We start from the raw sequence: 57,671 nt of genomic DNA on the forward strand, positions 1-57,671 counted from the left end.
TTGCTGTAGTAATAAAAGCCGGGGTTGCTTCAGTTAAATCATCCCATTTTACTTCAATTAGGCTAGACGCCATTAAGATACCAACAAAGACTAATGCACCTGCTGTCGCATAGGCCGGTACTAATCCGGCAAGGGGTGAAAAGAAAATAGTTAACAGAAATAATACACCAACAACTACCGCAGTTAAGCCTGTACGACCACCAACAGAAACACCTGAACCACTTTCAATATAGGTGCTGACAGCCGAAGTACCCATATAAGAACCGGCCATAGCAGCCGTACTATCGACTAATAACGCCTGTTTCATTCTTGGGAAACAACCTTGTTCATCTGCAAAACCGGCTTTGGTTGTAACCGCAATTAATGTGCCTGATGAATCAAATAAATTCACTAACATAAATGAAAAAATAATCCCCAACAATGCCACATCAAAGGCACCGGCAATATCTACTTGACCTACAACAGCGCCTAAGCTTGGAGGCATAGAAACAATACCATTAAAGCTAACCGCAGGATCAAATACCAATGCTAAGGCAGTTACCACTACAATAGAAACCAACACCCCTGAATGAATACCTTTAGCAGCAAGAACCACAATAATGAAGAAGCCTAAAATCCCCATCAGTACCTTTGGATCATGCAGATTTCCTAAAGTCACTAATGTATCTGGATTTGCAACCACTATCCCCATATTTTTAAAGCCGATTAACGCAATAAATAAGCCAATCCCAGCACCTATGCCAACTCGCAAACCTAGCGGAATTGATGACATAAACCAGTAGCGAACCTGCAAGACAGTTAATAGGAATAAAGCGACAGAACCTAAGAAAATGGCTCCCATCCCCACCTGCCAAGAGTAGCCCAATTTTTGTACTACCACAAAGGCAAAGAAAGCATTTAACCCCATTGCCGGTGCCAGTGCAATCGGCAAGTTACTGAATAGCCCCATCGCAATAGTACCAAATGCCGCAATTAAGCAAGTGGTGACGAACACTACCTGAGTATCCATTCCTGCTACGCCAAGAATAGAAGGGTTTACAAATACAATATAAACCATGGTGAAAAAAGTGGTAATGCCCGCAACAATCTCGGTTTTCGCATTACTGCCCTTTGCTTTAAGCTGAAATAATTTTTCTAACATAAGACCTTCGGAACTTAATTAAATGAAATAACAACGCCCAAGCAATCGTTTGCTCGGGCGTTGGTGATTTTTATCACGTAATCCGTTTTTTGGCAAGTAATTAATACTCTAAAACTAATTTTAGTAACTCAACTGCGAGGAAAGCCAAACTAAAACGCTGCTCATCGGCCACACTCCAAAACTGGAGCTGATTTTCTGATTTCATTAATAACTGGCTGATTTCTAATGCATTCACATCCTCGTTTTCACCATTTTTTACGGCTGTAATCACAGATTCTTCGTTAAAATTAATCCAAGTAGAAACTTTCCATGACTCACTCAACGTTTCCGCTTCTAATTGATATTCCGATTGCACTGAAACCATTTGTGACACACCATAAAACACAGGTACTTGCACTGTGTGGAATGTCGTACAAGCGGTTAAATTAGGCAAAACTTTTGCAAGTTGTAGTTCAAAGGCTTTCGAAAATGGGAGATTTTTTTCTTCCCCTTGCACGCTTGCCGGCACAACATCAAAGGCAATACGCTGCGCATTTTCATCAAATGGAATACCATTTAATAAACGAGCGGTCTGACCTGCCAGTTCTTTGACTTTATCATCGCCAAAATAGGCCGATGGTAAAAGCGAGGTTACAAAAATTTGCTTTAACGGCTGATCTAACAGTGGCTTTAATGCCAAAGCCAGTTGTGACACTTGTGGATTGGCAAGGGCTACAATATTTCGCTCACGTAAATTAGCAACATGCTCATCATTTACACTTGGTACAATCACCGGCACATCACCAATTAAAGCGGTAATTCCATATAAATCCAAAATCACACAGCCTGCTTTCACAGCTTCAGCCAGGACTTCCGCCTGAGCCATTTTGCCGGCAAAAAACACATGGGTAAATTCTGACCAATTCACTTGATCTAGAGCATATTGAGCCACTGCTTTTGCCCCAAAACGTAAATTCTGCTCCTCACCAAAAGGTTCTAGCTCAACAGCTGAAATGCTTTCAATAGATAAATCACTATTTTCTAATGCTTCAAGTAATTTTTCCGCTAACGTAAAATCACCGGCAATTGCTAAATGAATATTTGACACAGATGCTCCTTTCTCATTATCTGATAATTGAGGGAATTATATGCTAAAAAGCAGTAAGTTACATAAGCAATCTAACAAGCGGTTAAATTTTGCTGATTTTTTGCAAAGTTTAAATAAAAAAACACCGCTTGTTTTCACTGTGATTGACTTTTCAAATGAATGGATATTTGATATAGTTCATAACTTAAAAGTAGCTTCTCATTCTCATTAATGAGAAATAAAAAGAGGCAAAAGCCCAATATTAAAAAGAAATGGCAAAACAAGATTCAGATTGTATTACATTAGATCTGTTTGCGACGGTACCAAAAGTTGGGCGTCCTCGTACAAACCCTCTTGATAGAGAACAACAAATTCGTATCAATAAACGTAACCAACTAAAGCGAGATAAGTCTTCTGGCTTAAAGCGGGTGGAATTGAAATTACATTCGGATTTAGTGCAGTTATTAGAGGAACAGGCGTCTGAACGTGGGGTTTCACGCGGGCAGTTGATTGAAATAATTCTAAATAATTATATCAAAAATAGGTAGTAAAAATGGCAGTTGTAGGTTTATTTTACGGTAGCGATACAGGCAATACCGAAAATATTTCGAAGATGATTCAGAAGAAATTAGGGGCTGAATTGATTGATATTCGAGATATTGCAAAAAGCACAAAAGAAGATATTGAAGCATACGATTTTCTAATGTTTGGTATCCCAACTTGGTATTATGGCGAATCTCAAGCAGATTGGGATGACTTTATGCCAACCCTTAAAGAGATTGATTTTAACGGTAAAGTTGTGGCTATTTTTGGCTGTGGTGACCAAGAAGATTACGCAGAATACTTCTGCGATGCGATGGGAACCATTCGTGATATTGTAGAACCAAACGGTGGAGTGATTGTTGGTCATTGGCCAACGGAAGGTTATACTTTCGAAGTTTCACAAGCATTAGTAGATGAAAATACTTTTGTCGGCTTGTGTATTGATGAAGATCGCCAACCGGAATTAACTACAGAGCGTGTTAATAAATGGTGCGAACAATTAAGCAAAGAAATGTGTTTAGATCAATTAGCATAATTACTTTCAAGATAAATAGGTGACAGGTATGTCTGAAGCAAATATTAAACGTTTAAAAGATGTCGGTTTAAAAGTAACCGAACCTCGTTTAACTATCCTTGCGTTAATGCAGGATATTCGTGATGAGATGCAACATTTCTCAGCAGAAGATATTTATAAAATTCTGTTAGAAAAAGGCTCAGATATTGGTTTGGCAACCGTTTATCGTGTATTAAATCAATTTGAAGAAGCGAAGATTTTAACTCGTCATAATTTTGACGCCAATAAAGCGGTTTTTGAATTGAATATGAACCACGAGCACGACCATATTATTTGTATGGACTGCGGTAAAGTATTTGAATTTAAAGATCCAGATATGGAGCGCCGCCAACGTGAGATTAGTGAAAAACACGGTATGGAATTAACCAATCACAGTTTATATCTCTATGGTAAATGCAGTAATTTATCAAACTGTGATGAGAAAAAATAATCTTTTCCTGCTATATTGATTAATCAGCTACCGAAGGTTCTTTGAGTCTTCGGTATTATTGTATATAGGTAACCCTAATTTTAAATGATTATGGAAGAAAATAAACAAGATGTCGTAGATGCCCAAATCAGGCCGCCCCGAAAAATATCCCCTTTTTGGATCTTACCTATTGTTGCCTTTATTATTGGGGTATTACTCTTTTTCCAAATTTTAAAAGAACAAGGCGAAACAATTACTATTCGATTTGCAAAAGGTGATGGTATTACAGCAGGTAAAACAGCTATTCGTTATCAAGGTTTGCAAATCGGCCAGGTAAAGCGTGTTTATTTTGTTGATAATTTAAAAGAAGTTGAAGTCCAAGCTGAGATCAATCCTGAAGCCAGAAGCGTTTTACGAAAAGACACGAAATTTTGGCTAGTACATCCAAGTGCCTCTTTAGCCGGAGTCTCCGGCTTAGATGCTATTGTGTCTGGAAACTATATCACTCTTCTACCGGGTGAAGGCGAATCTGCTGACGAATTTATTGCGGAAGAAGATCCCCCCGCAATCACCGTAAGCGATGGTGATTTGCTGATTCGCTTAATTTCCGATGATCTTGGCTCAATTACTGTCGGTGCAGGTGTTTATTTTCGCAAAGTACCTGTCGGGAATATAGCTGATTATCGATTTACTAAAGACCAGAAGAAACTTGAAATTGATCTTGTCATCAATAAAAAATATGCTCATTTAGTCAAAAAAGATAGCCGCTTTTGGAATATTAGCGGTATCTCAGCAGATATTAATTTACAGGGCATAAAAGTCAACATGGATAGCATTGCCTCTGTTGTGCAAGGTGCAGTAGCATTCGACTCTCCTGAAAATATGGAAGTTGCTGAGCAAGGGCAGAAATTTACGCTCTATTCAGATTTCAAAGCAGCGAAACGTGGAATTGAAGTCAAAGTCAAAATTCCTCATTCTGCCAACTTGAAAGTGAATGAAACAGGTGTTTTTTACCAAAATCTGCAAATTGGCACACTCTCCAAACTCATATTGCCGACAGAAATTGATAATATCGCACAACCAAATACGGAAGTACAAAATTCCCCCGTTGAGGGAATTTTATTAATCGACCCGAGTCATGCGGACTTATTACGTTCCGAAACGAAAATTTTACTTAAAGAGCCTCGGCTATCTTTAAATACAGAACAGCTCACTAAAGTAGGTGAACTCTTACGGGGAAGCTATTTCGATATCCAAGCAGGAGCAGGAGAAGCTCAATATAATTTTACCGTACAAAATGAGGCAGATTATCTTCTTAGCTTACCGAATTTACTGGATATCAGCCTAATCTCGCCTCAAGCTTATGGCGTAGATATAGGACAAGGAATTTACTATAACGATATACAAATTGGCGAAATATTGAAGCGAAAATTAGATCTGGAAAATGTGCACTTTAGTGCCATTATCTATCCGAATTATCGCAATTTAATCGGCAGTAACAGTAAATTTGTTGCTATTTCTAATATGGATTTTTCAGTCGGCTTAGATGGATTAAGAGTTAGTGCAGCCTCTCCTTCTGATTGGCTAAAAGGCGGCGTGCGTTTATTGGTAGATAAGCCGGATGGAAAGCCTAAAAAACAGTATGCTCTTTATAAAGATCTTGAAAGTGCCGAATCAGGCATGACCAGTATTGATAAAACAGCTACAGTAAAACTTGCTGCTCAATCGTTATCGGGAATCAGCGAAGGATCAGTAGTTTTATACCGGGATTTTCAAGTTGGTGAAGTCATAAAAATTACGCCAAAACAGCAAAAATTTGATGTTGAATTATTTATACAACCTAGCTATCGACACTTATTGACAGATAAAAGCCGATTCTGGATAGAACCTGCAATGGCAGTTGATGTTTCGATGAAAGGTGTCAATATTGCAGCATCGCCTTTAATGAGAACATTAAAAGGAGCAATCAGCTTCGATAATGGAGGAAGCAAAGGAAATAAAACCCTTTATCAGAGCCAAGAAAAGGCTACTTCAGGCAATACTTATATTACGTTAATTGCCAAAGATGCGGCAAAACTGACTGAGGGAATGAACATAAAATATATGGGCTTAACTATCGGCCAGCTTGAAAAGCTTGAATTACAAAATGCAAAAAAACAGATAAAAGCGACCGCTTACATCAACGGTCAATACTATCCGTTAGTCGCAAAAGCCGGAACGAAATTCAGCGTAATTGCCCCGGAAATCAGCACATCCGGTGTTAAAAATTTAGATGCTGCATTGCAAAATTATATTACTGTAGATATAGGCTCGGGCAAAGTACAAACTCAATTTGATCTCGCTGAGACCGATACAGTAAAAACGACCTATGCCAATGGTTTCCCAATTATTGTTGAAACGACCAATGCTAACGGTATCCAGCCAGAAGCCCCTGTGCTTTATCGTGGAATGGAAGTGGGCATAGTAAGCCATTTAAGCTTAAGTGAATTGGGCGATCGCGTATTAATTCATCTTAAACTTAACAATAAATACAGACATTTAGTCAGAACCAATACCCAATTCTGGCAAGCGACAGGTTATACAATGGATATCAGCCTACAAGGCGTAAGCATGAATTCGGGTACAATGTCGCAATTACTAAAAGGTGGAATTGAATTCTCAACCCCTTATACCCGAGTGGTAAAGCCTCAAGCTCAGGCAAACCGCAGATTTTTCTTACAACGCAAAATTCCTGATGATGCTCCGGCTTGGGAGCAAGGCATTGCAGAGTAAGGCAGTTATTATAGATGGAGTAAAAAAATGCCTTTATTAGATAGTTTTAAAGTTGATCATACCAAAATGAATGCACCGGCGGTACGTGTAGCAAAAACCATGACTACACCAAAAGGTGATACCATTACCGTCTTCGATTTACGTTTTTGTCGCCCGAATATTGATATTCTGCCTGTGCGTGGTATTCACACCATGGAACATTTATTTGCCGGTTTTATGCGAGATCATCTAAACAGTGAGAATGTTGAAATTATTGATATTTCGCCAATGGGATGTCGTACTGGGTTTTATATGTCTTTAATCGGCTCACCTTCTGCAGAAGATGTAGTGAAAGCTTGGACAGCCTCAATGGAAGATGCCCTTAACAAAATTCCTAATGTGTCAGCTATTCCGGAATTGAATGAATACCAATGTGGTTCTTATAAAGAACACTCATTAGAAGAAGCTCACCAAATTGCCCGCAACGTGCTAAATGCCGGTATTGGCATCAATCATAATGAAGATTTAGCATTAGATGAAAAATTGTTAAATCCATAAATTCACCCTTACCCCTCTTTAACTAAAGAGGGGAATTTTAATTTTACCTCACTCTAGTTCCTCTATTTCGCCAAAGAAAGGCTAGAAGATTTGAGGAGATATTCAGGAAGCAAAAATATTTATGTTCGAAAAATTATTTAGATGGTTTGAAGCTCGTATTGAAACCTATCCGAATGAAACACCCACAACTCCCAAATCCGGACTCATCCCCTTTATTTATGATGCAACAAAAGGAATGCGAATTTATATCCTACTGCTTACTGTATTAGTTGCAGTAGTTGGTATAATTGAAGCCGTTCTCTTTCAGTTTATGGGTGATTTAGTCGACTGGGTGAATAAATACTCTGCAACCGAACTTTGGGCAGAAAAAGGCATGACCATTGTCGGAATGTTCTTTATCGCCATGCTGGCAGTCTTATTTGTTTATCTTGCCTGCAGTATTCGCTTCCAAGCTTTACAGGGTGTTTTTCCAATGCGTTTACGTTGGAATTTCCACCGCCTAATGCTTGGGCAAAGTTTAGGCTTCTATCAAGATGAATTTGCCGGCCGCGTCTCAGCCAAAGTGATGCAAACCGCCTTAGCAGTACGTGATGTTATTATGACCTGTGCCGATATGCTGGTCTATGTAATGGTTTATTTCGCTACCTCTAGCATTATATTATTGCAACTAGACGGTTGGTTATTTATTCCGTTTATTTTATGGATGATTGCCTTAGGCTGTACCATTCGTTATTTTGTACCGAAATTAGCACAGGCAGCACAAGAGCAATCTGATGCCCGCAGCTTAATGACAGGACGCATTACCGATGCTTACTCTAATATCACCACCGTAAAATTATTCTCTCATGGCAATCGTGAATCCGCTTATGCCAAAGAATCAATGGAAGAATTTATGGTTACCGTGCATAAACAAATGCGTTTAGTTACTGTAATTGAAACGGTAACTAACCTCATGTCTATGGTACTCATTATTTCAACAGCCGGTATCGGTTTATGGCTATGGGGAAATAACGTGATCACTGCAGGGGCAATTGCTACCTCAACAGCTCTTGCTCTACGTATTAAAGGTTTATCACAATGGATTATGTGGGAATTTGCCAGCCTATTTGAAAATTTAGGCACTGTGCAAGATGGTATGGTTACGCTTTCTAAGCCACATAATGTAGTTGATAAAGAAAATGCACAAACACTAAGCGTAACTGAGGGAGAAATTAAATTTGAAAAGGTGGATTTTGCCTATGACCCAAGCAAGCCTCTCCTAAAGGATTTCAATCTCACTATTAAGCCAGGAGAGAAAGTGGGGTTAGTAGGAAGAAGTGGAGCAGGTAAATCTACGCTTACTAACCTACTCTTGCGTTTTTACGATATTCAAAACGGTGTTATCTCCATTGATGGGCAAAATATTGCTAACATTACTCAAGAGAGCTTACGCTCACAAATTGGTTTGGTAACTCAAGACACTTCGCTTTTACACCGCTCTGTAAGAGAAAATTTAATGTATGGTCGCCCAACTGCGACAGAAGAAGAGATGCTAAAAGCTGTAGAGCAAGCTGCTGCCAGCGAATTTATCCCACATCTTCAAGATGCCAAAGGTAGAACCGGCTTTGATGCCCATGTTGGCGAACGTGGTGTTAAACTTTCCGGTGGACAACGCCAACGGATTGCTATTGCTCGTGTTATGTTAAAAGATGCCCCAATTCTATTATTAGATGAGGCAACCAGTGCGTTAGATTCCGAAGTAGAAGTGGCTATCCAAGAAAACCTCACCAAATTGATGGAAGGCAAAACCGTTGTGGCCATTGCCCACCGCTTATCCACCATTATGGCGATGGACAGACTTATCGTATTAGACAAAGGTGAAATTGTCGAACAAGGCACACACGAAGAACTACTAGCCTACAACGGCGTTTATGCCCGTCTCTGGGCACACCAAAGCGGTGGATTCCTGCCGGAAAATGCGGATATCTAGAAAAATAGGGTGGATAAAATCCACCCTATTTTTAATCTTCAATCTTTTTTTGCTTTAATAAAGCATTCATTTCTGATAGCAACATATTCTCTCTTTTCAAATTTTCAATAATCTCTGACTGGTGAGCCATAAGTAATTGCATTCTTTGCAGCTCTAGTTGCATATCGCTATTGGCACTACTAAAAAACGTATTATTGAAAGATCCTGTATTAGTTGAATTATTAAACTGAAACTGTGCTTCTCCATAAGAAAGTAATTCCATTATATCAATACCAAAAACTTGAGCAAGTTGCTCCAGACGATCCATATTGGAACGAGTATCCCCACGTTCAATTTTTGCATAGCCCTGAGTGGACATACTTAATTTTGTTGCCATTTCTTCTTGTGTCCATTGGCGATCTTCTCTTAAATGACGAATTTTTTCACAGGTTTTCATAATAAATCACTTTTTAGATAGGTTTAACTACATTTTGGGAAGATGAAGATTACAGTTCGTTGATTGTAGCAATAAACAGGTGAAATGTATAATTTTGAATATTTTTTATTATACTTAAGGAAATTTATGAACGAAAATTTAAAATCAATTATAGGCATTATACTTAGTCTAATAATTCTTTATTTGCTCATTAAAGGCACTTTTAAAGTTCTAAAATGGTTGATTAACCTATTTATAACCAATAAAAAAGAGCAAATTGACTTAAGTAATTTAAATGCCCAAGAACTTGTTTCAAATCAAATTAAAGGGGACTTAGGAAAGCAAAATAAATCTTCAGTTTTTACAAAATTCTTTCAGAATATTCTATTAATTCTGATGTTACCGGTATACTTCATAGGAAAAATTATTGCGAAAATTTGTTATGCACTTCAAGACCACTGTCCTAAATGCGATAGTACAGAAATTAAACACATTAGTACTCAAGAACTTGATAGATGGCAAGGAAGTAAAAAAGTAAGAGAAAAATTAGCATCAGGAAAAATTAAAGAAAAATATGTAAATGCTACATATGTTCTACGCCGAAGAATATACCAATGTAATAAATGTGGTTACTCTTACCATAGAGATAATAAAGAGGAAAAATAAATGGTAACAGAACAGTTTGAAAATTCGGCACTTTCTTTTGCTGGCTGTGATGGTAGAAACCCTCAATCTGATGTCTGGTTTTGCGGTTTAGAATGGGGTGGCGAACAACGAGATGAGCTGGATAAACCTATTCAAGAAAGTGAAATGTATTCGTGGTCGCATGAAGATTTTGAGAGTGCTTGGACTACTCAATACAACCAAAAAATTTGTTGGTTTTTATGGTACTTTCATAATTTAGAATGGAATACAGGCGAAAATAGCGATATTTTTGTTAAACGTCATCATATTCTCTATAGCCAACCAGAAAGTGGCCGTGGTTTTAAGATGAATATGCTACCAATCGGCTTTCCTAACCGAAATAGCATTGATTGGAATACAACCTTAAAAACATTGACAGGTCTAAATTCATTCAATGAATATCGCCAATGGTGTGTTACTCATCGTGGTAAATTTTTTAGAAATATAGTACAAAAATATCAACCTAAAGTGATTGTTTGCACAGGCATTAGTGAAGTAACTCATTTTATGCAGTTTTTCACAGAAAAAAGTGAATACGAAGTTCAACTCACAGAGCAATTTAAGTTTTATCATTCAAAATTTAAAAATACTCTCATTTGTGTCGTTCCTTTCTTTGGTGGAGCAAGTGGTATTAACTCTTATGCCAAAATGGAAAGCCTAGCCACCCACATTAAAGCCTTATTAAAACAATAACCTCAACCACAAGCGGTCATTTTTTCAATAAAATTTACAAATTTTCGGCAAAAAATGACCGCTTGATCACCAATTAAAACCTGCCAAAAACAGACTTGAAACCTATCAAAATATTGACAAAAAATTTCAAGATTTATCCTGCTTTTTCAGGTATCATTATGGCTTTTAATAACAATAATTTTGGAGCAAATTGTGTCTGCCCTTTGGTCTGATTGCCTTAATCACTTACAAACTAAAGTCTCACCAACCGATTACAGTACTTGGTTGCGCCCTCTTCAAGCAAGTTCTGATAATGGGGAACTAACACTTTATGCTCAAAATCAATTTGTCGAAAATTGGGTTAAAGATAAATTCTTATCGGAAATTACTGAGCTGGCACGTTTTTTAGCTAAAAATGATAACCTAGTTGTAACACTCAAAGTAGGAATTAAGCCTAGCGAACAGTCAAAGCCGCTAAGCAATGTAAAAGAGGAAAATTCAGATTCCGTACATTCGGGTTTTAAAACAGGCTTAAACCCAAATCAAACCTTTGAAAACTTTGTTCAAGGTCGTTCAAACCAACTGGCAAAATTAGTAGCGCAACAAGTGGTAGATAACTTAGGCGAAAGCCACTGCAATCCACTCTCTTTTTATGCCGGTACCGGTTTAGGTAAAACACACTTACTTCATGCTATCGGTAATGAATTGATCAAACGTACACCTACTACCCGTGTTTTATATATTCATCTTGAACGTTTTTATCGAGATATCATTAAAGCGATTAACAGCTCGAATAACGATGCGGAAAAAATCAAAAAATTCTATCGCTCACTTGATGTGCTTATGATTGATGATATTCAATTTTTAGCAAACAAACCTAAAGTTCAAGAAGAGTTTTTACATTTATTAAATGCTTTGTTTGAGCAAAAAAAACAGATCATTCTGACTTCAGACGTATTGCCTAAAAATATTGATAAAATTGATACTGCGATTAAATCACGCCTAAGTGGTGGGATTAGTGCAACCATTGAGCCACCTGAGTTAGAAACCCGTGTTGCAATTCTCCGTCAAAAAGCAGCGGAACGGGGAGCAGATTTACAAGAAGATGCCGCTTATTTAATGGGGCAAAAACTGCGTACTAATGTACGTGAGTTAGAAGGTGCATTAAACCGTGTAATTGCATGGCAAAAATTAACACTTCGCCCAATTACAGTTGATGCTGTACGTGAAACCTTGCAAGATCTGTTTGCCTCTTTTGATTATCTCATTACCATTGAGAATATTCAGCGTATTGTGGCAGAATATTACAATATCAAAGTAGCAGATATTAAATCCAAAAGCCGAGCAAGAAGTATTGCCCGCCCTCGTCAAATGGCAATGGCATTAGCTAAAGAGCTAACAAACCATAGTTTGCCAGAAATTGGTCGAGAATTTGGCGGACGCGATCATACGACTGTACTACACGCTTGCAAAACGATTAATGAACTGCGTGATAGCGAAAGCAATATCCAAGAAGATTATATAAATTTAACCCGCAAATTATCATCTTAATCCGTTAAGTATGAAGGAATAATTATGCAAATTACTATTACAAGAGAACAGTTACTCAAACCTTTACAACAAGCTTGTAGCGTATTAAGTAGCCGCCCAACCTTGCCTGTAATTAACAATCTTTTACTTGAAGTAGATGGCGATCGTCTATCTTTAACAGGCACTGATTTAGAAGTTGAGTTAACCACCCAAGCTCAACTACTACAAGCGGTCGATTTTTCAGGAAAATTTACTATTCCTGCCAAAAAATTCTTAGACATCAGCAAAAGTTTACCGGATGATAGCGTACTTTCCGTACTTTTTGAGGAAGATAAAGCCATTATCAAAGCAGGACGTAGCAAGTTTAGTCTAGCGACCTTACCTGCAAGCGACTACCCTAATTTAATGGACTGGAAACCAGAAGTCGATTTTTCTATTGAGCAATCAACCCTTGCCCGCTTAATTGAAGCAACACAATTTTCAATGGCAAACCAAGATGCCCGCTATTTCTTAAATGGCATGAAGTTTGAAACTGAAGGTAACTTATTACGCACAGTCGCAACAGACGGTCACCGCTTAGCAGTCTGTACTATGGCATTAAACCAAGAACTGCTCACCCATTCGGTGATAGTGCCTCGTAAAGCAGTGCTTGAACTCTCTCGCCTGGTTTCTACAAGCGGAGAAACTGTACGCTTAGAAATCGGCTCCAGCAATATCCGTATTACGATGAATGGAATTGTCTTTACCTCGAAATTAATTGATGGTCGCTTCCCTGATTATCGTCGTGTATTGCCACGTAATGCAGATCGTATTTTAGAAGCCGATACAGAAACCTTAAAACGTGCTTTAATGCGTGCAGCTATTCTTTCAAATGAAAAATTTAGAGGTGTGCGTTTAACCTTAAGCAATAACTTGCTCAAAATTACCGCTAATAATCCTGAGCAGGAAGAAGCAGAAGAAACAATTGATGTGGCCTACGATAGCCCAGAAATGGAAGTCGGTTTTAACGTTAGCTACGTTTTAGACGTATTAAATACACTAAAATGCCAACGAGTACGTTTTAGCTTGGTGGACTCTAGCTCAAGCTGCTTAATTGAAGATTGCGATAACAGCTCTGCAGAATATGTGATTATGCCGATGCGTTTATAATAGTAAAGCCCTGTAAAAACAGGGCTTTACTTTAGCTCCAACATAAAGCCTGCTATAGCAGGCTTTATTTGTTTATAGATTATTTAATCGTACATCAATTAAAATTTGCTCTTGAGGAGAAGCCACTGCTTTGGCTTGTTCATAAGCTGCTTTTGCTGCCTGAATATCTCCCTTAGCGACAAGAATATCACCGGTTAAGATCTGCTTACGTAACTCCCAAACTTTGTCTTGAACCTGTGCCAGCGTTGCAAGTGCATCATCATAAGATTTTAACTGATAATCAAGCTGTGCTAAGCGAAAGCGTGCAATAGTCTGTAAAGTTGGATCCTGGTTAGTCAATGCCGCTTGCAGAAGCGTTTTAGCTGCGGAAAAATCGCCTTTTTCAACTGCTTGTTTCGCGGCTTCCAACTGAGCAAAGGTTCCATAACTTGAGTCTTTATTATCCGCAATAAACTTTTCAATAAGCGGTTGATTTTTGCTTGGATTTTGCAAATAGCTTTCCATTACATTTTGATATGTCGCGGAAGTTTGTTGTGCAGTTTGCAATTGATGATTTTTCCAGAAATTCCAACCAAAGCTGGCTGCACAAATTAAAATGATCGCAAGCAAAATTGGGGTGCCATTTTCTTTAAACCAGTTCTTTGCATCTTCAAATTGCTGCTCTTCAGTTTTATTTAAATATTCATTACTCATTTAATCTCTCCTTATCCGTTAGGGATAAATTCCCTCTTTAAAAACGCTTTGCTAACTCAGCAATTAAATCTGCCTGTAAAATGGTACTTTGCTCTGCACCTGAACGTAAGTCTTTGATCACAACTTGTTTTTCAGCTACTTCACTTTCCCCAATCACTAATGCAATTTTTGCTTCAACTTTATCAGCACGTTTGAATTGTTTTTGGAATTTACCACCCGAGCAGTGAGTCATCACGCGTAATTGAGGTAATTCACTACGAATTTTCTCAGCAATTTGGAACGCATTAACCGTTGTACCTTCGCCTGAGAATACCAGATAAACATCAACCGCTTTCGGTAAATCAATCTCTTTATTAACTTCTTGAACTAACAACACCAGACGCTCTAAGCCTATTGCGAAACCAACACCTTGGGTTGCATGTCCGCCGAGCTGCTCGACTAAACCATCATAGCGCCCCCCACCACATACTGTACCCTGCGAACCTAATGCTGATGTAACCCATTCAAATACCGTTTTGTTGTAATAATCTAATCCACGAACTAATTTTGGATTAATTTCATATGCAATGCCCATTGCATCTAATAAAGCACATAATTGGGCGAAATGCTCACGGCTGTCATCATCTAAATAATCTAATAATTTAGGGGCATCATTTAATACCTCTTGCAAGGCTTCATTTTTAGTATCAAGAATACGTAATGGATTTTTTACTAAACGCTCTTTTTCTTCCTCACTCATTAAAGCGGTGTGATTTTCTAAAAATTTTACCAATGCCGAGCGATAATTCGCACGAGCTTCAAGCGAACCGATTGAGTTAAGCTGAAGTGAAACATGCTTCTCTATCCCCAATTCTTTCCACAAACGTGCAGTTAAAATAATTAATTCCGCATCAATTTCCGGATTAGGAATACCAAATACTTCTACACCGGCTTGGTGGAACTGGCGATAGCGGCCTTTTTGCGGACGCTCGTGTCTAAACATCGGCCCCATATACCATAAACGTTGCTCATTATTATAGATCCAACCACGCTCAATTGCTGCACGTACGCAACCTGCAGTACCTTCCGGACGTAGAGTCAATTGCTCATCGTTATCCCAGAAAGTGTACATCTCTTTAGAGACAACATCAGTAACCTCACCGATAGCACGGGCAAATAAAGGCGTGCTTTCTACAATCGGCATACGCACTTCCGCATAACCATAGTTAGCTAATACATTACGTACCTTCCCCTCAACCCATTGCCATAAAGGAGATTCTGATGGGGAACAGTCATTCATTCCACGAATTGCTTGAATTGTCTTTGCCACGTTATTTATCCTACTTGTTCAATATCTATACGATTATGTTGTTGTGCGACTTTTGCACGAATTTTTGCTTCTAGTTGATCAATTAATTTATCGTTATCAAAACGCTCTTTTTGGCGAATACCGTCTAAATAGAAACCACTCATTTTATTACTGCCGGTTACGCCCAAATCGGAAATCAATGCTTCGCCCGGACCATTTACGACACAGCCGATGATCGACACATCCATTGGCGTAATAATATCCTCTAAACGCTGCTCTAAAGCATTAACTGTTGCAATCACATCAATTTCCTGACGGGAACAGGTTGGACATGCGATAAAGTTAATACCACGGGAACGAATCCGCAACGATTTTAAAATATCAAAACCCACTTTAATTTCTTCCACCGGATCAGCTGCAAGCGAAATACGTAATGTATCGCCAATACCTTCTGCTAAAAGCAAGCCTAACCCAACTGCTGATTTAACCGAGCCGGCTCTTGCCCCTCCTGCTTCAGTGATACCTAAATGCAGAGGCTGATCGATCTGCTTTGCAAGAAGTCGATAAGATTCGACCGCTAGAAATACATCTGATGCTTTTACGCTAACTTTAAATTGATCGAAGTTTAAACGATCTAAGTGATCCACATGACGCAAAGCAGATTCTAATAAAGCTTGTGGTGTCGGCTCACCGTATTTTTCTTGTAGATCACGTTCAAGAGATCCTGCATTTACCCCGATACGAATCGGGATATTCTTATCTCTGGCACAATCAACCACTGCACGGATACGTTCTTCATTCCCGATATTACCTGGATTGATACGCAAACAATCCACGCCATATTCTGCCACTTTTAAGGCAATACGGTAATCAAAGTGAATATCAGCAACAAGCGGTACATTCACCTGCTGTTTAATGACTTTAAAAGCCTCTGCAGCATCCATTGTCGGTACAGAAACTCGCACAATATCCGCCCCAACACGCTCTAAAGCTTTGATTTGAGCAACCGTTGCTTCTACATCTGTTGTGCGTGTGTTCGTCATAGATTGAACCGTAATCGGTGCATCACCGCCAACAGGTACATTGCCGACATAGATTTTTTTCGATACACGGCGTTTAATAGGTGATTGATGTATCATAGTCTCAAATAATAGTTAAAAATTATAAAGCAGAAAACGCTCGCCAAGAGAGCAATCTTCTTGCTAACTTGCCGTGCGTTTTTCATCTGATGAAATTATTGTAGTGGTAAACGAATACGTGCGACACGACCATCAATTTTTAATGGCACTTCCTGTCCCTTATAGTAAAGCTTCACATTTGCCGGAGCCCCGATAGTTAAGCGGTATTGCTCATTATCATTAAAAGTTAAGGTTTCACCATTATTATAAAGCTTCTCAGCCAATCGTTTGTTTTTAGCACCACGCACGGTAATCCAACTTTGTGGGCCGGTAATCTCAATACGTAGCTCATCATTACCAATTGCAGCTTGCTGCTGCTCTGTAGCTTGCGTTTGTGCACCTTCAGCTTGTGTATTCTGTAAAATATTTACCGTCTCACTTTGAGTAGTTTCTGTTGCTGCAGGCACTTCATCTAATGAAGGTTTTGCCTCTGTTGGAGCAACTACCTCAACTTTTTCCGTCAATGCAGGCTCTGTTGTTGCAACCGTTGGTGCTATTTCAGATGTTGTCACAGGCACAATCGACTGTTGTACAGGGATAGATTGAGTTGTGGCCGTTGTTTCATTCGAAGTGCCAACTGCTTCTATATTAATAGGAGCAGAATTGACTAGCTGCTCACGATTTTCCTGATCTTTTTTATAACCCTGCCACCACCATAATAAGGTCATTCCTAATGCAGCCAATAACACTAAAATAGTTAAATATTTTAATGAACGACCTTGCGAATTCGAAGACGGCTTAACTGGAGAAACCTTAGTAACTTCTTTTGGAATCGTTACTTCACCATAGTTTACACTTGAAATCAGTGCCTCTGGCAGACGTAAAAATTTAACATAATTACGCACATAACCACGCACAAAGGTAGGGGCTACATTTTTTAAAATGAAAATATCATTCTCAAGCGACTCGATGTGTGATTTTTTTAAGTTAGTTTTTAGTGCAACATCTGCAATTGAAAGATTTAACGCCTCACGGGCAGCCCTTAATTGTTGTCCTAAGGTTAATCCATCCCCATTTACATGAAGCTGTTCTTGCTGAGAATTAACTGATTTCATCATACAAAACTCTTTAAAATAAAATGTTAGAAATAAAAATTCAAAAATTATTCGGAAGTTTAAAGAGGTAATGCCTATTTTGCAATCTTCACAAGCAAAATTATTGAAATTTTCATTTTCAAGCGGTCATATTTAGCAAAAATTTTACACAAACACTTGCCTTAAAAGCACTTCTTTACCTGTGATATAAAGTGCGAGGATAGTACGTAAATTTTACGTAAAATCTGACCGCTTGTAGAAAGCTAGTAAGAGGACAAAGCCGCTTTTGCTGCTGCAATCGCTTCTGACACCCGCTGTGGGTTAACACCTCCCTTAGCACAACGTTTTTCCAAGCAAGATTCTAATGATAGAATCGGGTAAACATCATCACCAATACTCTGATGAAATTGTTGGAATTCCGCAATGCTCAAGGCTTCAAGAGGCTCTTTTTTGCTGATTGCATAAACAACAGCTTCGCCCACAATATGGTGAGCTTCACGGAACGGCACGCCTTTTGCAACCAGATAATCAGCCAATTCAGTTGCATTTGCATACCCCTGTTGAGCTGCTTCACGAGTACGTTCTGTATTAACCTGAATATCAACTAGAACAAGCTCTGCAATTTCTAAACACGCTTGCCAGGTTTCAAGAGCATCAAAAATACCTTCTTTATCTTCTTGCATATCTTTATTATAAGCGAGCGGCAAGCCTTTTAAGGTGGTTAATAAGCCGGTTAACGCACCGAATACCCGCCCTGATTTACCACGAATTAGCTCGCAAGCATCGGGATTTTTCTTTTGTGGCATGAGAGATGAACCTGAAGTCACACGATCGGACATTTCAAGGAAACCAGACTCACCACTATTGAAAATAATTAAATCCTCAGCAAAACGAGATAAATGCACCATACTGATTGAAGCCGTCGAAAGCAGTTCCAAAATATGATCACGGTCTGAAACGCTGTCTAAACTGTTGCGAGTTGCCTCTTCAAAACCTAAATTACGAGCCAATAAGTCACGGTCAATTCCGTAAGCCGTACCTGCTAAAGCACCAGAACCAAGCGGGCAAGTGCTCATACGTTTGTTAGCATCACTCAAACGGCTGAAATCACGCTCAAGCATTTCGTAATATGCCATACACCAATGGGCAAAAGTCACTGGCTGGGCACGTTGTAAATGGGTGTAGCCCGGCATAACAGAAGATTGATTTTCTCCTGCAACAGAAACTAAACGTTCTTGTAACGCACGAATTCTCTCTTGTAAAGCTACTGCTTGAACTTTACACCACATTTTAATGTCTACCGCTACTTGGTCATTACGGCTGCGGCCTGTGTGTAATTTTTTCCCTAAATCACCGACCTTTTCGATAAGCTTTGATTCTACCCAGCTGTGAATATCTTCCGCATCATCTTTTAAAATAATTGCCAGATTAGATTCCACCTCTGTTCGTACTTCATTGAGTGCGGCAATTAATTTTTCCAATTCGCCTTCAGTTAAAATTCCCACCGTGGTAATAGCTTTTGCCCAACCAATAGAACCTTCGATATCTTGGATTGCTAAGCGATAGTCAAAGCGTAGCGAGTCATTAAAATATTTAAATTTTGCATCCGCTTGTTGTGTAAAACGTCCACCCCAAAGAGCCATATTTTTATTCCTTGTATACTGTGAAAATGAAAAAGGCGTTTTACCGCCTTAAACTGATGCTTATTCTGCATAAATATGCATAATATTTCAATATTTATTTACAATAATTTTAATTGTGTTTCGATAATACCGCCACCTAAGCAAACTTCACCTTGATAAAATACCGCTGATTGCCCCGGTGTTACCGCAATTTGAGGCTCATCAAACACCACACGGATAGTTTCATCATCAATCACTTGGATTTCACACGGAATATCTGCTTGGCGATAACGTGTTTTCACTGTACAACGTAAATTCTCACGCAACGGCTGCATATCTACCCAAGTCAGCTGCTTAGCAATTAAACCGCTGGACAACAAAGCAGAATTATCATGCCCTTGAGCGACAATTAACACATTGTTAATCAGATCTTTTTCTACCACATAAAACGGATCTTCGCTTAAACCTTTCACCCCACCAATACCCAAACCTTTACGCTGACCGAGAGTGTGGTACATCAATCCATCATGACGGCCTACTACTTTGCCTTCAACCGTGCGAATTTCTCCCGGTTGAGCCGGTAGGTAGCGTGCCAAAAAATCTTTAAACTTGCGTTCACCGATAAAACAGATACCGGTGGAATCTTTTTTCTTCGCAGTTGCTAAACCCAAATCCTCCGCAATAGCACGCACAATCGGCTTTTCAATTTCGCCCACCGGAAATAAACTCTGCCCGATCTGCTTTTTGTTTAATGCATAGAGAAAATAGCTTTGATCTTTATTCTCATCCAAACCACGCAATAATTTTGCATTTTCATCAAAGCTACGGCGAACATAATGCCCTGTTGCAATATAATCTGCCCCTAAATCTTCTGCTGCATATTCCAGAAAGGCTTTAAATTTAATCTCTTTATTGCATAAAATATCGGGGTTTGGCGTACGCCCTGCTTTGTATTCCGCTAAAAAATACTCAAACACATTATCCCAATATTCCGCCGCAAAATTAATTTTATGTAGCTTCATTCCTAATTTATCGGCAACCGCTTGAGCATCAGCCAGATCTGCCGCAGCGGTACAATAATCAGTATCATCATCCTCTTCCCAATTCTTCATAAAGAGGCCTTCCACTTGGTAACCTTGTTGTTGAAGAATAAAAGCAGACACCGAAGAATCCACTCCACCGGACATGCCGATAATCACTTTTTTCTGACCATTTTCAGCAAGCTGTTCAGTAGTCAATTTGGGGAAATGGGTTTGATAAGTTTTTGAAGTTAATTGATTTGACATAATTCTCCCGTAACTTCGGTTAAGGCGAAGCACTTGGTTAGTAAAAATATAGGGGCGAAAAATCTTTCACCCTCTGTAATGCAAAAGTTTAGGTAAATTTAACTGCTTGCTTATGAAAATGAGCTTTCTCTTTAAGAAAAAGCACTCACTATTTCACCTCGTAAAATTGCGGTTCTTTGTTAAAACGAGCAACTTCTTCCGGATCGGCAGTACCATCTGCAATTTTTGATTTCAAATTATCACAAGGCTCCTCGCAGTCGCACATTTTCTTCATGCCTAATGCAGTAATGCCACCACAACTACCTTTGATGGTTTTGCCTTTGACAATAAATCCAATCGACATTGCGAAAATCACAGCAACAAAAAATCCGAAAGTTAATAATAATGTTTCCATTGTGCACTCCCACTCTTTATTGAATTAGTTTTTTAAATTCACTCGACATTTGCGTTTCAAATGTCTCACCGTTTTTAATAATTAAAAAAATTGCCAATTTTTCACGCTCTGCTACTTGCAGGGCTTTTTCCGGTCCTAAAACAAATAAACCTGTGGATAAACCGTCTGCGGTCATTGTTGTAGGAGCCAATACTGTAATTGATGCTAAATTATGGCTGACCGGGCGTAATTGCTTCGGGTCAATAATATGTGAAAGGCGATTACCTTTTTCATCTTCAAAATAATTGCGGTAGTTTCCCGAAGTTGCCATAGCTAAATTATGTAACGGTACAGTAATTTGAGCCGTTTGTGCTTGAGCCATTATAGGCTGTTCAATTGCAATTCGCCAATCTAGCCCTTGGAGATTTTTACCTTTACCACGTAATTCACCACCGATTTCAACTAAGTAGTTGCTCACCCCAATCTGCTCAAGATATTCGGCTAACTTATCTACTCCAAAACCTTTAGCAATCGCAGATAAATCCAAATAAAGGTTGGGTACTAATTTAGTGAGGATTGGCTTAGGTTCAAGTTGTACTGCTATTTTATCAATGCCAACATAGGTGGAACGTTCTGCAATCTGTTCATCTGATGGCACTTTGTTTAAACGTTTATCAGGTCCGAATCCCCAAAGGTTTACCAAGGGTCCAACCGTTACATCTAATGCCCCTTCGGTAACGCTATTTAAACGAATAGCCTCTTGCACCACCTTTGCAAAATCTTTTGAAATTTCGACCGCTTGATTGGCTTGTTTTAGTTGATTAAAACGGCTTATTTCTGAATCATTTTGGTAAGTGGACATTTGATTGTTCACCTCAATCAATAGTTTATCCAACTCATTTTTCACTGTATCAGACGAAGCCAGATTCTTCACTTCACCGTTATCAATATATTTTACTGTGTAAGTTGTCCCCATTGTTTTACCTTGTAAGGTAATTTGTTCCGGGGCTTTCTCACAAGCGGTTAAAAACAGCGAGAAAATTGCAAAAGAAAGCACTCTTTTTAATTTCATAGTATTCCTGTAAGGTGGCTTGCCACCATTATAATGTAAATTAGTTAAATGGTGGGGTAAGCCCCATCCTGCAATTCATAATGGAAAATTATCTTTTAAGAATTTTCCATTATGAACTAAATCAAGCGGTGCATTTTGCAAAAAATTCTGCAAAACGCACCGCTTGTGATTGTGAAGTTAAGTATTAACCACCAAAATCATCTAATAAGATGTTCTCGTCTTCAACGCCTAAACTCTTCAGCATACCGATTACGGCTGCATTCATCACCGGTGGACCACACATATAGTATTCACAATCTTCCGGTGCTTCATGATTTTTCAGGTAGTTTTCATAAAGCACATTGTGAATGAAACCACGGTAGTATTCTTCATTATCACCCGGTAAAGGATCTGAAAGCGCAACATACCATTTGAAGTTATCGTTCTCTTCTTGAAGCATATTGAAATCTTCCACATAGAACATCTCACGCTCAGAACGTGCACCGTACCAGAAAGTCATTTTACGTTTTGATTTCAAACGTTTGAGCTGGTCGAAGATATGTGAACGCATTGGAGCCATACCTGCACCACCACCGATAAATACCATTTCATTATCGGTATCTTTTGCAAAGAACTCACCGAATGGACCAGAGATGGTCACTTTATCACCCGCTTTGAGAGACCAAATGTAAGAAGACATTTGACCTGGTGGTACATCTGGGTTACGCGGTGGAGGTGTCGCAATACGCACATTCAGCATAATAATGCCTTTCTCTTCTGGATATGAGGCCATTGAGTAAGCACGAATGATATGCTCGTCCACTTTCGATACATAACGCCATAAGTCAAATTTATCCCAGTCTTCGTGATACTCTTTCGGAATATCGAAGTCTTTATAGTGAACTGTATGAGGCTCTGCTTCAATTTGGATATAACCACCGGCACGGAATGGTACTTCTTCTCCTTCCGGAATTGCCAATTTAAGCTCTTTAATAAAGGTTGCTTTATTGTCGTTAGAAATAACAGTACATTGCCATTTTTTCACGCCGAAGATTTCTTCCGGTAATTCAACGTCCATTGAAGATTTCACGTTTACTTGGCACGCTAAACGCCAGCCTTCTTTCGCTTCTTTCTTCGAAATGTGTGATAACTCGGTCGGAAGAATTTCACCACCGCCTGATTTCACTTGTACTTTACATTGACCACAAGAGCCACCGCCACCACAAGCTGAAGATACGAAAATTCCTTTGCTCGCTAAAGCACCAAGTAATTTTCCGCCCGCAGGTAAGGTAATGCCTTTTTCAGGGTCATTGTTAATTGAGATTGTAATATCGCCAGAATCCACTAATTTAGATTTAGCAAACAGGATAATCACCGCAAGCACTAATACCAGAGCCGTAAATGCGATAATACCGAAAATAAAATTACTATCCACGATATGCTCCTTATAATTGAATGCCTGAGAATGACATAAAGCCTAACGCCATTAAACCAACTGTGATGAAGGTAATACCTAAACCACGCAAGCCGGCAGGTACATCAGAATATTTCATTTTCTCGGTTAAACCTGCAAGAGCTACGATAGCTAACATCCAACCTGTACCAGCACCAATACCATATACTACAGATTCTGCAAAGTTGTATTCGCGCTGTACCATAAAAGATACTCCACCAAAAATTGCACAGTTTACTGTGATAAGTGGTAAGAAAATACCTAATGCACTATAAAGTGCCGGGAAGTATTTATCTAATACCATTTCAAGGATCTGTACAATACCTGCAATTACACCGATAAAGGTAATGAAGTTTAAGAAGCTTAAATCTACCCCTTCAACTAATGCACCATCTTTTAAAACGTGTTCATAAACTAACTGGTTAGCCGGTACAGAAATACCAAGTACTACAATTACCGCAATACCTAAACCAAATGCTGTTGAAACTTTCTTAGACACCGCGAGGAATGTACACATACCAAGGAAGAAAGAAAGTGCCATATTTTCAATAAATACGGACTTAACAAAGATACTAAGAAGTTGTTCCATCTTATTTCTCCACTTGTTCCGGTTTCCACGTTCTAATTCCCCAGATTACAAATCCGATAATGAAGAACGCACTTGGTGCTAATAAGAATAGACCGTTTGCTTGATACCAACCGCCATTTTGCACAGTTTCAAGAATAGTGATACCGAAGATTTTACCTGAACCGATTAATTCACGTAAAAATGCAACAATAATTAACATTGCACCGTAGCCTAAGCCGTTACCAATACCATCCACAAAACTTTCAACCGGACCTGATTTCATTGCGAATGCTTCTGCTCGTCCCATTACGATACAGTTAGTAATAATCAAACCAACAAATACCGATAACTGTTTTGAAAGATCGTAAGCATACGCACGTAAAATTTGGTCAACCAAAATTACAAGTGATGCAATAATCGCCATCTGTACAATGATACGGATACTATTTGGGATATAGTTGCGAATCATTGAAATGAACATACTTGAGAATGCAGTAACTAAACTTACCGCAATCGCCATTACTACTGCTGTTTGTAATTGAGTAGTTACCGCAAGTGCAGAACAGATACCTAAGATCTGTAGTGCAATTGGGTTGTTATCTGCGATAGGCGATAACAATAATTTTTTAAGATTGTTATTGTCTGCCATTAGTTAGCTCCCATTGCTGCTTTAAATTTTGCTAAATATGGACCAAAGCCGTTTTGACCAAACCAATATTTAAATGAACCATCAACACCGTTTGAAGTTAATGTTGCACCGGATAAACCATCAACACCATGATCTTTATCGGCTGAAGCTCCCTTACCGACTCTTAAAGCGACTTCATTTTGCTCATTAAATAATTTCTTGCCTACAAAGTTTTTTTGCCAGTTAGGGTTTGCAATTTCCCCACCTAAGCCTGCTGTTTCTCCCTGCTCATAGTAAGTAATACCATTGATAGTATTAGCATCAGGTTGAACCGCGACAAAGCCATACATAATTGACCATAAACCATTGCCGTGCATTGGCAATACTACTTGGGTCGTTTTACCAGCTTCGTCTTTTACTAAATAGACTTCCGCATATTTAGCACGCACTTTGATATTTGCCTTATCATCAGCAGGACTGATTACAACGCTTTTTGCAGGATCTTTTGCTGCTGCACGAGCATCAAAATCTTTCATGCCTTCAACATAATCACCTGTTGCCAAATCAACAACTTTCGGCTCAATAAATTTTGCATAGGTTTCTTGCACATTAGTATCTTTTTGCAATAAACCGGCCGCTTGTAAGATGTTTTTCTGTTTATCAAGTTGTTTCTGAATATCTTGTGTTGGTTTTAACAACACCGCAGCACCAGCTACGATAAGAGAACAAATTAAACTTAATAAAACCACAACGGTTAGTGTACCGCCAACGCTATCTTTATTAAATTTAGCCATTGTTTGCTACCCTCGCTAATCTGCGTTTGATATTACCTTGAACTACTAAGTAGTCGAAGATTGGAGCAAATAAGTTAGCAAATAAGATCGCTAACATCATACCTTCCGGATATGCCGGGTTGGCTACACGGATTAAAACGCACATAAAGCCGATTAAAATACCGTATGCCCATTTACCTTTATTCGTAAAGGCTGCAGATACCGGGTCGGTTGCCATAAAGAACATACCTAATGCAAAACCACCTAAAACTAAGTGCCAGTGCCAAGGCATTGAGAATAATGGGTTTGTATCTGAACCGATAACATTAAATAATGTTGCCGTTGCAGCCATACCAATCATAACACCTGCAATAATTCTCCATGATGCAATACGAGCAAAGACAATAATTGCCGCACCAATGATCAACATTAAAGTTGATGTTTCACCAATAGAACCCGGAATATTACCTAAAAACGCATCCATCCAAGTGATAGTTTCACCTGTTGCAACGTGTTTTAGTGCAGCTTGTCCACCGACAGCCCATTGAGAAAGTGCTGTTGCACCTGAAAAACCATCTGCTGCAACCCATACTGCATCACCGGAAATCTGACCCGGATATGCAAAGAATAGGAATGCACGACCAGCAAGTGCAGGGTTCATAAAGTTTTTCCCTACACCACCAAAGACCTCTTTTGCGACCACAACACCAAAGGTTGTCGCAAGAGCTGCTTGCCATAGTGGCAATGTTGGTGGAACGATAAGTGCAAGTAAAATAGACGTAACAAAGAAACCTTCGTTAATTTCATGCTTGCGCACCATTGCAAATACCACTTCCCAGAAGCCACCTACTGCAAATACAGTTAAGTAGATAGGAAGGAAATAAGTTGCACCTAACACCATTTTAGTTCCCCAACCTGCTTCGGTTACAGAACCTAAGCTATTAGCGAAACTATAGTGCCAGTCGTTTGCAATTAAATCGGTTAATGTTCCCATTTTAAGAGCTGCCAAAATACCTTGTGCACCAACATTGTACATTCCATAGAACATCGCAGGGAATAATGCTAACCAAACAATTAACATCATACGCTTAGAGTCAATTGCATCACGCACGTGAGCATCTTTACGAGTTACTGTACCTGGTGTGTAGAAAATAGTATAAGCAGCTTCAAATAGCGTGTACCATTTTTCATACTTTCCACCTTTATGGAAAGCGGGTTCCATTTTTTCAAAAAGATTTTTTAAACCCATTTTTAACCATCCTTCTCGATCTTATCTAACGCTTGACGTAATAATGGTCCCCAGTTGTTTTTACCTGAACACACAAAAGTACATAACGCTAAATCTTCTTCATCTAACTCTAAACAGCCTAATGCTTGAGCAGAGTCAGTATCGCTCGCAGCCAAATCACGTAACAATAACGTAGGCAGAATATCTAACGGCATTACACGCTCATAAGCACCTGTTGGCACCATTGCGCGCTCACTACCATGAACTGCTGTCGTGAAATTAAATAATTTCTTCGCAAAATGACCTAAGGTTGTACGAGTAATAGAATATTTGTCTGAGTAAGGTGCGATCATACCGAAGAAGGCTTTTTCACGACCTTCTAACAATACCGAAACTTGTAACGCATAGCGACCTAAGTAATCTACCGGGCCTGCTGCGGTAGCACCGCTTAATACAGAACCGGAAATTACACGGTTTTCACCTTCATTTAACTCGCCAGACGTTAATTGTGAAAGGTTAGCACCTAAACGCGTACGCACTAAACGAGGATTTTTCACTTGTGGACCGGCTAAAGACACAACGCGATCTGTAAATAATTCACCAGTTGTAAATAATTTACCGATGGCGATAACATCTTGATAGTTCAAATACCAAACTTGTTTGGTTGCACCGACAGGATCGATAAAGTGGATATGCGTGCCGGCAAGACCTGCTGGGTGCGGGCCTTTGAAACGGTTAGTTTCCACATTTTGAATCTGACGACTCTGTGCCGCATTTAAGATATTAGAATCAGCACCACCGCAAAGATGAATGGTCTTACTGCCATCAAATAAACGACTTAACACCGTTAAGCCATCGAAGAAAGCTTGTTGATGTTCTGCAATAATCACTTCAGGATTAGCTGCAAGCGGATTAGTATCCATCGCATTAACAAAGATAGACGAAGGAATTGCATCTAATGCAGGCACTTTGCTAAATGGACGAGTACGGAATGCAATCCATAAACCTGATTCTACTAAGTTTTGTTTTACTTGCTCTGAAGTTAGTGAGGCAAGCTCACCGGCTTCATAACGAGCAAAGGTAATTTGCTCATCACCCTCAACTTTAATTACTACGGATTGAAGAACGCGTTTTTCGCCACGGTTAATCGCCGTAACAGTTCCGCTTGCAGGAGCAGTAAAGAGAACGCCCGGATTCTTTTTATCTTCAAAAAGAACTTGACCTTTCTTAACCACATCACCTTCACGTACCTTCATTGAAGGACGCATTCCCACATATTCTTCACCAAGCATAGCAACTTCAGTAACGGTATTACCGTTATGGATTACTTGCTCAGGTTTTCCCGAAATTGGAAGATCTAAGCCTTTTTTGATTGTAATCATATTGTTTGCACTACTTTTCTTTTGGGTTAAAAATATGATTGCGTATAACGCAATCGCTTCTATTGAGCCGCAGCCTGAACTAAAAATAAACGATGATTCCCCCACTTATTTTTAAAAGCCACATTAAGTTCTCAAATCTGTTTTCCCCTTTTGTTGTCGATTTTTTGTAACAAAAGGTTAACTAAAAAATAATCGCCGTATTTTACCTAAAAATCGCCCTCTATGGCTAGAAAAACCCCCACTTTTTTACACTTTCCCTCTCTAAAATTTGAAATAAATCAATTTTCGCTCAAGCTCGGCATGAAAGATAACCATAAATAGTTAATCACATTCTTCTACAAGCGGTTAAATCTTACTCACAAAATTCTAACAATTTTGTTCACCGCCTAAGAGCTGCTAGATAAGCCAGCGTTCAAAATACTTTTTGTACTTTTTGTTAAAAATTTACACCTATTTTTTAGCTAGGCAATTTTAAAATTCAGGCGTAAAATAGTTGATAAATTTAATAGAATATTTTGAAAATAGGATTACTCGAAATGACAGAACAAACGATTCATATTTCAATTTCAGATCCGGCTCAAGCACATTTTGCCCGATTATTAGAACAGCAAGAAGAAGGAACCAACATCCGTATTTTTGTAGTAAATCCAGGAACACCAAATGCTGAATGTGGCGTGTCTTATTGCCCATCAAATGCCGTGGAAGAGACAGATACTGAATTTACTTTTAATAATTTTTCAGCTTTTGTCGATGATGTAAGTTTACCGTTTTTAGACGAGGCAGAAATTGATTATGTTACCGATCCAATGGGCTCTCAACTTACTTTAAAAGCCCCGAACGCCAAAATGCGTAAAGTAGCAGATGATGCTCCTTTTATTGAGCGTTTAGATTATGTGATTCAAACCCAAGTAAACCCTCAGTTAGCCAGTCATGGTGGTAAAGTAACACTGATTGAGGTAACAGAGGACAAATATGCTGTTCTTCAATTTGGTGGTGGTTGCAATGGCTGCTCAATGGTTGATGTAACATTAAAAGAAGGCATTGAAAAACAGCTGCTTATGATGTTCCCAGATGAACTGGTAGGAGTAAGGGATATTACCGAGCACCAACATGGCGAACACTCTTATTATTAAGATAGCAAAATGAAAAATGGGAAGGTTAAACCTTCCCATTTTCATTACATGATAAAGAGATAAAATCAGGAGGGTTAAAACCTCCTTTACTCTATTGAGAATCGGATTCTTTTTTCTCACGCGGCAATACTAAGTTCATAATGATAGCAGCAATTGCACAAAGGCTAATGCCTTTTAACGAGAATTCACCCACATTAATAAACATACCACCGATACCAAAAGTCATCACCACAGATACAATACATAAGTTACGAGCTTGTCCCATATCTACTTTAGCACGAATTAAGGTGCTCATTCCCACCGCCGCAATTGAACCAAACACTAACATCATAATCCCCCCCATAACAACACCTGGGATGGTTTGTAAGAATGCACCTACTTTACCGCAGAATGAAATCGCAATTGCCCAACAAGCCGCCCAAGTCATCACACGTGGATTAAAGTTTTTGGTAAGCATTACCGCGCCTGTTACCTCCGCATAAGTGGTATTTGGTGGACCACCTAAGAATGAAGCAGCAGAAGTTGCCACACCATCACCTAATAAGGTACGATGTAATCCCGGTTTGTTCATAAAATCTTTTCCGGTCACTGAGCTAATTGCCATAATACCACCAACGTGCTCCACTGCCGGAGCTAAAGCGATTGGCAAAAGGTACAAAATTGCCTCAAGTTCAAATTCGGGCGCTGAGATATTCGGTAAGCTAAACCAAGCAGCTTCGGTTACTTTAGTAAAATCAATAATGCCGTATACTAAAGACAGAATATAGCCGACTAAAATCCCAAACATAATCGGTACTAACTTCATCATTCCCTTGGCAAACACCGCCACCACTAAGGTAGTAATTAAGGTTGCCATTGAAATAATTAACGCCGTATTAGGTTCAATTTGCGTGCCTTTCGCTAACGCCATATCTACCGCAACAGGCGCAAGCCCCAAACCAATGATGATGATAACCGGGCCAACAACCACAGGCGGAAATAATTTCTCAAGAATTTTCGCGCCTTTTAATTTCACTAAAGCACTCAGCAAGAAATAGACAAGACCACTAAACACCAAGCCGCCCATAGTAACAGGGATCCCCCATTGCTGAACACCATATTGAATTGGCGCAATAAAAGCAAAGGAAGAAGCGAGAAAAATAGGCACTTGCCCTTTTGTGCAAAGTTGGAAAAGCAAGGTGCCGATACCGGCGGTAAGAAGTGCAGTGTTAGGATCTAAACCTGTAATTAAAGGCATTAAAACCAAAGCGCCAAATGCAACAAATAACATTTGTAAGCCAACAAAAGCCTGTTTAGGTGTACTGATAGTTTGATTAGTCATTTTTGTTTCAACTCTCTGTTTGAATTAACGAATAATGGATAGTAACAAGCGGTTAAATTTGCAAAAAAACTTGCAAAATTAACCGCTTGCGGTAATGAAATTAGGCCTTACGGCTATCCTGATGCTCTTTCGCTGCTTTTACAAAACCGGCAAATAATGGATGACCATCACGTGGGGTTGAAGTAAATTCAGGGTGGAACTGTGCAGCCACAAACCAAGGATGATTTGGTACTTCGATAATTTCCACTAATTTACGATCGGCCGATAATCCGGTTACTTTCAAACCGGCTGCTTCAATTTGTGGAAGTAATTTATTGTTCACCTCATAGCGGTGACGATGACGTTCTTCAATGGTTTCCGAACCATATAATTCACGGGCTTTTGAACCTTCGATTAAATGGCATTGTTGAGCCCCTAAACGCATTGTGCCGCCTAAATCGGATTCATCGCTACGGGTTTCAACATTACCGTCAGCATCTTGCCACTCGGTAATTAAACCGATTACAGGCTGTGAACAACCTTTATCAAATTCAGAAGAGTTAGCCTCTGTTAAACCTGCAACATTACGAGCATATTCAATTAAAGCGATTTGCATTCCTAAGCAGATTCCTAAATATGGAATTTTGTTTTCACGGGCATATTGTGCCGTGCGGATTTTACCCTCAACGCCACGATAGCCAAAGCCACCCGGTACTAAAATACCATCTAAGCCCGCAAGCAACTCTGTGCCTTTGGTTTCGATATCTTGCGAATCAATATATTTAATATTGACTGTCAAACGGTTAGTTAAACCTGCGTGTTTTAACGCTTCATTCACCGATTTATAGGCATCAGGTAATTCAACATATTTTCCTACCATACCAATAGTCACTTCACCGGTCGGGTTCGCTTGACGATATAATACTTGCTCCCACTCTGAAAGATCAGCTTCTTTGCAATCTAAACGGAAACGATCGCAAACAAAGGTATCTAAACCTTGCGATTTCAATAATTCAGGAATACGGTAAATTGAATCTACATCTTTAAGTGAAACAACAGCACGTTCTGGCACATTACAAAATAGTGCAATTTTTTTCTTCTCATTTTCAGGCACGGCACGATCTGAACGGCAAATCAACACATCAGGCTGAATACCGATAGAAAGTAACTCTTTTACCGAATGCTGGGTTGGCTTAGTTTTTACTTCGCCCGCCGTTGGAATATATGGCACAAGGGTTAAGTGCATAAATAATGTTTTTTCACGACCTACATCCACCGCTAACTGGCGAAGAGCTTCTAAAAATGGCAGTGATTCAATATCACCCACAGTGCCGCCTACTTCCACAATCACCACATCACGACCTTTACCGCCTTCAATCACTCGTTCTTTGATTTCGTTGGTGATGTGCGGGATAACTTGAATGGTTGCACCTAAATAGTCGCCACGGCGTTCTTTACGCAATACTTCAGAGTAAATTTTTCCGCTGGTAAAGTTGTTCGCTTTGCTCATTTTTGAACGGATAAAACGCTCATAGTGACCTAAGTCTAAGTCGGTTTCTGCACCGTCTTGGGTCACAAACACTTCACCGTGTTGGGTTGGGCTCATTGTACCCGGATCAACATTGATATAAGGGTCAAGCTTCATAATGGTAACATTTAAACCACGAGCTTCAAGAATAGATGCAAGAGAGGCTGCCGCAATACCTTTACCTAAAGAAGATACAACACCGCCCGTTACGAAAATATAATTCGTTGCCATTGTTATTGCCTTTGCTGATTAATTAGATTGGAAATAAGATAAACGTTTGCTTTATAAAAAGAAACTATCAGGACGGGAAAACAGTTTACATCAAATCTAACTTTTTTGCTATATAGAAAATGAGTGAGAGTCTCAAAAATTTCTTTTTTCATTCTCACGAACTTTATCTTCCATCTTACCTCTAAGGAGGTATTTGTAACTCAATAGAGGTATCTATGCGTATTTTTAATAAATTTTCACTCTCATCAACCACCTTGTTCTTTCTCGTTTCTGCCTATTTTATGTTCGCTTTAAATCTAGGTTTTTATCGGGAAGTTTTAAATGCACAATCTTTTCAGTTCCATGCTGAAGATTATTTTATTTTAACAATTCCGTTAGTCTACTTCTTTGCACTTAACATTATTCTCAATCTCATCGCTTTGCCGACTATCCATAAAATTATTATTCCAACCTTGCTGATTTTAAGTGCGGCAATTAGTTATAACTCATTATTTTTTAATGTCTATTTTGATGTAGATATGCTGAATAATGTGCTACAAACCAATTTTGCTGAAAGCTCACGAATACTGACATTTTCTTATATTGCTTGGATTGTTTGCTTAGGAATTATTCCATCTCTCCTCTACTTACTGATTAAAATTGATTATAAACCTTGGTGGAAAGAGATAGGCTTTCGCTTCGGATCCATTTTAGTTTCTGCTTTTGTAATCTTAGCGGTTGGTAAATTTTATTATCAGGATTATGCTTCTTTTTTTCGTAATCACAAAAATCTACCGAATTTGATTACACCGTCTAATTTTATTGTTTCAACCGTGAAAAAAATCCGCAATGATTATCGTAATAACATCCCGTACCAACAACTAGGCTTAGATGCGATACAAGCTAAGCCGGATGACCACCGCCACGTTACCATTTTGGTAATCGGTGAAACAACCCGCGCACAAAACTGGGGATTGAACGGTTATGAACGTCAAACTACACCAAAATTAGCGGCTCGTGGTGAGCAAATTATCAATTTCCAGCAGGCTAGTAGTTGTGGCACATCAACTGCGGTCTCTGTTCCTTGTATGTTTTCCAGCTTTTCACAAGCTGACTATAACGGTATAAGAGCAGCAAAACAGGATAATTTATTGGATATTCTCCAACGTGCCGGTATTGATATTTTATGGCTAAATAATAACAGCGATTGCAAAGGAGTATGCGAACGTGTGCCAAATAAAGATCTGCTCACATTAGATTTACCAGAATACTGCCGCGATGGAGAGTGTTTAGATAACATTTTATTACCTGAACTAGATAAAGCCTTAAAAGAAAGCCGAGCTGACAAAGATTTAGTGGTGGTACTACATACCATGGGTAACCATGGACCAACGTATTACGAACGTTATACCGACCAAGAAAAAGTCTTTACACCAACCTGTGATACCAACGAAATTAATCGCTGCTCTAATCAAGAATTAGTGAATACTTATGATAATGGTATTGTATATTTAGATCAGTTCTTAGATAAAATTATTCAACGTTTAGAACAGGAACCAACATGGGAAAGTGCGTTATATTATGTCTCTGATCATGGCGAATCGTTAGGTGAAAACGGATTATACTTACATGGTGCGCCATATAGTATTGCTCCCGATTATCAAACCAAAGTACCTATGATTATGTGGTTTTCACCAGAGTGGATTAAAAACGAGCCGTTTGATTTAAATTGCATTCGCAATAATGCGATAAATAACGCACATTCCCATGATAATTTCTTTCATACTGTGATTAGTATGATGGATATGAAAACCCCATTCTCCCTTTATAACAAAGACTTAGATATTTTGGCTCAATGCCACAAGTAGTAAAAAAGGCAATATTTCTTAAAGAAATATTGCCTTTATTTTTAAATAGTTAATTTTGCAAAATATAGGCAAAATTAGACCGCTTGTTCCTATAGTTACTGAAAACTATCAAACGTTAGCTCGTAGTTGTCGCCATCACGACTATAGGCGATATAGCGAGGGAATTTTTCACCCTCATATTTTTTGACAGTAATGTCTTTGTTATCACTGGTTCTGAATTTATAAGTAATTTCCTTATAGCTCTTACCACCTGATTTTACATCTCTTTGCGATTTACGTAACTGTACATTTGGTGTTGGATAAAGCTTTTTACCATTAGTTGTTTGAAAACTTGCAGGTAATTTATCGTAATAACTCAGCTGGAAGGCAGTGGTAAACAAATCATAAGTCGGCATTGTTAAAGCTTCCTGTTTTAGCGGCTCTTTTACTTTTCCGTATCTCACTGTTTTTGAATCTATCTCTGCCATGGCATAAGTCTTGCCGTTACGAGTATCTCTATAACTCAACATATTAAACTGCCCGTTTTTTTCCGTTCCTTTAGCAGAAAAGACAATGTTATATAAAGGTACGTTAATTTTAGCCTGAATATTATATTGTCCGCCTCCATTATTGAAATTAATATAAGCTGGCATTAAATAATTCGAGCTATATTTAATCTTAAAACTGTCTGCATAAGCAGTTGAAATTAATCCAGAAATTGTAACAATAGAGACTGTGAGTTTCTGCCAAATTTTCATCTATTTCTCCTCTAAATATATACTCTCGAACAATCTTAAGATAGCATTCTTATCTCTTAATTGTTCCGCTTTCTCTACCTGTGCTCTGGTTAAGTGTGGTGAGAAATAATTAATAAAATCATACATATAATTACGAAGGAAGCTTCCCCGTTTAAACGCAATTTGAGTCATACTCGATTGAAATAAATGACTTGCTTTAATTGCAACCAAATCTTTATCTGACTCTGTATATGCCATAGAAGCCATAATACCAACGCCTAATCCTAATCTAACATAGGTTTTAATCACATCTGCATCGGTTGCGGTAAACACAATATTCGGTAAAATACCTTCTTTATTGAAAGCATGATCCAAATCTGACTGACCAGTAAAGCCGAATGTGTAAGTAATCAAATCATATTTACCTAGTTCTTCGACAGTCAAATCTTCACTTTGGTTCATAAAAGTTGCCAGCGGATGGTCTGGTCTCACAATAACTGAACGATTCCACCAATAACATGGTAATAAAATCGCCTCTTCGAATAAATACTGAGCTTCTGTGGTAATAGCTAAATCAACTTCTCCTGCCATTAAAGCATCATGAATCTGATTAGGTGAACCTTGATGCAAATGCAAACTCACATCAGGATAACGAACCTTAAATTTATTAATTACATCCGGCAACATATAGCGTGCTTGTGTGTTTGTAGTCGCAATACGTAATACGCCTTTATTCGGCCGAGTGTGTTCTTCAGCAACTGATCTGATACTTTGTGTTTTCACCAACAACTCGCGGGCAATTGCTACAATTTTCTCGCCTGCAGGGGTTAATGATTTTACATGCTTTCCGTTACGCTCAAAAATATTAACACCGAGTTCACTCTCTAGCAAACGCACTTGTTTACTGATTCCCGGTTGTGAAGTGTAAAGAGCTTCCGCCGCTTCTGTAATATTTAAATTTTGGTTTACAATTTCAACGATATAGCGTAGCTGTTGCAATTTCATATTATTTTCCTTCTACAATCTCAATAATCTGTTTAATGTTATGAATCTCATAAGTTGGCTTAATGTGGGTTTCATTGTCTATTTTTGATACATTTAGCCAACAAGTATCAATACCCGAATTATTCCCGCCTAAAATATCGGATGCCAGAGTATCACCTACCATTAAAACTTTGGTTCGATCAAATTCATCCATCAATGCAAAGGCATAATCAAAAACCTGACGGTCTGGCTTTGCAGCTCCAATTTGTTCGGACACCACTAAGATTTCAAAAAAATGCTCGGTTTGGGTATTGAGTAACCGCTTTTGTTGCAACTCGGTAAAACCATTGGTAATAATGCCCATTTTAACTTTACCGTACAAAGCATTGAGCGTTTCAATAACACCTTCTAAAGGTTTACTCACCCACGCCATTTCCTCCATTAATTCTTGATTTAATTGGAAAGGCGTTACACCTGTTTGTTCAGATAATTTCGCAAATCGCCGAGTTTGAATATCTTGTGCTGTGATTTCGTTATTTTGGTAAGCAACCCACAAAGGCTTATTTATTGCCTGAAATTCCTGATAGTCTTGCTCGCTAAAATCAATTTGATAGCGAGCCAACATTGATTTTAACCCGAGATACGAATTGAACGAAAACAAGGTTTCATCCGCATCAAATAATATCCATTGATATCTCATAATCTTCCTTTTAATACAACAAGCGGTTAGATTTCAGTATTCTTTAGCACAAACACTTGCATTTGAATATTAGCTTTACAAACGGCTCTGAATGAGAGAGCAATAAGTAAAAAATCACTAAAATTTAACCGCTTAATAAATAGGCAACTAAGCACAGCACTCTTTCATTTTCTGCTGAATCCACTCAACAAAACATTGCACTTTCGGCACCTGCGATGATTGAGGAGAATAGACAACATAAAATGATTTTTCATCAAATAATGTGGTAGGAAAAGGCTCAATTAATGTACCTTTCTCAATTTCATGTTGAGCCAGAACTTGATTGGCAATTGCCACACCTTGTTGATGCATAGCGGCTTGTAACACCATAAAGGTATGGCTGAACATAGAACCTGTTTCAGCATCTACTTTGTCTTGAATATTTAAATGCTCCACCATACTTTTCCATTTATTATAAGTTGATGAATAGAGTAAAGTTTTATCCACAAGATCTTCAGCACTACTTATTCTATTCTGTGCCAAATATTCTGGTGAAGCTAAAATCACAATACGAGATTCCGTCAAACGAATAGACTGTAGATCGCTCCAGTCTCCACTGCCATAATAAATAGCAACATCAATTTCTTTGCCTAATAATCCTTCATCATGATCAACCCCTTTAATTCTAACCTCAATTTCAGGGTATTTCTCATGAAAATCCGCCAAACGAGGGACTAGCCAATGCATACCAAACGTTTGGGGAACACTAATAGTTAGGATCTGACGACAACTTTGCTGGCGAATCTTATCGGTTGCTAACGCAATTTGTTCCAATAAGGGCTGCACTTCATAAAAATACTGAGCACCTAATTCCGTCAGTTCCAACAAACGATTACGACGATGAAATAAAGACACACCGAGAAAATCTTCCAGTAATTTAATTTGATGGCTTACAGCCGCTTGCGTTACAAATAAATCTTCTGCCGCTTTGGTAAAATTCAAATGACGAGCAGCCGATTCGAATGCTTTTAATGCATTTAATGGTGGGAGTTTTATATTCATATAGTTTCAATTAATGATGATTGCCCATGAAGGTACAACCATTATTTTTTCTGATAGTTTAAATTAAAAAATTTCGTTTGATACGTTACATAAGAGGCTATAAAATTACGCCCATACTTAGATGGATAGTCGTAGAAGATATTTCTACTCCTAAATTTTAAGTATGATGTTGTGTTTGCATATTGGTCTAGGAAACTAGACTAGAGTAACTAAAGTTACTCGTTTCACTTCCTGTATATTTTGAACCGTATTGGTTTATAACCGCCCACTTTGGGCGGTTTTTTTCTAGCTATATAGCCTCTCAAACATTTAGGTATAATTCTATCTTATTCATTATTTTTATTCTAGCCCTTATTCCCTTTTATTCTATGAATTTAGACTATTATAGAGGGGTGTTTTATAGTATGCTAATCTATAAACCTTGATATTAAAAGACTGAGAATTCCCTTGAGTAAACGAAGACTAACCCATAACCAACAACGCAGAATTCAATCGAATCACCACAAACGTATCAATAAAAAAGAAGCTGAATGGCAAGATGATATGTTAGGTGAAATCCAGCAAGGTATTGTAGTTACCCGGCATGCCAAGCATGCTGATGTTGAAACCGAGCAGGGAGAAATCTTCCGCTGCAATCTACGACGGACCTTAAAAAATGTAGTAGTTGGCGATATCGTCTCTTGGCGTAAGGGTAGCGAGCAATTACAAGGTATAAGCGGTGTGATTGAAGCCGTATTCCCACGTAAAAACGAGCTTACTCGCCCAGATTATTATGATGGCATTAAAGTAATGGCCTCAAATATTGACCAAATTATTATTGTGTCTGCCGTGCTACCTACACTTTCATTGAATATTATCGATCGTTATTTAGTGATTTGTGAAACTGCAAACATTCCAGCTCTCATTGTGCTAAATAAAATTGATTTATTAGATGAATCAGAGAGAAAAGTGGTTCAAGAACAATTAAAAATTTACGAAGAAATTGGCTATAAAACACTTTGTTTATCTGCCGATACCGGGGAAAATATGGATGCCTTACATCAATATTTAGCCAAAGGTACCTCTATTTTTGTCGGACAATCCGGTGTCGGCAAATCAAGCCTTATCAATCAACTGATACCTGAAGTTAATGCACTAACCGGTTCAGTAAGCGATGTATCTGGCTTAGGACAGCATACCACTACAGCCTCTCGCTTATATCATTTATCACAAGGCGGTAACTTAATTGATTCACCGGGAATACGTGAGTTCGGTCTGTGGCATTTAGAACCCGAACAAATTACCTTAGGCTATCGTGAATTTCAATCTGTGCTAGGCACCTGCAAATTCCGTGATTGCAAACACAAAGCCGACCCAGGTTGTGCATTAAGGCAAGCGGTCGAAAATGGCGAAATTTCTGCAATTCGCTTTGAAAATTACCATCGCCTAATTGAAAGCCGGGCAGAAAGCAAAAGCCAACGTCATTTTAGAACAGAAGATTTATAATATGAATGAATTTTTATATCCTAACGCCCAACTAATTGCCGGCGTCGATGAAGTCGGTCGTGGTCCTTTAGTCGGGGCTGTCGTTACAGCTGCGGTGATTTTAGATCCAAATAATCCGATTGAAGGCTTAGCTGATTCTAAAAAGCTCTCTGAGAAAAAGCGTCTTGCCTTAGCTGAAGAAATCAAAGCTAAAGCGTTAAGTTGGTCACTTGGACGCGCAGAACCGGCTGAAATCGATACACTTAATATTTTACATGCTACAATGTTGGCAATGCAGAGAGCGGTAGCTGGATTACATATTCAGCCCGATTTTGTTTTGGTGGATGGCAACCGTATCCCCAAACTAGTAATGCCTGCTCAAGCGGTAGTAAAAGGTGACAGCTTGGTGGCAGAAATCAGTGCTGCTTCAATTTTAGCGAAAGTTGCCCGCGATCAAGAAATGGCTCAGCTAGACCAGCTTCACCCCGAATATGGCTTTGCTCAACATAAAGGGTACCCAACCAAGCTGCATTTTGAAAAATTAGTAGAATTTGGTGCAACGCCTTATCACCGTAAAAGCTTTGCACCGGTCAGAAAAGTGCTTAATTTAGATTAAAAGGAACATACTATGCCTCAAGAATATCAAGAAACCATTTTTACTAAAATTATCAATAAAGAAATTCCGGCAAATATCGTCTATCAAGATGAGCTGGTAACTGCATTTCGCGATATTGCCCCACAAGCACCAACACATATTTTAATTATTCCGAATAAATTTATCCCAACAGTAAACCATATAACTGCTGAAGATGAATTAGCACTTGGTCGGTTATTTACCGTTGCAGCAAAATTGGCTAAAGAAGAAGGTATTGCAGAAGACGGATATCGATTAGTAATGAACTGCAATAAAAACGGCGGACAAGAAGTGTTCCATATCCATATGCACTTACTTGGTGGACAAAAATTAGGCCCTTTAGTGACTAAATAATATGATGAAATCGCTTTCCATTATTGCAATTTTTTCGATGTTTTTGACCGCTTGTGCCGGTAAACCTGTCAGCTATTTACCCAAAAGCTCAAGCCCTATTGTAAATATCGAAGCGAATATTGCAGACCACATTGAATTAGAGACTGATAATAAACAATTTGCGACGACAAATTCGAGTGAATTTCCGCTTAATATCGCTTACAAACTTTTTTGGTATGATAAAGATGGCGTAACACAATCATTTAACAATACAGATAGCACTCCTTGGCAATATTTATGGTTGCAACCCAAGCAGAAACAGTTTGTCACCTTAACCAAGCCCACTCCAGAATCTATCAGTTACCGTCTCTATTTACGCGGGAATAGATAGCAAAAAAGCAGATCATTCAACGATCTGCTTTTTTATTATTTCAAAAACGGATTACTTTGTTTTTCACGCCCAATAGTGGTATGTGAACCATGTCCCGGCACAATAATAAAGTCATCTTCCAGATCAAACATTTTAGTTCGGATAGTCTCCAATAATTGAGCATGACTGCCCATATAAAGATCTGTTCTCCCAATACTGTTTTGGAATAATACATCACCACTAAAAGCAATTTTATTCTCAAAATCAAAAAAGCCGATATGTCCTGGTGCATGGCCGGGTAAGTGGCGAATTTGATATTTTAGACTTCCAACTTCAACTATATCACCTTCTTCCAACCAGTAATCGGGCAAGCAAGCCTCAACGAGAGGTAACCCAAACTGTTGGCACATTTCCGGCAAACGCTCAAATAAAGGTTTATCTGCAATATTTGAACCAAAAACCTCAACATCAAAGTGATTTTTTACCTTCTCCACCGCCATAATATGATCTAAATGCGCATGGGTAATCAGTAATTTTTGCACTTTTAAATTTTGAGATTCCACAAATTGAATGATACGTTCAGCATCATCACCGGCATCAATAATTGCCGCGTTTTTGTTTTCGTCCCATATAACAGTACAGTTTTGTTGAAAGGGACTGACTGGAATAATTTGCAAATTAAACATCAAATATAACCGCTTGTTAGCCTCGCCATGTACGTACCGGACCAGTATCTACGTGAACAAAATTGCTACGTGGATAATAGCCTACCCCACCGTTATTTAAGCTCTCTGCTGCTTGTCTGACCTTATTTAGTGGTACACCTGACACTTGGAAATCCACTGCCTGCCCGCGAATATGGTAACTATGACTTGCTACACCACGGCTTCTCATACGCATTCTGGCATTAGTTTGTGCCGAACGATAACCGCTTAAGACGAGAATTTCGGCATTATGAAAACCTAAACGGCGTTGGAGCTGATTCAATTTAACAAATAATCTTGGATCAATTGCTTTTACTTGGTTGATATGGCGATCTCGCATTAAGTAATTTAAGTGCCCGAGATCAGTTTTGTTGAGTCCACCCACACCAAATTTGGCTGTATAGGTATCACCTGTATTAATATTGCGAAAACGCAATGCAACAGGGGCTGGTGTAGAAAGCGCTGCCATCACTTGACCCGGCAGAAGGCTAGCCCCTAAAACAAGTCCACCGAGTGATAACCACTTACGGCGTTGAACATCAATTTGTTTCATTTTTACCTCATAGGTTAGCTACTGATTTATAGAAAATAGCTCAACTATTAACCATTTTCTATAAACCATAAAAAGTAGGAAAATAAAATTTAAGTCATAAGTTATGAGTAACTTCCAAGTCTAAAAAGTTCCAAGAAGACTAAAATTCTTCCTGGAACTCACAAAATTTAACAACCCGAACTAAATCAAACTTCTCACTTTATTCCAATTAATTGAAGTTTGCGGAATTTTTACATCAAAGTTATAGATATCCGGTAAAGTTTGCACTTTTCCACCTTCAACCCAAGCAGTAACATAATATAGATAAACCGGATTATCTGATTGGATTTGTGCTGAAGTGGTTTTTTTGCTCTCTAATACTTTGTTTTTCTTATCTACGCTCCAACCTGCTTCTTTTAGCAGAATAGAGGCTAACTCATCTGATTTTGCCACACGTACACAGCCAGAGCTTAAAGCACGGTCAGTTTTTCCGAATAAGCCATGATTTGGAGTATCATGTAAATAAATCGCATCAGAACTTGGCATATTGAATTTATAACGCCCTAAAGCACTGTCATCACCTGCTTTCTGACGAATGCGATATGGTGTACTTTTTGCATTGATATATTGAGACCAATTCACACTACGAGCATTAATTTTATTACCGTTACCATCCAGAATCTCTAGACTGGCACGATCAGCATACCCTGGATCACGAGCTAGCTTCGGCACAATATCTTTAGTCATAATACTGGTTGGTACATTCCAAGGCGGGTTAACAACCACATTACTCAATTTGCTGTACATCACCGGGGTACGACGCTCATTACGTCCAACAATCACCTTAGATTGTAAAGCTAAAGCCCCATCACGGAAATAATATAATTGATAGCTTGGAATATTAACGAAAATGCCGTTATTGAAATTCGGAATAATACGCAAACGCTGTGCATTTAACGCCAATTTATAAAATGACGTTCCCTGAGCAGCTTCCCCACTGTTTTTACCTTTTTTCGCAAAACCACCTGCCATGGCAAGCACTCTTTCTGTAGTATCACGATATAGATGGTTTCTTGGCACAAGATTAGACACAAATTGCCCCGATTCTCCCTCTCTTACCGCATTTACCCATTTATCAATTTGCTCAGATGACGGAGCCTTTGGACTATAGCTACCTAGACTATATAACCAATTATTCGCATTTTTAAAGACATTTTTACTATAAAATAGATAGTCTAAAAAACCGTCTGTTAAGAGAATATCACGTCCTAATCCTTCCGGCTGATTTAAAATCTGCTGTAATGCTTTGGCTGATTTCGATGATACCCCGCTTGCTGCTAGCAAAGCATACTCTTTTAAAAATACTTTTTCCGCAGCTTTATCATTCCACATCTTAGAAAACTGGCTGTCTAAATACACTTTAGTCGTTGCCTGACTAAGCAATAACGCATTATTACCAATTTCTTGCTTAATTTTAGCTTCAGCCTCAGCAAATTTTCTTGCTTCTTCTTGACGAATTTGTTCTTGCTGTAATGCATAATCTGCTTGCTTCATTAATTCCGCTGCTCGAGCCTGCTGGGCTGCAAAACTCAATTGCGGTAAGATTGTATCTTGAACAACAGGAGCTGCCTCTGCCGGAGCGGTTGTTTGAGCAACTGCAAAGCTCGAAAATGCAAGCATCATAGGTAATAATTTAAAGGTTTTCACCTTAGTCATCCGTTTATCCTTCATTGCAAATTTTTCCAAAAAATAGACCGCTTAGTTACCTAAGCGGCATGTGATGTCCATATTATAAACACATTTATGACTTTTTATCAATTTCTGACCAATCTGCCATCATCTGCACTGCTTCTTTTAAGAAGAAATCCGGAGCTTCATAATCTTTTGGCAAATCATCAATATCTTTTAATGGTTTCTTCCCTTCACGAGCAAAACGAGCGTTAATATCTTTTAAGCGTTTATCATCATCAACTTTGTTTTCTTTTAAACGCTCCACCAAGTTTAATGATAAGAACTTACGCTCATCACGCTCTTTTCGAATAGCGATATTTTCATTTAACACGATAAATTCAGGATGTTTCGCAATACGCTCTTCGTGCTTCGCTGTCAAAGCAGCCACCGCACTTCTTGCATTCCCCGTCTCTTTATAAGTTGCAGCTGGTACTTTATCCCAAGGCAAAGCATTATCTTCAAAGCTTTCGCCTGTTTTCGCTGCATTAATAATTTCAGGGAACTTAATATCCGCATCCACCCCTTTTAATTGGGTACTGCCACCGTTAATACGGTAGAATTTTTGGATCGTATATTGAATAAAGCCGAGCGGTTCCTGATCTAAGTCGTACACAAAGTTCAGTGAGCGGCTTTGTTGCACCGTTCCTTTACCAAAGGTTTGCTGCCCCACGATGATAGCACGGTTATAATCTTGCATTGCAGCGGCAAAAATTTCAGAGGCTGAAGCACTATGGCGATTAATCATCACCATCACTTTACCGTCATATACTGTTTTAGATTCCGGATCTTCATGTACTTTAATACGATTAAAGGCATCTTGCACTTGAACTACCGGACCGTCTTTAATAAATAAGCCGGTTAACTCAATCACTTCCGTTAATGAACCACCGCCATTTTCACGTAAGTCAATAATTAACCCTTCAACGTTTTTCTTATCCATTTCGGTTAAGAGTTTGCGTACATCCGCAGTTAAGCCGATATAGAACGTTGGGATCTTAATTACTCCTACATTCTTACCCTCTACTTTTTCAACGGTCAATTTAGCCGCACTATCCTCAATACGGACTTTATCACGTACAAGAGTAATAATTTTCGCTTTACCGCCTTTTACCGGCTCAATTTCTAAGCGAACTTTTGTCCCTTTTTTACCTTTGATTTTATCGACCACATCATCTAAACGCCAACCGATAACATCTTCGATTTCACCTTTATCTCCTTGACCAACACCGACAATTTTATCACCAACAGCAAGCTTCTTACTGTTAGAAGCAGGTGCACCGGGAACTAAAGATTTAATCGTTGTAACATCATCCTCTTGTGAAAGAGTCGCACCAATCCCTTCTAATGAAAGGTTCATACTCTCTTGGAAGGCTTTTGCCGAACGAGGCGATAAATAGCTGGTATGTGGGTCAATTTCACGCGAGAACGAATTTAAATAACTTTGTAAAATATCGTCAGCCTTCGACTGTGTTAAACGTTTAATAGCGAAGTTATAACGCTTAATTAATGTTTTCTTAATCTCAGGCCATTTTTTACCTTTTAGATATAAATTGATAATGTCATTTTTAACACGCTGCTCCCACAACATATTTGCTTCCTGCTCTGTTGTCGGGAAGGGAGCTTTTTCACGATCAATCTCGATTTGATCAGCACTTTTAAGATCCGGCTCTTTATCTAGTAACGATAATGCATAGCGATAACGCTCATAACGGCGTTTGGACATTAACTCATACATCGAAAATGCCGCATCTAATTTACCTGCATATAAATCGTCATCCAAGGTAGATGCATATTTCGCACGCATTTCCTCAATATCCGATCTAAGAAAGGTATTATGTGCCGGGTCAATCCAATCAATATAACGGTTAAAAATTTTGCCTGCAAACTCATCATTTAATTGGAATTTATAATAATGAGACTGCGTTAAACGAGCGGTAACACGCTTTGTTGATAAGCTATGTTGTTCATTAGGTTTTGGAATGATAATCGCACTTTCTTTAATATCTGGCTGAACAGCCCAAACAGTACTGATAAAAAAGCCCAAGCCAAGTGCAACAATTTTATTTAATTCTTTTAATTTCATATTCTTTTCCAAATGTGCAAGCGGTTATAAAGTTGCAATTTTTTACAAATAATCAACCGCTTGTAAAACAGTAAAATAGCTCAAAAAACTCAGTAAAAGGATTAGTTACGGCCAAATTTACTTGCCAAAGCAGCTAAACTTTCATCTGATGCTGCTTTTTTCACTTTTACATCTGTACGTTTTTTCGCATTTTCTTCACGGGCCTTTTGCTTAAAGTACTCTTTACGTTGTGCTTTACGTTCTTGAGCCTTACGTTCAGCCACCACAGCTTTGGCTGCGGCTAAAGTTTCTGAAGCATGTGCAGCTTCTTGCTCTGTTACCACCCCGGCTTCTTCGCCTTGTAAACCCACACGCGCGACATTAGGTTGACAAGCCGCTAAATAACGCCAAGAATTGGTGTAATTACGTAACACTTGACGCAATAAGGTTTTACTTACTGTTTCCTCCCCAGCCAAAGCCTCCGCCAACTCTTGGAAAAGCCCGATTTTTAAGGGTTTCACCTCACCTTCAAGGCTAAAACAAAGTGGGAATTTTTCTGATAAATAAGCGATTACTTCTTTTGTAGTTGGGTTAGTTTTATTCTGTGTTTGTTCCACTTTTTGTTGCTCTGACATAGATTGTTCCGAAATAAATTGTTCTGACATAATAGTTCCATTTAATCAATTAAATAAAATTTAAACGTTAGATAAAGTTAAATCTAACTGGATACTATATTTGATTTATAAGGCTTCGTCCATATAAATCGCATATTCGTTTTACAAAAACGATAGACTGTTTTTTTGCCTTAATGTTCATAAATGTATAAAAATTGTTTGCGTAAAAAATGAATAAGTGTTGTAATGGCAAAAGCTGTTCGTGCGTTAATTAATAGTTGAATCTTGTTAGTTATTTTCCTCAAGGCAAGTGATTGATAGATACGCCTGTAATATCCCGTTTAGCTATTTTTATCACTTTTTACATTTATATAAGGAAAATGTTATGTCAGCAGTTACTGGTACCGTAAAATGGTTCAACTCAACTAAAGGTTTTGGTTTTATTACCCCTGATCAAGGCGGGAAAGACGTGTTCGTTCACTTTTCTGCAATTGAAGCAAACGGTGGGTACCGTACATTAGAAGATGGTGCAAAAGTTCAATTCGAAATCCAAGATTCAGAACGTGGCGCATCAGCAATCAACGTGAAAACAATCTAATTTTCAACGATTTATTTTGATAAATGCCGACGTAATGTCGGCATTTTTGTATTCTTTATCTTGTAATTTGTACTTCAAATTTCTTCGGCATAATAAAAATTGCCGGCACCACAAAAGCTGCCATTAAGTAGAAAGTCAAACTTGGAGAATTTTGGTATAAAATCCCTGCTACAAAGGTAAACACCGCCATTACCGCACAGCTTGCCAAGCCAAAATAAAGCCCCTGTAACTTAGTTACTCGTTCTGCCGATTGCATAGAAATATAGCGAATTACTGCAATATGTGCAGCCCCAAAAGTTACCGAATGTAAAATTTGTGCCATCATCATCGGCAAAATTGCCGTCGTACTTGCCATTGTTGCCCAACGGATAATGGCAAACACAGCAGATAAAATCATTAAATGGCTAATTTTCCACGATTTAAACAACCGCTTACAGACTAAAAAGAACAAAATTTCTGCCGCAACCGCTAATCCCCAAAGCAGACTTGTCATTTGCGTTGAAATACCGGCACCAGACCAATGAATAGTGCTATAGGTGTAGTAAGCCGCATGTGAAGCCGAAATCAGGGAAACTGCAATCATCACTCTTAAAGTTTCCGGCTCTCTTAATAATTGAAGATAGGTAATGCTTGAGCCTGTCGCTGTAGCCGTTTTTGCCTCAAAACCGACTGTAGGCGAAGCTAATTGCCCAAGCCCCAACAAAGTCAAAAAGCCTATAATTACCCAAACCACCACATCTTGCCCGAATAACCCAATCAAGTATCCTGCAGATAGCGATCCAACCACAAAAGCAATAGAGCCAAATAATCTTGCCTTGCCATAATCTAGACCTATCTGGCGCTGCCAAATAGAGGCAATACTGTCTGCAATCGGCATAGCGCCCGAATTAAAAATCTGAAACAGCATTAATACAGGGAAAAGTAGCCAAAAATTTTCCCCGGAAAAGGCCAATACCAAGGCAGCCAAAAGATTAAACCATGTCAAATAACGAGCAGTGGGAATCAATTGCCCTACCTGCTTCACACATTGAGAGGCAAGCATGCTGCCACAAAAGCGGAACAAATACCCAATTGCAGCCAATAAGCCGATAGTTTCGGTCGAATAACCGTGATGTTTTAACCACACAGGAAGAAAAGGAATCAATACCCCATAGGCACAAAAATAGCCAAAATAGTTAAAGGCTGCCCATTTAAAAGGAGAAACTAACATCATAACGACTGCTCCATTTCTTCCGCTCGGTGAACCGCTGCTCGCATTGCTTTATCCACTGTTTCTTGTAGCTTAGCCTGCTCAAATACCTCAAGGGCTTTAGCCGTTGTGCCACCTTTTGAGGTCACATTTTCGCGTAAAGTAGCCAGTGGCGTTTCCGGATTTTCCACCACTAATTTTGCCGCCCCGAGAGCTGCAGATTGCACGAGAAGTCTGGCATCTTGCTCACTAAAGCCCATCTGCATTGCACTTTGTTGCATTGCCTCCATAAAGCGGAAAAAATATGCCGGACTTGAGCCGGTAATCGCAATAATTTGGTTGATTTTATCTTCCGATTCTACCCAATAACATTTACCAACCGCTGACATCAAACTTTCGGCAAACTCACAAGCGGTCGAATTTACCGATTTTTTTGCAAATAAGCCTGTCATTCCCTCACCGATAAGCGAAGGTGTATTCGGCATAGTACGGATAATATTTTTCGCCGTAGGCAACAGTGCTTCCAAACGTTTCACCGAGATTCCAGCAGCAACGGAAATCACCCATTTCTCGGAAAAATCTACCTCGGCGAATTCAGCACAAACTTCCGCCATCATCTGCGGTTTGACTGCCAACACCACCACATCAGCCTGCTTTACCGCATCCACATTTGCAAAATGTGTGGCAATTCCGACCGCTTGTAATGCCTCACGGCGGGCTAAATTACTTTTATTGCACGCTATCATTTGGGTGGCAGGATAGCCACTTTTCAATAAACCTTGAATAATGGCATACGCCATATTACCAGTGCCGATAAAGGCAAGTTTTTTGTAATTCATCAACAAATTCTCTACTGTGTCGGTTTGGGGTCTGTTAGAATAGTACCATTTTACACCCATTCTACACTTTGGAAAGGATATGCAAAAATGATTTGGTTTAAAAATGTCATGATCTATAAATTAACCAGCGAGCTTTCACTTGAAAATAATGCGTTAGAAGCCTTATTGCAAGAAACGAAATTCACGCCATGCTCCGAACACGATATGAGCAAATTCGGTTGGTCTTGCCCGCTTGCTGGATCGGATTTATTGCAGTTTTCACAAGGTCAGCAATTTTTACTCATTTCGCACAAAGAAGATAAATTATTACCTGCCAACATCATCAAAACAGAAACAGAAAAACGTATTGCCGAACTGGAAGAAAAAGAAGCCCGTAAATTAAAGAAAACTGAAAAACAAGCGATAAAAGATCAGGTAGTTTCGGTATTATTACCACGGGCGTTCAGCAAACACCAATTCACCGCCATTTGGTTGGATTTGGAAAACCAACTGGTTTATGTAGATGCTGCTTCAAGCAAACGTGCAGAAGATACCCTCGCCTTATTGCGTAAAACCTTAGGTTCATTGCCAGTAGTCCCGATTTCTTTTGCCCTACCACCGGCAGAAGTGATGACTAACTGGGTGGCTAAAGGTCATACACCAAACTGGCTGGATTTATTGGAAGAAGCAGAACTCAAATCTTTTGATACCGATAGTGTAATTCGCTGCAAACGCCAAGATTTAGAGTCAGAAGAAATTGTCCAACATTTACAAGCGGGCAAATTTATCACAAAACTTGCAATTGATTGGGAAGCCCATTTTTCTTGCGTACTCAATGAAGATGCTACCTTATCCCGTTTGAAATTTGCCGATGAAGTGCGTGAAAAAAATGATGATATTTTAAAAGAAGATATCGCCCAACGCTTTGATGCCGATTTCTTGCTGATGACTGAAGAACTCAGAACCTTTACGAGCAAAATCATCGAGGAATTTGGCGGTATTAAATCCAGAATTTAGAAAGGAAAATTATGTTAGAACAACATATTATCGACCAATATCAAGCATTAATTTTCGATATGGACGGTACTTTAATCGACACTATGCCAAGCCACGCCAAAGCATGGGAAAAAGTAGGCGAAATCCTAGGCTACCCGATGAATCCCCAAGCAATGTATGAATTAAGTGGATCGACTACCTTTGTGATCGCGCGTGAAATGATGAAGCGAGCCAATATGCCTGAGCATTATTTCGAGCAAGTGGTACAAATGAAACGTGAATTGGGTATGGAAATGATTTTAGAAAACGCTACCCTTTTACCCACATTCGAAATCGTTAAAGCCAATTTAGGCAAAAAACCGATGGCAATCGGCACCGGTTCACACAAGGCAATAGTGAATTTATTAGACAAAAAATTCAATCTCAACCATTATGTTTCAGTCATCGTAGATGCCGATGAGGTCATCAAACACAAGCCCGATCCTGAAACATTCTTAACCTGTGCGGAAAAATTAAATGTTCCACCACAAGATTGCTTAGTCTTTGAAGATGCAGACTTAGGCATACAAGCAGCCCTTAATGCTGGAATGGACGTATTTGATGTGAGAAGCGGTCAAATTACGAAGGCAAATCGCAAATAAATGATAGAGTGATATGAAAACAGAGTGGATTAAACAACTTGTTCAAAAATTAATTCAGATTTCAAAAACAGTCGAAAACTACTTTACCAGCGGTTCATTTGGGGTGAAGTTCTACCCGTTTTTAATGCACCCTTGCGTGCGAAAAAGCTGTGCGTTTTTAATTTTTATTATCGCTATTATTTCCAGCTTTAGCGGACTTTTTTATCTGGTGGCAGAACATTTCACAATTTTATTTAGTGAAAGATCGCTTACAACCTATTTTCACCACAGCACCTTGGAATTACTGATTCCGGTCGGTACGATAATTGATGGCAAAGCCAGCCAATTGTCTCCGCTTTCGATTGTAATGAGTTCAATGTTTATTATACAAGCGGTCGTTTTTTTCTTTATTTATGCAATCGGCATTACGCATATTACACATAATAAATTGCGAGTCATTGGCTTGCTATTATCACTTTGTTTTGCAATTGGCTGTTCTTTGATTACGGGCATTCAACCGACCACGCGGGGCGAATTTGGCATTTACAACTTAGGCGCAAGCATTACTTTTTTAATCGGCAACCTCACACTTTTGATTGCAGGTTTGGATATTTACCACCCCTCAATGAAATTTTTCAAACGCTTTAGTATTACCGCGGGTATTATTGGTGTTATTTGTATTTTAGTGACAATGCTATTGCCAACTATCTTCAGCCCATTAATTGAACGAACCGGCATTTATACTATTATGGTTTGGGAAATTCTTGCCGGCTTTGCCATTATTAAACGTTTAAGAAAATTACCCTAAACAGGAAAAACAATGAAACACAACATTCCCTTTATTCAACGCTATGCTCAACTAATTGAGCTACCGACTATCTCAAGTCTGATTGCACAAGAAGATTTATCCAATCGTTCTCTTATTGAATTGCTTGCCACTTGGCTTGCCGATTTCGGCTTTAAAACTGAGATTCTGGCGGTGGAAGGCAGCCGCAATAAATACAATTTACTTGCTACATTCGGCGAAGGTGAAGGTGGATTATTACTTGCCGGACACACTGACACTGTCCCCTTTGATGACGGAAAATGGACGTTTAATCCATTTAGGCTTACCGAAAAAGAGGGCAAATTATACGGCTTAGGTACCGCTGATATGAAAGGCTTTTTTGCCTTTGTGGTGGATGTAATTGGCCAACTGGATTTATCGCAAATCAAAAAGCCGATTCGTATTCTTGCCACCGCCGATGAAGAAACCACCATGCTTGGGGCGAAAACCTTTGCTCAGCACACTCACATTCGTCCGGATTGTGCCATTATCGGTGAACCGACGTCTCTCAAACCAATTCGAGCGCATAAAGGCCACGTGGGTGAATCAGTAAGAATTACCGGCAAAAGCGGGCATTCAAGTGATCCGAGTAAAGGCATTAATGCGATTGAATTAATGCACGAGTCGATTGGCTATTTGATGAAAATGCGGGATGAACTCCGCCAAAAATATCACAATCCGCTATTTAAAGTGACACACCCCACAATGAATTTCGGCAATATTCAAGGTGGTGATGCGATCAACCGCATTTGTGCTTGCTGTGAGTTACAATTTGATATGCGACCGTTGCCGAATATGGCGGTGGAAGATTTATACACTATGGTGCACGAGCATTTAAAACCTATGCTGGAACAATATGGCGATTTGGTGGAAATCCGCCATCTTCACGACGGCATTCCTGGCTATGAGTGTGAACACTCCGCCCAAATTGTGCAAGTGGTCGAAAAATTACTAGGTGAGAAATGCGATGCTGTCAACTACTGCACCGAAGCACCATTTATTCAACAGCTCTGCCCAACTTTAGTACTCGGCCCCGGCTCCATTGAACAAGCTCACCAGCCTGATGAGTTTTTAGAGCTGAAATATATTGAGCCAACTAAAGCACTACTGACTAAATTAATTCATCATTTTTGTTGCTAACAAGCGGTCAAAAATGGAGAATTTTTTGCAAAAAGAAACGGGTTAAGAAAACTTAACCCGTTTTTTGTTACTGAGCGTAGCTAAATACTTTTACAACCTTAGTTACTCCACTTACATTGCGAGCCGCTTCTGCTGCGGCATCCGCTTGAGTTTGGCTAACTTTCCCCATTAAAAAAACTTCGCTGTTTTCAGTCACAACTTTAATTTCTGTCGCCTTTACTTCGCCATTTACCAAGAGTTTAGATTTAACTTGTGTTGTAATCCAACTGTCTTTCGTAACCTGAGCAAAACCAATTTTCTCTCCTTGGCGAATCTCATTATAAATTTCAGTTACGCCTTCAGCTCCTGCGGCTAAATTTTTCGCACTCTCTACTACATCAAAACTTGGTGCTTGTCCAATAAGCAACACTTTGCCATTATAAGCCACCACGTTAATTCGGGCTTCTTGTTTAATTTGTTCATCCTTATTGATGTTATACGCTACTTTTTCTTCTAAGATTTCATCATCTACTTGTGTACCAGTTGAACGAGGATCTGTTGCTACTTTAGTTGCCACTGCCGCAGAAGTTACAACAGCTGTGGTAATACAACCTTGTAAAGAAATAAAGCCTAACGTCAACAAGCTACCTTTTAAAAGGTGTTTTACTAGTTTATTCATAATATCTCCTTAAGAGAAAAGTAAATGGTCAATAAGTTCACCCAATAAATTCACATAAAAATGATGACTTTCAATTACCCTTAACTCATTGGTAGAAGGGGCTGAAATTTCAATATCACTTTCATCTAACAAACCGAGCGTATGGTTATTTCGACTGCCTGTAAAGGCAATAATATCTAAGTCTAAGCCGTGATTTTTAGCACTATGAATGGCTTGTAACACACTTTCTTCATTGCCGATAGGTGAAAATGCAATAAACAGATCACCTATTTTTGCCACAGCTTGTAGCTGCTTTTTATAGAGACTATCCAGCTCCTGATCTTGAGCCAGTACTCCGGCTAAAATCCCGTTTAACTGCAATTGCACCGCTGCAAAGCTAGGTCTTTCTAATTCATAACGATGCAATAAATGGCTTACTAATAACTCTGCATTGCCATAAGAACGACCATGACCACATACAATCACTTTATTCCCACGTAATAAACACTCTACAATGCGAGTTGCAGCATCACTTAATTTTTGCGGTAGTAATTCTGCTGCTGAAATTTGAGTTTGAATACTTTCAGTAAATCTGTCTTGGATCTTATTTAACATTATTTTTATCTAACCTAAAAAGTTAGGAATCCATAAAGGTATTTGGTTCCCTTCAAATGCAATCACATCAAAACGGCAATTTGCTGTGTCTAAGCTTTGATTTTGTTTCAACAACCACATATTGGCAGCATTTTGCCACTTTTGTTGTTTGCGGTAATCAATACTTTCCACCGCAGAGCCAAAACGATTACTTTTACGCTGACGAACCTCGATAAATACCGTTGTTTGTCCGTCTTGCATAATTAAATCCAATTCGCCGCATTTAAAGGATTGATTAGCAGCAACGAAACGAAGTCCTTGAGCTTCTAAAAACTCTCGGGCTTTTTGCTCATAAATCGACCCTTGCTTCCGTCGATTAATCAGCTTGTTGAATAGCTCCATTACGATACTGCATCCAAGACAAGTTACGTTCGATATTGCAATTTTGTCCTGCTTTTAATTCCCCTGTGAGACCTGAAATTTTATAGCCCGGAATATGGCGGAATTCATTAAATTTAGACGCAATTGCCCAAGCATCAGCCCCCATTGCATATAAACGCATCATTGAGAAATCACTGCTTGCCAGATTTTCTGCTTTTTTATACTCTGCTGAAGAGGTATCAGATAATAATGGCACCTCACTAAATTTTACGCCCTCTAAAGAAGTATAAAAATCAATGCCGTTATTCGGTGAATTACTACGTGATGATGTATAAATAGCCAAACGCTCTTTCAAGGTTGAATTATCTATACCTTGTTTAATCTCCAGTACTTGTTCGGCATTCCCTAACACATATAAACCTGCTTTAGTTACTCCTGCATTTTGAATAGAGGCAACGGAATCAAGCGGTTGATTATAATAACGCACATCCGCATCGGTTTTAGTTAGCTGACGCCACCGTTTAGAGAACGCCTCAGCAGAGCGGTTACCAAAATCATCCTGCGGTGCTGCAACAATCGCCACCGTATGACCATCACGATACATTTTCTCTGCACCGGATTGTGCTTCTGATTCAGGTGATAAACCATAATAACAAACTTGAGGAATACTACGGGCATTTTCGGTCGCATTCAAAGCAAGTACGTTAATATTTTGAATTTCCGAACCGCTTAACATTTCATCTACACGAGATTTCAGCAACGGTCCGACAATAATATTTGCCCCCTGCTGTTTTGCTTGTGAGATTAATGAATTAACATCTGATGCATCAGTATCAAAAGTTTGCACCGCTGTTGGGTCTTCTGCTTTGGCATCATTAAAACCACGTTTGATAATATCCCCTAAAATTTTAGCATCACCGCTTAATGGTAATAATAACGCCACACTATTTAACTGCGTTTGTTGGAAGTTGCTAATACCCTGTAATTCGCTAGGCATTACCGTTACCGCACTATGGCTTGGATATTGATTTTTCCAGTGATTGATTGCCTGTGGCATTTGTGCCGGTGTGGTAACATTTCGGTTATAAATATTAATTAATGCCAGCCAACCTGCCAGTTCTATTTCACCGGCCTCCGGCGTGGCTTTTTCAAGCATGCCACGGTTGGCATCACGCAGAGTCTGCCAGATAAAATCATTATTTTCTTGCCGCTCGCGGTTCATTTTGTAATAACTGTTTAAAAGCGATCTCGCACGCACAATTCCAATCACATCTTTCTGATTTTCCGCAATACGGGCTTGAGTTTGGATATAACGCAAACGCTGTGCTGAGCTTAATAATGGTTCTTGAATCGCTTTTAATTGGCTACTTGCTTGTGCATTTTTACCTTGCAAGGCGGCTAATTGAGCAGAAACTAATGCATATTCCAGTTTTTGTACTTCATTCATCTCAGAAGTCAAAATTTCACTAAAAGTATTTTGTGCCTCATACTCTTTATTTTCATCAATTAATTTACGCACGGCCAAGAGCTGATAAGAGGTTTTATCTTCTTGCTCTTTTGTTTGTTCAGCTTTATTAATATAGAATTCGGAGCTTGAATAAGCTTCGTTTTTAATAGATTCAGTAACAGGATTCACAGATGTACAGGCAGAAATGAAAAGAGCAATTGCAGTTGGTATGAATGCCTTTTTCATACTCAAATTTAAAATAGTTGCCATTGTATTTACCTCTATAGAATATAATGTGCTAAATTTAAAAAATTTACGGGTGAAATCTTACTTATCAAATGAGCTAAAAGCAAATGAAAAACAGACAAAATTCAACAGAAACTCATTCAGACTACGGAATTTTATATATTGTCGCAACACCTATTGGCAATTTGGGCGATATTACTCAACGGGCATTAGACACCTTTGCCTATGTAGATTTAATTGCTGCCGAAGACACCCGCCATAGCGGGTTATTGCTTAGCCACTACGGTATTAAAAAGCCGTTTTTTGCTTTACACGATCATAACGAGCAACAGAAAGCGGTCATTTTAGTGGAAAAATTAACAAAAGGCGAAAATATCGCCCTGATTTCCGATGCCGGTACTCCGCTTATCAGCGATCCTGGTTTTCATCTTGTCCGTCATTGCCATCAAGCCGGCATTAAAGTCGTACCGGTGCCAGGTGCTTGTGCTGCCGTGACCGCTCTTTGTGCTTCCGGTATTGCTTCAGACCGCTTTTGCTTTGAAGGGTTCTTACCGGCAAAAACAAAATCCCGCTGCGATAAATTAACCGAACTAGAAAATGAACCTCGCACACTGATTTTTTATGAATCTACCCACCGTATTTTAGATACCCTTTCTGATATGAAAAGTGTCTTCGGGCCAGAGCGCTATGTAGTCATGGCTCGCGAAATCACTAAAACATGGGAAACCATTCACGGCGATAGCTTAGAAAATTTAATGGATTGGTTGAATGAAGACAGCAATCGTATTAAAGGCGAAATTGTATTGATTGTAGAAGGCAAAGCTACCTCAGAAGAAGCCGAGTTTTCCAGTCAAGCGGTAAAACTATTACACCTTCTCTGCCAAGAACTCCCGCTTAAAAGAGCTGCTGCTATTGTGGCAGAAACCTTTGGCTATAAGAAAAATGCGTTGTATCAATATGGATTAGAGCATTTTGAGTAGTAATACAAGCGGTGATATTTTGCAAAAAATTTGTAAAATATCACCGCTTGCTTTTCCATTATTTCAGCATTATTTTGCTATTTTCTCGTTAGTAAGCAATTTGCCTTGATATTCACCGGTTAAGGCTTCTAAGAACGACACAATTTCATTTAGCTCTGCATCGGTAAAGTCTTTATTGCTTTGGAAACGTCCCATTATGCGTACCGCTTCTTTCAAATCTTTCGCTGAAGCATCGTGGAAATAAGGTGCAGTTAATGCCACATTACGCAAAGTTGGCACTTTAAAGCGGTGCATATCAGCAGGGTCTTGAGTATGAGCATAACGACCTTGATCCGCATCCGTCATTTCGGTACCGCGAGCTTTGAAGTAATCGTCATATAAGCCCATATATTCAAAAGATTGTCCGCCCATCAAGCTACCGGTATGACAAGTATCACATTTCGCATTTTTGAAATGCTCATAGCCTCGTTTCTGTGCCTCGGTTAATGCTGTTTGATCGCCTTTTAAGAATTTATCAAAAGCACTGTTTGGCGTTAATAAAGTCTTCTCAAATTCTGCAATCGCATCGGTTAAGTTAGCTTGCGAAATATTTGGATACACCTCAAAGAAGCGTTTTTTGAACTCCTCATCTTGCTCAAATTTTGCCACAATCTCTTCCCAACTGTTTGAACCCATTTCAACAGGATTAGTTGGTGGACCGCCGGCTTGATCGGCTAAGGTTTTCGCACGTCCATCCCAGAACTGCCATTTATTCAAGGCAGCATTAAACACAGATGGAGCATTAATACCGCCTTTTTTACCATGAATACCTTCTGCAACAGGTAAATTATCTACGCCACCTTGATTCAATAAATGGCAGGTATGGCATTGAATAGAACCGTCTAAAGATAAACGCCCATCAAAGTAAATTTCTTTACCTAAAGCCACTTTTTTAGGATGAGTGGGCAAGCTTTCAGGAATAGGCTGAACTAAATTTTTAGCATCCACACCCTCGGTGTTCCGCGGTAAGAAATAAGCTTTACGCTGAGCTGCAATCCAATCTAAAATCACTTTTTTCTCAGATTCATCAGGGCGAGAACTCCAATGGATATGGATATATTTCGCTGCCGGCATCTCACCATTTCGGATCACTTGCTCCAGTTTGGCTAAATCTGCTTCTGATAATTGGCTTGGATCTTTCATTCCCTCTATCATCTTATCTAAACGGAAAAAGCGATTTCCGGAAGTAATATCACTAGTGATAATTTGATTTGCTAC

The 57,671-nt window shown here is 39.0% G+C and carries 57 protein-coding genes (2 of these 57 running past the window's edge); 22 read left to right on the forward strand and 35 right to left on the reverse strand.

Annotated elements, in window-relative coordinates; genetic code table 11:
* Positions 1-1,141, reverse strand: partial view of an NCS2 family permease gene (locus A4G16_RS06870; RefSeq protein WP_165889265.1) — the 5' portion only. Its footprint begins 161 nt before the window's first position; 1,141 of the gene's 1,302 nt are visible here — the first part of the coding sequence; it begins with the start codon at positions 1,139-1,141; the stop codon falls past the left edge of the window.
* Between the two features lie 100 nt (positions 1,142-1,241).
* Positions 1,242-2,228: an oxidoreductase gene (locus A4G16_RS06875; protein ID WP_165889266.1), complete on the reverse strand. Its 987-nt coding sequence runs from the start codon at positions 2,226-2,228 to the stop codon at positions 1,242-1,244.
* A gap of 251 nt (positions 2,229-2,479) precedes the next feature.
* On the opposite strand from A4G16_RS06875, the gene ybfE reads away from it, so the two are divergent.
* From ybfE to A4G16_RS06905, 6 genes are all read left to right on the forward strand, one after another.
* Positions 2,480-2,755: a LexA regulated protein gene (gene ybfE, locus A4G16_RS06880; protein WP_165889267.1), complete on the forward strand. Its 276-nt coding sequence runs from the start codon at positions 2,480-2,482 to the stop codon at positions 2,753-2,755.
* Positions 2,756-2,760: 5 nt separating this feature from the next.
* A complete protein-coding gene (fldA, locus tag A4G16_RS06885) occupies positions 2,761-3,285 on the forward strand; it encodes a flavodoxin FldA (RefSeq protein WP_165889268.1) in 525 nt (174 codons plus the stop codon).
* Positions 3,286-3,313: 28 nt separating this feature from the next.
* Positions 3,314-3,754, forward strand: a complete 441-nt coding sequence (gene fur / locus A4G16_RS06890) for a ferric iron uptake transcriptional regulator (protein WP_165889269.1) — start codon at positions 3,314-3,316, stop codon at positions 3,752-3,754.
* A 90-nt stretch (positions 3,755-3,844) separates the two neighbouring features.
* Positions 3,845-6,505 (forward strand): PqiB family protein, encoded by a 2,661-nt coding sequence (locus A4G16_RS06895; RefSeq protein ID WP_420704470.1) that lies wholly within the window; start codon positions 3,845-3,847, stop codon positions 6,503-6,505.
* Positions 6,506-6,532: 27 nt separating this feature from the next.
* Positions 6,533-7,042 carry an S-ribosylhomocysteine lyase gene (luxS, locus tag A4G16_RS06900; protein ID WP_165889271.1) on the forward strand — a complete coding sequence of 170 codons (510 nt, stop codon included), beginning with the start codon at positions 6,533-6,535 and terminating at the stop codon, positions 7,040-7,042.
* A 121-nt stretch (positions 7,043-7,163) separates the two neighbouring features.
* A complete protein-coding gene (locus A4G16_RS06905) occupies positions 7,164-9,011 on the forward strand; it encodes an ABC transporter ATP-binding protein (RefSeq protein ID WP_165889272.1) in 1,848 nt (615 codons plus the stop codon).
* A 31-nt stretch (positions 9,012-9,042) separates the two neighbouring features.
* Here the strand turns inward: A4G16_RS06905 and A4G16_RS06910 are convergent, their stop codons facing one another.
* Positions 9,043-9,447, reverse strand: a complete 405-nt coding sequence (locus A4G16_RS06910) for a helix-turn-helix domain-containing protein (protein ID WP_165889273.1) — start codon at positions 9,445-9,447, stop codon at positions 9,043-9,045.
* A gap of 126 nt (positions 9,448-9,573) precedes the next feature.
* Here A4G16_RS06910 and A4G16_RS06915 point away from each other — a divergent pair, with 126 nt between their 5' ends.
* The 4 genes from A4G16_RS06915 (at position 9,574) to dnaN (ending at position 13,461) form a co-directional block, all read left to right on the forward strand.
* Positions 9,574-10,092: a hypothetical protein gene (locus A4G16_RS06915; RefSeq protein ID WP_165889274.1), complete on the forward strand. Its 519-nt coding sequence runs from the start codon at positions 9,574-9,576 to the stop codon at positions 10,090-10,092.
* Entirely contained in the window at positions 10,093-10,803 is a 711-nt protein-coding gene (locus A4G16_RS06920; protein WP_165889275.1) for a hypothetical protein, read from the forward strand.
* Positions 10,804-10,983: 180 nt separating this feature from the next.
* Positions 10,984-12,333 (forward strand): chromosomal replication initiator protein DnaA, encoded by a 1,350-nt coding sequence (dnaA, locus tag A4G16_RS06925; protein ID WP_176669471.1) that lies wholly within the window; start codon positions 10,984-10,986, stop codon positions 12,331-12,333.
* A gap of 24 nt (positions 12,334-12,357) precedes the next feature.
* Entirely contained in the window at positions 12,358-13,461 is a 1,104-nt protein-coding gene (gene dnaN / locus A4G16_RS06930; RefSeq protein ID WP_027074098.1) for a DNA polymerase III subunit beta, read from the forward strand.
* Between the two features lie 72 nt (positions 13,462-13,533).
* Here the strand turns inward: dnaN and A4G16_RS06935 are convergent, their stop codons facing one another.
* The 14 genes from A4G16_RS06935 to A4G16_RS07000 all read right to left on the reverse strand — a co-directional run bounded on the left by A4G16_RS06935 (position 13,534) and on the right by A4G16_RS07000 (position 28,018).
* Positions 13,534-14,154: a YfgM family protein gene (locus A4G16_RS06935; RefSeq protein WP_165889276.1), complete on the reverse strand. Its 621-nt coding sequence runs from the start codon at positions 14,152-14,154 to the stop codon at positions 13,534-13,536.
* A gap of 37 nt (positions 14,155-14,191) precedes the next feature.
* Positions 14,192-15,463, reverse strand: a complete 1,272-nt coding sequence (gene hisS / locus A4G16_RS06940; protein WP_165889277.1) for a histidine--tRNA ligase — start codon at positions 15,461-15,463, stop codon at positions 14,192-14,194.
* Positions 15,464-15,468: 5 nt separating this feature from the next.
* Positions 15,469-16,581, reverse strand: a complete 1,113-nt coding sequence (gene ispG / locus A4G16_RS06945; protein WP_165889278.1) for a flavodoxin-dependent (E)-4-hydroxy-3-methylbut-2-enyl-diphosphate synthase — start codon at positions 16,579-16,581, stop codon at positions 15,469-15,471.
* Positions 16,582-16,676: 95 nt separating this feature from the next.
* Complete coding sequence (locus A4G16_RS06950) at positions 16,677-17,678, reverse strand: RodZ domain-containing protein (protein ID WP_165889279.1); 1,002 nt, start codon at positions 17,676-17,678, stop codon at positions 16,677-16,679.
* Between the two features lie 239 nt (positions 17,679-17,917).
* The gene (argH, locus tag A4G16_RS06955) at positions 17,918-19,297 is read right to left on the reverse strand and encodes an argininosuccinate lyase (protein ID WP_165889280.1); all 1,380 of its coding nucleotides are present in this window, start codon (positions 19,295-19,297) and stop codon (positions 17,918-17,920) included.
* Positions 19,298-19,395: 98 nt separating this feature from the next.
* Entirely contained in the window at positions 19,396-20,562 is a 1,167-nt protein-coding gene (gene mnmA, locus A4G16_RS06960) for a tRNA 2-thiouridine(34) synthase MnmA (protein WP_165889281.1), read from the reverse strand.
* Positions 20,563-20,710: 148 nt separating this feature from the next.
* Complete coding sequence (nqrM, locus tag A4G16_RS06965) at positions 20,711-20,956, reverse strand: (Na+)-NQR maturation NqrM (protein ID WP_042801447.1); 246 nt, start codon at positions 20,954-20,956, stop codon at positions 20,711-20,713.
* 16 nt (positions 20,957-20,972) lie between these two features.
* Positions 20,973-22,007: an FAD:protein FMN transferase gene (locus A4G16_RS06970; RefSeq protein WP_165889282.1), complete on the reverse strand. Its 1,035-nt coding sequence runs from the start codon at positions 22,005-22,007 to the stop codon at positions 20,973-20,975.
* Positions 22,008-22,191: 184 nt separating this feature from the next.
* Positions 22,192-23,421 (reverse strand): NADH:ubiquinone reductase (Na(+)-transporting) subunit F, encoded by a 1,230-nt coding sequence (nqrF, locus tag A4G16_RS06975; protein ID WP_027074086.1) that lies wholly within the window; start codon positions 23,419-23,421, stop codon positions 22,192-22,194.
* A gap of 10 nt (positions 23,422-23,431) precedes the next feature.
* The gene (gene nqrE / locus A4G16_RS06980; RefSeq protein ID WP_027074085.1) at positions 23,432-24,028 is read right to left on the reverse strand and encodes an NADH:ubiquinone reductase (Na(+)-transporting) subunit E; all 597 of its coding nucleotides are present in this window, start codon (positions 24,026-24,028) and stop codon (positions 23,432-23,434) included.
* 1 nt (position 24,029) lies between these two features.
* Entirely contained in the window at positions 24,030-24,656 is a 627-nt protein-coding gene (locus tag A4G16_RS06985; RefSeq protein ID WP_025236574.1) for an NADH:ubiquinone reductase (Na(+)-transporting) subunit D, read from the reverse strand.
* The gene (locus A4G16_RS06990; protein ID WP_042801455.1) at positions 24,656-25,429 is read right to left on the reverse strand and encodes a Na(+)-translocating NADH-quinone reductase subunit C; all 774 of its coding nucleotides are present in this window, start codon (positions 25,427-25,429) and stop codon (positions 24,656-24,658) included. Before A4G16_RS06990 ends, A4G16_RS06985 begins: the two co-directional genes overlap by 1 nt.
* Positions 25,422-26,657 (reverse strand): NADH:ubiquinone reductase (Na(+)-transporting) subunit B, encoded by a 1,236-nt coding sequence (locus tag A4G16_RS06995; protein ID WP_165889283.1) that lies wholly within the window; start codon positions 26,655-26,657, stop codon positions 25,422-25,424. Before A4G16_RS06995 ends, A4G16_RS06990 begins: the two co-directional genes overlap by 8 nt.
* A gap of 2 nt (positions 26,658-26,659) precedes the next feature.
* The gene (locus A4G16_RS07000) at positions 26,660-28,018 is read right to left on the reverse strand and encodes a Na(+)-translocating NADH-quinone reductase subunit A (RefSeq protein WP_165889284.1); all 1,359 of its coding nucleotides are present in this window, start codon (positions 28,016-28,018) and stop codon (positions 26,660-26,662) included.
* A 536-nt stretch (positions 28,019-28,554) separates the two neighbouring features.
* Here A4G16_RS07000 and nfuA point away from each other — a divergent pair.
* On the forward strand, positions 28,555-29,151 hold the full coding sequence (gene nfuA, locus A4G16_RS07005) for a Fe-S biogenesis protein NfuA (protein ID WP_165889285.1): 597 nt from the start codon (positions 28,555-28,557) through the stop codon (positions 29,149-29,151).
* A 91-nt stretch (positions 29,152-29,242) separates the two neighbouring features.
* Here the strand turns inward: nfuA and A4G16_RS07010 are convergent, their stop codons facing one another.
* Both A4G16_RS07010 and pyrG read right to left on the reverse strand, forming a co-directional pair.
* Positions 29,243-30,472 carry a uracil-xanthine permease family protein gene (locus A4G16_RS07010; protein ID WP_165889286.1) on the reverse strand — a complete coding sequence of 410 codons (1,230 nt, stop codon included), beginning with the start codon at positions 30,470-30,472 and terminating at the stop codon, positions 29,243-29,245.
* Between the two features lie 100 nt (positions 30,473-30,572).
* On the reverse strand, positions 30,573-32,210 hold the full coding sequence (gene pyrG, locus A4G16_RS07015) for a glutamine hydrolyzing CTP synthase (protein ID WP_165889287.1): 1,638 nt from the start codon (positions 32,208-32,210) through the stop codon (positions 30,573-30,575).
* Positions 32,211-32,425: 215 nt separating this feature from the next.
* Between pyrG and A4G16_RS07020 the strand changes: the two genes are divergently transcribed.
* Positions 32,426-34,057 carry a phosphoethanolamine transferase gene (locus A4G16_RS07020; RefSeq protein WP_165889288.1) on the forward strand — a complete coding sequence of 544 codons (1,632 nt, stop codon included), beginning with the start codon at positions 32,426-32,428 and terminating at the stop codon, positions 34,055-34,057.
* Positions 34,058-34,152: 95 nt separating this feature from the next.
* Here the strand turns inward: A4G16_RS07020 and A4G16_RS07025 are convergent, their stop codons facing one another.
* The 4 genes from A4G16_RS07025 to A4G16_RS07040 all read right to left on the reverse strand — a co-directional run bounded on the left by A4G16_RS07025 (position 34,153) and on the right by A4G16_RS07040 (position 37,498).
* Positions 34,153-34,794: a hypothetical protein gene (locus tag A4G16_RS07025; RefSeq protein WP_165889289.1), complete on the reverse strand. Its 642-nt coding sequence runs from the start codon at positions 34,792-34,794 to the stop codon at positions 34,153-34,155.
* Positions 34,795-35,778, reverse strand: a complete 984-nt coding sequence (gene cysB, locus A4G16_RS07030) for an HTH-type transcriptional regulator CysB (RefSeq protein WP_165889290.1) — start codon at positions 35,776-35,778, stop codon at positions 34,795-34,797.
* A 1-nt stretch (position 35,779) separates the two neighbouring features.
* On the reverse strand, positions 35,780-36,457 hold the full coding sequence (gene yjjG / locus A4G16_RS07035; RefSeq protein ID WP_165889291.1) for a pyrimidine 5'-nucleotidase: 678 nt from the start codon (positions 36,455-36,457) through the stop codon (positions 35,780-35,782).
* Positions 36,458-36,604: 147 nt separating this feature from the next.
* Positions 36,605-37,498: a transcriptional regulator GcvA gene (locus tag A4G16_RS07040; RefSeq protein ID WP_165889292.1), complete on the reverse strand. Its 894-nt coding sequence runs from the start codon at positions 37,496-37,498 to the stop codon at positions 36,605-36,607.
* A gap of 447 nt (positions 37,499-37,945) precedes the next feature.
* On the opposite strand from A4G16_RS07040, the gene rsgA reads away from it, so the two are divergent.
* The 4 genes from rsgA to A4G16_RS07060 are packed head-to-tail and all read left to right on the forward strand — an operon-like array spanning position 37,946 to position 40,320.
* Positions 37,946-38,983, forward strand: a complete 1,038-nt coding sequence (gene rsgA / locus A4G16_RS07045; RefSeq protein WP_165889293.1) for a small ribosomal subunit biogenesis GTPase RsgA — start codon at positions 37,946-37,948, stop codon at positions 38,981-38,983.
* Between the two features lies 1 nt (position 38,984).
* The gene (rnhB, locus tag A4G16_RS07050; protein ID WP_165889294.1) at positions 38,985-39,578 is read left to right on the forward strand and encodes a ribonuclease HII; all 594 of its coding nucleotides are present in this window, start codon (positions 38,985-38,987) and stop codon (positions 39,576-39,578) included.
* A 12-nt stretch (positions 39,579-39,590) separates the two neighbouring features.
* The gene (gene hinT / locus A4G16_RS07055; protein WP_165889295.1) at positions 39,591-39,950 is read left to right on the forward strand and encodes a purine nucleoside phosphoramidase; all 360 of its coding nucleotides are present in this window, start codon (positions 39,591-39,593) and stop codon (positions 39,948-39,950) included.
* 1 nt (position 39,951) lies between these two features.
* The gene (locus A4G16_RS07060) at positions 39,952-40,320 is read left to right on the forward strand and encodes a YcfL family protein (protein WP_165889296.1); all 369 of its coding nucleotides are present in this window, start codon (positions 39,952-39,954) and stop codon (positions 40,318-40,320) included.
* 35 nt (positions 40,321-40,355) lie between these two features.
* Here A4G16_RS07060 and A4G16_RS07065 read toward each other — a convergent pair whose 3' ends face one another.
* From A4G16_RS07065 to proQ, 5 genes are all read right to left on the reverse strand, one after another.
* The gene (locus tag A4G16_RS07065) at positions 40,356-40,985 is read right to left on the reverse strand and encodes an MBL fold metallo-hydrolase (protein WP_165889297.1); all 630 of its coding nucleotides are present in this window, start codon (positions 40,983-40,985) and stop codon (positions 40,356-40,358) included.
* A gap of 16 nt (positions 40,986-41,001) precedes the next feature.
* Positions 41,002-41,556, reverse strand: a complete 555-nt coding sequence (locus A4G16_RS07070; RefSeq protein ID WP_027074068.1) for a YcbK family protein — start codon at positions 41,554-41,556, stop codon at positions 41,002-41,004.
* 180 nt (positions 41,557-41,736) lie between these two features.
* Complete coding sequence (locus A4G16_RS07075) at positions 41,737-43,251, reverse strand: L,D-transpeptidase family protein (protein ID WP_165889298.1); 1,515 nt, start codon at positions 43,249-43,251, stop codon at positions 41,737-41,739.
* An 85-nt stretch (positions 43,252-43,336) separates the two neighbouring features.
* Positions 43,337-45,349, reverse strand: a complete 2,013-nt coding sequence (prc, locus tag A4G16_RS07080) for a carboxy terminal-processing peptidase (RefSeq protein ID WP_165889299.1) — start codon at positions 45,347-45,349, stop codon at positions 43,337-43,339.
* Between the two features lie 101 nt (positions 45,350-45,450).
* Positions 45,451-45,963: an RNA chaperone ProQ gene (gene proQ / locus A4G16_RS07085; RefSeq protein ID WP_165889918.1), complete on the reverse strand. Its 513-nt coding sequence runs from the start codon at positions 45,961-45,963 to the stop codon at positions 45,451-45,453.
* Between the two features lie 364 nt (positions 45,964-46,327).
* Here proQ and A4G16_RS07090 point away from each other — a divergent pair, with 364 nt between their 5' ends.
* Positions 46,328-46,540 carry a cold-shock protein gene (locus tag A4G16_RS07090; protein ID WP_027074064.1) on the forward strand — a complete coding sequence of 71 codons (213 nt, stop codon included), beginning with the start codon at positions 46,328-46,330 and terminating at the stop codon, positions 46,538-46,540.
* Positions 46,541-46,595: 55 nt separating this feature from the next.
* On the opposite strand, the gene A4G16_RS07095 is transcribed toward A4G16_RS07090, so the two are convergent.
* Complete coding sequence (locus tag A4G16_RS07095) at positions 46,596-47,753, reverse strand: 3-phenylpropionate MFS transporter (RefSeq protein WP_165889300.1); 1,158 nt, start codon at positions 47,751-47,753, stop codon at positions 46,596-46,598.
* Positions 47,750-48,568 (reverse strand): pyrroline-5-carboxylate reductase, encoded by an 819-nt coding sequence (proC, locus tag A4G16_RS07100; protein ID WP_165889301.1) that lies wholly within the window; start codon positions 48,566-48,568, stop codon positions 47,750-47,752. The genes A4G16_RS07095 and proC overlap by 4 nt, the downstream gene beginning before the upstream one ends.
* Before the next feature lie 87 nt (positions 48,569-48,655).
* Between proC and rdgC the strand changes: the two genes are divergently transcribed.
* Genes rdgC through argE form a run of 4 tightly spaced genes read left to right on the forward strand, consistent with a single transcriptional unit; the run spans position 48,656 to position 52,129 of the window.
* On the forward strand, positions 48,656-49,564 hold the full coding sequence (gene rdgC, locus A4G16_RS07105; protein ID WP_165889302.1) for a recombination-associated protein RdgC: 909 nt from the start codon (positions 48,656-48,658) through the stop codon (positions 49,562-49,564).
* Between the two features lie 11 nt (positions 49,565-49,575).
* Entirely contained in the window at positions 49,576-50,184 is a 609-nt protein-coding gene (locus tag A4G16_RS07110; protein ID WP_165889303.1) for a beta-phosphoglucomutase family hydrolase, read from the forward strand.
* 13 nt (positions 50,185-50,197) lie between these two features.
* Positions 50,198-50,971, forward strand: a complete 774-nt coding sequence (locus tag A4G16_RS07115; RefSeq protein WP_165889304.1) for a DUF998 domain-containing protein — start codon at positions 50,198-50,200, stop codon at positions 50,969-50,971.
* Positions 50,972-50,983: 12 nt separating this feature from the next.
* Positions 50,984-52,129 carry an acetylornithine deacetylase gene (gene argE, locus A4G16_RS07120; RefSeq protein ID WP_165889305.1) on the forward strand — a complete coding sequence of 382 codons (1,146 nt, stop codon included), beginning with the start codon at positions 50,984-50,986 and terminating at the stop codon, positions 52,127-52,129.
* A gap of 67 nt (positions 52,130-52,196) precedes the next feature.
* On the opposite strand, the gene dolP is transcribed toward argE, so the two are convergent.
* From dolP to A4G16_RS07140, 4 genes are read right to left on the reverse strand one after another with little or no spacing between them, the layout of a single operon-like run.
* A complete protein-coding gene (gene dolP / locus A4G16_RS07125) occupies positions 52,197-52,787 on the reverse strand; it encodes a division/outer membrane stress-associated lipid-binding lipoprotein (protein ID WP_165889306.1) in 591 nt (196 codons plus the stop codon).
* A 9-nt stretch (positions 52,788-52,796) separates the two neighbouring features.
* Positions 52,797-53,381 (reverse strand): D-sedoheptulose-7-phosphate isomerase, encoded by a 585-nt coding sequence (locus A4G16_RS07130; RefSeq protein WP_165889307.1) that lies wholly within the window; start codon positions 53,379-53,381, stop codon positions 52,797-52,799.
* Between the two features lie 9 nt (positions 53,382-53,390).
* A complete protein-coding gene (locus A4G16_RS07135) occupies positions 53,391-53,762 on the reverse strand; it encodes a YraN family protein (protein WP_042801494.1) in 372 nt (123 codons plus the stop codon).
* Positions 53,737-55,458, reverse strand: coding sequence for a penicillin-binding protein activator (locus A4G16_RS07140; RefSeq protein ID WP_165889308.1), 1,722 nt, complete (start codon positions 55,456-55,458; stop codon positions 53,737-53,739). Before A4G16_RS07140 ends, A4G16_RS07135 begins: the two co-directional genes overlap by 26 nt.
* 83 nt (positions 55,459-55,541) lie before the next feature.
* Between A4G16_RS07140 and rsmI the strand changes: the two genes are divergently transcribed.
* Positions 55,542-56,414, forward strand: a complete 873-nt coding sequence (gene rsmI / locus A4G16_RS07145) for a 16S rRNA (cytidine(1402)-2'-O)-methyltransferase (protein ID WP_165889309.1) — start codon at positions 55,542-55,544, stop codon at positions 56,412-56,414.
* Positions 56,415-56,483: 69 nt separating this feature from the next.
* Here rsmI and A4G16_RS07150 read toward each other — a convergent pair whose 3' ends face one another.
* Positions 56,484-57,671: the 3' portion of a cytochrome-c peroxidase gene (locus A4G16_RS07150; protein ID WP_165889310.1), read on the reverse strand. Its footprint extends 219 nt past the window's final position; 1,188 of the gene's 1,407 nt are visible here — the last part of the coding sequence; the start codon falls outside the window, past its right edge; it ends in the stop codon at positions 56,484-56,486.

The organism is Mannheimia granulomatis (genome assembly GCF_011455695.1).
GTDB lineage: Bacteria > Pseudomonadota > Gammaproteobacteria > Enterobacterales > Pasteurellaceae > Mannheimia > Mannheimia granulomatis_A.

Bases quoted from the DNA above. Each gene is read 5' to 3' on its own strand.
- A4G16_RS07065 (WP_165889297.1), bottom strand. From the start codon at position 40,985: ATGTTTAATTTGCAAATTATTCCAGTCAGTCCCTTTCAACAAAACTGT.
- dolP (WP_165889306.1), bottom strand. From the start codon at position 52,787: ATGAATAAACTAGTAAAACACCTTTTAAAAGGTAGCTTGTTGACGTTA.
- ybfE (WP_165889267.1), top strand. From the start codon at position 2,480: ATGGCAAAACAAGATTCAGATTGTATTACATTAGATCTGTTTGCGACG.
- pyrG (WP_165889287.1), bottom strand. From the start codon at position 32,210: ATGGCAACGAATTATATTTTCGTAACGGGCGGTGTTGTATCTTCTTTA.
- ispG (WP_165889278.1), bottom strand. From the start codon at position 16,581: ATGATACATCAATCACCTATTAAACGCCGTGTATCGAAAAAAATCTAT.
- nqrM (WP_042801447.1), bottom strand. From the start codon at position 20,956: ATGGAAACATTATTATTAACTTTCGGATTTTTTGTTGCTGTGATTTTC.
- A4G16_RS07070 (WP_027074068.1), bottom strand. From the start codon at position 41,556: ATGAAACAAATTGATGTTCAACGCCGTAAGTGGTTATCACTCGGTGGA.
- A4G16_RS06950 (WP_165889279.1), bottom strand. From the start codon at position 17,678: ATGATGAAATCAGTTAATTCTCAGCAAGAACAGCTTCATGTAAATGGG.
- A4G16_RS06970 (WP_165889282.1), bottom strand. From the start codon at position 22,007: ATGAAATTAAAAAGAGTGCTTTCTTTTGCAATTTTCTCGCTGTTTTTA.
- mnmA (WP_165889281.1), bottom strand. From the start codon at position 20,562: ATGTCAAATCAATTAACTTCAAAAACTTATCAAACCCATTTCCCCAAA.
- A4G16_RS07000 (WP_165889284.1), bottom strand. From the start codon at position 28,018: ATGATTACAATCAAAAAAGGCTTAGATCTTCCAATTTCGGGAAAACCT.
- rsmI (WP_165889309.1), top strand. From the start codon at position 55,542: ATGAAAAACAGACAAAATTCAACAGAAACTCATTCAGACTACGGAATT.
- argE (WP_165889305.1), top strand. From the start codon at position 50,984: ATGAAACACAACATTCCCTTTATTCAACGCTATGCTCAACTAATTGAG.
- A4G16_RS07075 (WP_165889298.1), bottom strand. From the start codon at position 43,251: ATGACTAAGGTGAAAACCTTTAAATTATTACCTATGATGCTTGCATTT.
- fldA (WP_165889268.1), top strand. From the start codon at position 2,761: ATGGCAGTTGTAGGTTTATTTTACGGTAGCGATACAGGCAATACCGAA.
- A4G16_RS06920 (WP_165889275.1), top strand. From the start codon at position 10,093: ATGGTAACAGAACAGTTTGAAAATTCGGCACTTTCTTTTGCTGGCTGT.
- nfuA (WP_165889285.1), top strand. From the start codon at position 28,555: ATGACAGAACAAACGATTCATATTTCAATTTCAGATCCGGCTCAAGCA.
- nqrE (WP_027074085.1), bottom strand. From the start codon at position 24,028: ATGGAACAACTTCTTAGTATCTTTGTTAAGTCCGTATTTATTGAAAAT.
- A4G16_RS07010 (WP_165889286.1), bottom strand. From the start codon at position 30,472: ATGACTAATCAAACTATCAGTACACCTAAACAGGCTTTTGTTGGCTTA.
- A4G16_RS06990 (WP_042801455.1), bottom strand. From the start codon at position 25,429: ATGGCTAAATTTAATAAAGATAGCGTTGGCGGTACACTAACCGTTGTG.
- A4G16_RS07110 (WP_165889303.1), top strand. From the start codon at position 49,576: ATGTTAGAACAACATATTATCGACCAATATCAAGCATTAATTTTCGAT.
- fur (WP_165889269.1), top strand. From the start codon at position 3,314: ATGTCTGAAGCAAATATTAAACGTTTAAAAGATGTCGGTTTAAAAGTA.
- argH (WP_165889280.1), bottom strand. From the start codon at position 19,297: ATGGCTCTTTGGGGTGGACGTTTTACACAACAAGCGGATGCAAAATTT.
- proQ (WP_165889918.1), bottom strand. From the start codon at position 45,963: ATGTCAGAGCAACAAAAAGTGGAACAAACACAGAATAAAACTAACCCA.
- A4G16_RS07135 (WP_042801494.1), bottom strand. From the start codon at position 53,762: ATGGAGCTATTCAACAAGCTGATTAATCGACGGAAGCAAGGGTCGATT.
- A4G16_RS07115 (WP_165889304.1), top strand. From the start codon at position 50,198: ATGAAAACAGAGTGGATTAAACAACTTGTTCAAAAATTAATTCAGATT.
- A4G16_RS07060 (WP_165889296.1), top strand. From the start codon at position 39,952: ATGATGAAATCGCTTTCCATTATTGCAATTTTTTCGATGTTTTTGACC.
- rnhB (WP_165889294.1), top strand. From the start codon at position 38,985: ATGAATGAATTTTTATATCCTAACGCCCAACTAATTGCCGGCGTCGAT.
- A4G16_RS06985 (WP_025236574.1), bottom strand. From the start codon at position 24,656: ATGGCAGACAATAACAATCTTAAAAAATTATTGTTATCGCCTATCGCA.
- yjjG (WP_165889291.1), bottom strand. From the start codon at position 36,457: ATGAGATATCAATGGATATTATTTGATGCGGATGAAACCTTGTTTTCG.
- prc (WP_165889299.1), bottom strand. From the start codon at position 45,349: ATGAAATTAAAAGAATTAAATAAAATTGTTGCACTTGGCTTGGGCTTT.
- A4G16_RS06895 (WP_420704470.1), top strand. From the start codon at position 3,845: ATGGAAGAAAATAAACAAGATGTCGTAGATGCCCAAATCAGGCCGCCC.
- A4G16_RS06935 (WP_165889276.1), bottom strand. From the start codon at position 14,154: ATGAGTAATGAATATTTAAATAAAACTGAAGAGCAGCAATTTGAAGAT.
- A4G16_RS07095 (WP_165889300.1), bottom strand. From the start codon at position 47,753: ATGATGTTAGTTTCTCCTTTTAAATGGGCAGCCTTTAACTATTTTGGC.
- A4G16_RS07090 (WP_027074064.1), top strand. From the start codon at position 46,328: ATGTCAGCAGTTACTGGTACCGTAAAATGGTTCAACTCAACTAAAGGT.
- rdgC (WP_165889302.1), top strand. From the start codon at position 48,656: ATGATTTGGTTTAAAAATGTCATGATCTATAAATTAACCAGCGAGCTT.
- A4G16_RS07040 (WP_165889292.1), bottom strand. From the start codon at position 37,498: ATGAATATAAAACTCCCACCATTAAATGCATTAAAAGCATTCGAATCG.
- cysB (WP_165889290.1), bottom strand. From the start codon at position 35,778: ATGAAATTGCAACAGCTACGCTATATCGTTGAAATTGTAAACCAAAAT.
- A4G16_RS07025 (WP_165889289.1), bottom strand. From the start codon at position 34,794: ATGAAAATTTGGCAGAAACTCACAGTCTCTATTGTTACAATTTCTGGA.
- A4G16_RS06910 (WP_165889273.1), bottom strand. From the start codon at position 9,447: ATGAAAACCTGTGAAAAAATTCGTCATTTAAGAGAAGATCGCCAATGG.
- hinT (WP_165889295.1), top strand. From the start codon at position 39,591: ATGCCTCAAGAATATCAAGAAACCATTTTTACTAAAATTATCAATAAA.
- A4G16_RS06995 (WP_165889283.1), bottom strand. From the start codon at position 26,657: ATGGGTTTAAAAAATCTTTTTGAAAAAATGGAACCCGCTTTCCATAAA.
- A4G16_RS07130 (WP_165889307.1), bottom strand. From the start codon at position 53,381: ATGTTAAATAAGATCCAAGACAGATTTACTGAAAGTATTCAAACTCAA.
- A4G16_RS06905 (WP_165889272.1), top strand. From the start codon at position 7,164: ATGTTCGAAAAATTATTTAGATGGTTTGAAGCTCGTATTGAAACCTAT.
- A4G16_RS06915 (WP_165889274.1), top strand. From the start codon at position 9,574: ATGAACGAAAATTTAAAATCAATTATAGGCATTATACTTAGTCTAATA.
- proC (WP_165889301.1), bottom strand. From the start codon at position 48,568: ATGAATTACAAAAAACTTGCCTTTATCGGCACTGGTAATATGGCGTAT.
- dnaN (WP_027074098.1), top strand. From the start codon at position 12,358: ATGCAAATTACTATTACAAGAGAACAGTTACTCAAACCTTTACAACAA.
- A4G16_RS07020 (WP_165889288.1), top strand. From the start codon at position 32,426: ATGCGTATTTTTAATAAATTTTCACTCTCATCAACCACCTTGTTCTTT.
- luxS (WP_165889271.1), top strand. From the start codon at position 6,533: ATGCCTTTATTAGATAGTTTTAAAGTTGATCATACCAAAATGAATGCA.
- A4G16_RS07140 (WP_165889308.1), bottom strand. From the start codon at position 55,458: ATGGCAACTATTTTAAATTTGAGTATGAAAAAGGCATTCATACCAACT.